General features: G+C 63.2%; 52 protein-coding genes and 4 pseudogenes (1 of these 56 only partly in view). 25 read left to right on the forward strand and 31 right to left on the reverse strand.

All coding sequences use genetic code 11. The features are described 5' to 3' along the window. The first annotated feature begins 19 nt into the window (after positions 1–19). The 7 genes from MHI61_RS02525 to MHI61_RS02555 all read left to right on the forward strand — a co-directional run bounded on the left by MHI61_RS02525 (position 20) and on the right by MHI61_RS02555 (position 7,220). Positions 20–1,366, forward strand: a complete 1,347-nt coding sequence (locus MHI61_RS02525) for an extracellular solute-binding protein (protein ID WP_097583300.1) — start codon at positions 20–22, stop codon at positions 1,364–1,366. Positions 1,367–1,430: 64 nt separating this feature from the next. Next, on the forward strand, positions 1,431–2,732 hold the full coding sequence (locus MHI61_RS02530; protein ID WP_097583302.1) for a sugar ABC transporter permease: 1,302 nt from the start codon (positions 1,431–1,433) through the stop codon (positions 2,730–2,732). A gap of 2 nt (positions 2,733–2,734) precedes the next feature. Then, positions 2,735–3,577, forward strand: a complete 843-nt coding sequence (locus MHI61_RS02535; RefSeq protein WP_222141069.1) for a carbohydrate ABC transporter permease — start codon at positions 2,735–2,737, stop codon at positions 3,575–3,577. Next, the gene (locus MHI61_RS02540; protein ID WP_239789270.1) at positions 3,577–4,632 is read left to right on the forward strand and encodes an ABC transporter ATP-binding protein; all 1,056 of its coding nucleotides are present in this window, start codon (positions 3,577–3,579) and stop codon (positions 4,630–4,632) included. The genes MHI61_RS02535 and MHI61_RS02540 overlap by 1 nt, the downstream gene beginning before the upstream one ends. Beyond that, entirely contained in the window at positions 4,632–5,411 is a 780-nt protein-coding gene (locus MHI61_RS02545; RefSeq protein WP_239789271.1) for a glycerophosphodiester phosphodiesterase, read from the forward strand. Before MHI61_RS02540 ends, MHI61_RS02545 begins: the two co-directional genes overlap by 1 nt. After that, positions 5,395–6,399, forward strand: a complete 1,005-nt coding sequence (locus MHI61_RS02550; protein ID WP_239789272.1) for a LacI family DNA-binding transcriptional regulator — start codon at positions 5,395–5,397, stop codon at positions 6,397–6,399. The genes MHI61_RS02545 and MHI61_RS02550 overlap by 17 nt, the downstream gene beginning before the upstream one ends. Beyond that, positions 6,399–7,220, forward strand: coding sequence for an inositol monophosphatase family protein (locus MHI61_RS02555; RefSeq protein ID WP_239789273.1), 822 nt, complete (start codon positions 6,399–6,401; stop codon positions 7,218–7,220). The genes MHI61_RS02550 and MHI61_RS02555 overlap by 1 nt, the downstream gene beginning before the upstream one ends. Before the next feature lie 57 nt (positions 7,221–7,277). Here the strand turns inward: MHI61_RS02555 and MHI61_RS02560 are convergent, their stop codons facing one another. From MHI61_RS02560 to MHI61_RS02595, 8 genes and pseudogenes are all read right to left on the reverse strand, one after another. Beyond that, positions 7,278–8,141 (reverse strand): glycerophosphodiester phosphodiesterase family protein, encoded by an 864-nt coding sequence (locus MHI61_RS02560; protein WP_239789274.1) that lies wholly within the window; start codon positions 8,139–8,141, stop codon positions 7,278–7,280. A 71-nt stretch (positions 8,142–8,212) separates the two neighbouring features. Further along, a pseudogene (locus tag MHI61_RS02565) lies at positions 8,213–9,307 on the reverse strand (aminotransferase class V-fold PLP-dependent enzyme). An 11-nt stretch (positions 9,308–9,318) separates the two neighbouring features. Then, positions 9,319–10,098 (reverse strand): dipeptide/oligopeptide/nickel ABC transporter ATP-binding protein, encoded by a 780-nt coding sequence (locus tag MHI61_RS02570; protein ID WP_239789275.1) that lies wholly within the window; start codon positions 10,096–10,098, stop codon positions 9,319–9,321. Beyond that, complete coding sequence (locus MHI61_RS02575) at positions 10,095–10,889, reverse strand: ABC transporter ATP-binding protein (protein WP_239789276.1); 795 nt, start codon at positions 10,887–10,889, stop codon at positions 10,095–10,097. The genes MHI61_RS02570 and MHI61_RS02575 overlap by 4 nt, the downstream gene beginning before the upstream one ends. Next, positions 10,886–11,719: an ABC transporter permease gene (locus MHI61_RS02580; protein ID WP_239789277.1), complete on the reverse strand. Its 834-nt coding sequence runs from the start codon at positions 11,717–11,719 to the stop codon at positions 10,886–10,888. Before MHI61_RS02580 ends, MHI61_RS02575 begins: the two co-directional genes overlap by 4 nt. Further along, a complete protein-coding gene (locus MHI61_RS02585) occupies positions 11,716–12,705 on the reverse strand; it encodes an ABC transporter permease (RefSeq protein WP_239789278.1) in 990 nt (329 codons plus the stop codon). The genes MHI61_RS02580 and MHI61_RS02585 overlap by 4 nt, the downstream gene beginning before the upstream one ends. A gap of 40 nt (positions 12,706–12,745) precedes the next feature. Continuing rightward, positions 12,746–14,356: an ABC transporter substrate-binding protein gene (locus MHI61_RS02590; RefSeq protein ID WP_239789279.1), complete on the reverse strand. Its 1,611-nt coding sequence runs from the start codon at positions 14,354–14,356 to the stop codon at positions 12,746–12,748. 159 nt (positions 14,357–14,515) lie between these two features. Beyond that, positions 14,516–15,556 (reverse strand): substrate-binding domain-containing protein, encoded by a 1,041-nt coding sequence (locus MHI61_RS02595; RefSeq protein ID WP_239789280.1) that lies wholly within the window; start codon positions 15,554–15,556, stop codon positions 14,516–14,518. Positions 15,557–15,691: 135 nt separating this feature from the next. Here MHI61_RS02595 and MHI61_RS02600 point away from each other — a divergent pair, with 135 nt between their 5' ends. The 7 genes from MHI61_RS02600 (at position 15,692) to MHI61_RS02630 (ending at position 22,928) form a co-directional block, all read left to right on the forward strand. Continuing rightward, complete coding sequence (locus MHI61_RS02600; RefSeq protein WP_239789281.1) at positions 15,692–16,726, forward strand: Gfo/Idh/MocA family oxidoreductase; 1,035 nt, start codon at positions 15,692–15,694, stop codon at positions 16,724–16,726. Between the two features lie 11 nt (positions 16,727–16,737). Beyond that, positions 16,738–17,640, forward strand: coding sequence for a sugar phosphate isomerase/epimerase (locus tag MHI61_RS02605; RefSeq protein WP_239789282.1), 903 nt, complete (start codon positions 16,738–16,740; stop codon positions 17,638–17,640). A 63-nt stretch (positions 17,641–17,703) separates the two neighbouring features. Beyond that, a complete protein-coding gene (locus MHI61_RS02610; RefSeq protein ID WP_239789283.1) occupies positions 17,704–18,936 on the forward strand; it encodes a sugar ABC transporter substrate-binding protein in 1,233 nt (410 codons plus the stop codon). 249 nt (positions 18,937–19,185) lie between these two features. Continuing rightward, complete coding sequence (locus MHI61_RS02615; protein WP_003595640.1) at positions 19,186–20,088, forward strand: sugar ABC transporter permease; 903 nt, start codon at positions 19,186–19,188, stop codon at positions 20,086–20,088. Beyond that, entirely contained in the window at positions 20,085–20,915 is an 831-nt protein-coding gene (locus MHI61_RS02620; protein WP_010031033.1) for a carbohydrate ABC transporter permease, read from the forward strand. The genes MHI61_RS02615 and MHI61_RS02620 overlap by 4 nt, the downstream gene beginning before the upstream one ends. Then, positions 20,912–21,982, forward strand: coding sequence for an ABC transporter ATP-binding protein (locus MHI61_RS02625; protein ID WP_239789284.1), 1,071 nt, complete (start codon positions 20,912–20,914; stop codon positions 21,980–21,982). Before MHI61_RS02620 ends, MHI61_RS02625 begins: the two co-directional genes overlap by 4 nt. Positions 21,983–22,094: 112 nt before the next feature. Beyond that, on the forward strand, positions 22,095–22,928 hold the full coding sequence (locus tag MHI61_RS02630) for an inositol monophosphatase family protein (RefSeq protein ID WP_239789285.1): 834 nt from the start codon (positions 22,095–22,097) through the stop codon (positions 22,926–22,928). A 5-nt stretch (positions 22,929–22,933) separates the two neighbouring features. Here MHI61_RS02630 and MHI61_RS02635 read toward each other — a convergent pair whose 3' ends face one another. Genes MHI61_RS02635 through MHI61_RS02650 form a run of 4 tightly spaced genes read right to left on the reverse strand, consistent with a single transcriptional unit; the run spans position 22,934 to position 26,910 of the window. Further along, positions 22,934–24,013, reverse strand: a complete 1,080-nt coding sequence (locus MHI61_RS02635) for an ABC transporter ATP-binding protein (RefSeq protein ID WP_239789286.1) — start codon at positions 24,011–24,013, stop codon at positions 22,934–22,936. A gap of 34 nt (positions 24,014–24,047) precedes the next feature. Continuing rightward, positions 24,048–24,875 carry an ABC transporter permease subunit gene (locus tag MHI61_RS02640; RefSeq protein WP_239789287.1) on the reverse strand — a complete coding sequence of 276 codons (828 nt, stop codon included), beginning with the start codon at positions 24,873–24,875 and terminating at the stop codon, positions 24,048–24,050. Further along, positions 24,872–25,765, reverse strand: coding sequence for an ABC transporter permease subunit (locus tag MHI61_RS02645; protein WP_239789288.1), 894 nt, complete (start codon positions 25,763–25,765; stop codon positions 24,872–24,874). Before MHI61_RS02645 ends, MHI61_RS02640 begins: the two co-directional genes overlap by 4 nt. Beyond that, the gene (locus MHI61_RS02650) at positions 25,765–26,910 is read right to left on the reverse strand and encodes an extracellular solute-binding protein (protein WP_239789289.1); all 1,146 of its coding nucleotides are present in this window, start codon (positions 26,908–26,910) and stop codon (positions 25,765–25,767) included. The genes MHI61_RS02645 and MHI61_RS02650 overlap by 1 nt, the downstream gene beginning before the upstream one ends. 189 nt (positions 26,911–27,099) lie before the next feature. Here MHI61_RS02650 and msrA point away from each other — a divergent pair, with 189 nt between their 5' ends. Then, positions 27,100–27,609 carry a peptide-methionine (S)-S-oxide reductase MsrA gene (gene msrA / locus MHI61_RS02655; RefSeq protein ID WP_239789290.1) on the forward strand — a complete coding sequence of 170 codons (510 nt, stop codon included), beginning with the start codon at positions 27,100–27,102 and terminating at the stop codon, positions 27,607–27,609. A gap of 50 nt (positions 27,610–27,659) precedes the next feature. On the opposite strand, the gene MHI61_RS02660 is transcribed toward msrA, so the two are convergent. Next, positions 27,660–28,427 carry an alpha/beta hydrolase gene (locus MHI61_RS02660; RefSeq protein ID WP_239789404.1) on the reverse strand — a complete coding sequence of 256 codons (768 nt, stop codon included), beginning with the start codon at positions 28,425–28,427 and terminating at the stop codon, positions 27,660–27,662. A gap of 252 nt (positions 28,428–28,679) precedes the next feature. On the opposite strand from MHI61_RS02660, the gene MHI61_RS02665 reads away from it, so the two are divergent. Next, positions 28,680–29,456, forward strand: a complete 777-nt coding sequence (locus MHI61_RS02665; protein ID WP_239789291.1) for a class I SAM-dependent methyltransferase — start codon at positions 28,680–28,682, stop codon at positions 29,454–29,456. Between the two features lie 54 nt (positions 29,457–29,510). Here MHI61_RS02665 and MHI61_RS02670 read toward each other — a convergent pair whose 3' ends face one another. The 6 genes from MHI61_RS02670 to MHI61_RS02695 are packed head-to-tail and all read right to left on the reverse strand — an operon-like array spanning position 29,511 to position 36,741. Beyond that, positions 29,511–30,800: an amidohydrolase family protein gene (locus MHI61_RS02670; RefSeq protein WP_239789292.1), complete on the reverse strand. Its 1,290-nt coding sequence runs from the start codon at positions 30,798–30,800 to the stop codon at positions 29,511–29,513. A gap of 24 nt (positions 30,801–30,824) precedes the next feature. Beyond that, positions 30,825–31,769: an ABC transporter permease gene (locus MHI61_RS02675; protein WP_239789293.1), complete on the reverse strand. Its 945-nt coding sequence runs from the start codon at positions 31,767–31,769 to the stop codon at positions 30,825–30,827. Further along, complete coding sequence (locus MHI61_RS02680; RefSeq protein WP_239789294.1) at positions 31,766–32,815, reverse strand: ABC transporter permease; 1,050 nt, start codon at positions 32,813–32,815, stop codon at positions 31,766–31,768. The genes MHI61_RS02675 and MHI61_RS02680 overlap by 4 nt, the downstream gene beginning before the upstream one ends. Beyond that, entirely contained in the window at positions 32,805–34,337 is a 1,533-nt protein-coding gene (locus MHI61_RS02685; protein ID WP_239789405.1) for an ABC transporter ATP-binding protein, read from the reverse strand. Before MHI61_RS02685 ends, MHI61_RS02680 begins: the two co-directional genes overlap by 11 nt. Then, positions 34,334–35,746, reverse strand: coding sequence for an amidase (locus MHI61_RS02690; protein WP_239789295.1), 1,413 nt, complete (start codon positions 35,744–35,746; stop codon positions 34,334–34,336). The genes MHI61_RS02685 and MHI61_RS02690 overlap by 4 nt, the downstream gene beginning before the upstream one ends. A gap of 8 nt (positions 35,747–35,754) precedes the next feature. Then, entirely contained in the window at positions 35,755–36,741 is a 987-nt protein-coding gene (locus MHI61_RS02695; RefSeq protein WP_239789296.1) for a BMP family protein, read from the reverse strand. Positions 36,742–37,078: 337 nt separating this feature from the next. Between MHI61_RS02695 and MHI61_RS02700 the strand changes: the two are divergent. The 3 genes and pseudogenes from MHI61_RS02700 to MHI61_RS02710 all read left to right on the forward strand — a co-directional run. Continuing rightward, positions 37,079–37,288: pseudogene (locus MHI61_RS02700) on the forward strand (hypothetical protein); the annotation flags it as partial. 50 nt (positions 37,289–37,338) lie between these two features. Then, positions 37,339–37,959: a lysophospholipid acyltransferase family protein gene (locus tag MHI61_RS02705; protein ID WP_222141043.1), complete on the forward strand. Its 621-nt coding sequence runs from the start codon at positions 37,339–37,341 to the stop codon at positions 37,957–37,959. Continuing rightward, positions 37,956–38,885, forward strand: a complete 930-nt coding sequence (locus MHI61_RS02710) for a phosphatidate cytidylyltransferase (protein ID WP_239789297.1) — start codon at positions 37,956–37,958, stop codon at positions 38,883–38,885. Before MHI61_RS02705 ends, MHI61_RS02710 begins: the two co-directional genes overlap by 4 nt. Positions 38,886–38,912: 27 nt before the next feature. Here MHI61_RS02710 and MHI61_RS02715 read toward each other — a convergent pair whose 3' ends face one another. The 4 genes from MHI61_RS02715 to MHI61_RS32575 all read right to left on the reverse strand — a co-directional run bounded on the left by MHI61_RS02715 (position 38,913) and on the right by MHI61_RS32575 (position 40,893). Continuing rightward, complete coding sequence (locus MHI61_RS02715) at positions 38,913–39,236, reverse strand: chaperone modulator CbpM (protein WP_239789298.1); 324 nt, start codon at positions 39,234–39,236, stop codon at positions 38,913–38,915. A 2-nt stretch (positions 39,237–39,238) separates the two neighbouring features. Next, complete coding sequence (locus tag MHI61_RS02720; RefSeq protein WP_239789299.1) at positions 39,239–40,153, reverse strand: J domain-containing protein; 915 nt, start codon at positions 40,151–40,153, stop codon at positions 39,239–39,241. 136 nt (positions 40,154–40,289) lie between these two features. Then, positions 40,290–40,757, reverse strand: coding sequence for a universal stress protein (locus MHI61_RS02725; RefSeq protein WP_239789300.1), 468 nt, complete (start codon positions 40,755–40,757; stop codon positions 40,290–40,292). Between the two features lie 4 nt (positions 40,758–40,761). After that, positions 40,762–40,893 (reverse strand): hypothetical protein, encoded by a 132-nt coding sequence (locus MHI61_RS32575; RefSeq protein WP_275593064.1) that lies wholly within the window; start codon positions 40,891–40,893, stop codon positions 40,762–40,764. A gap of 83 nt (positions 40,894–40,976) precedes the next feature. Between MHI61_RS32575 and MHI61_RS02730 the strand changes: the two genes are divergently transcribed. Further along, positions 40,977–41,843: an NAD(P)-dependent oxidoreductase gene (locus tag MHI61_RS02730; protein WP_239789301.1), complete on the forward strand. Its 867-nt coding sequence runs from the start codon at positions 40,977–40,979 to the stop codon at positions 41,841–41,843. A gap of 187 nt (positions 41,844–42,030) precedes the next feature. Continuing rightward, positions 42,031–42,907, forward strand: a pseudogene (gene yghU, locus MHI61_RS02735) (glutathione-dependent disulfide-bond oxidoreductase). An 87-nt stretch (positions 42,908–42,994) separates the two neighbouring features. On the opposite strand, the gene MHI61_RS02740 reads toward yghU, so the two are convergent. Genes MHI61_RS02740 through MHI61_RS02760 form a run of 5 tightly spaced genes read right to left on the reverse strand, consistent with a single transcriptional unit; the run spans position 42,995 to position 48,951 of the window. Continuing rightward, the gene (locus MHI61_RS02740; protein ID WP_239789302.1) at positions 42,995–44,509 is read right to left on the reverse strand and encodes an ABC transporter substrate-binding protein; all 1,515 of its coding nucleotides are present in this window, start codon (positions 44,507–44,509) and stop codon (positions 42,995–42,997) included. Between the two features lie 19 nt (positions 44,510–44,528). Further along, complete coding sequence (locus MHI61_RS02745) at positions 44,529–46,226, reverse strand: ABC transporter ATP-binding protein (protein WP_239789303.1); 1,698 nt, start codon at positions 46,224–46,226, stop codon at positions 44,529–44,531. Next, positions 46,223–47,074, reverse strand: a complete 852-nt coding sequence (locus MHI61_RS02750) for an ABC transporter permease (RefSeq protein WP_239789304.1) — start codon at positions 47,072–47,074, stop codon at positions 46,223–46,225. The genes MHI61_RS02745 and MHI61_RS02750 overlap by 4 nt, the downstream gene beginning before the upstream one ends. Then, positions 47,071–48,009 carry an ABC transporter permease gene (locus MHI61_RS02755; protein WP_239789305.1) on the reverse strand — a complete coding sequence of 313 codons (939 nt, stop codon included), beginning with the start codon at positions 48,007–48,009 and terminating at the stop codon, positions 47,071–47,073. The genes MHI61_RS02750 and MHI61_RS02755 overlap by 4 nt, the downstream gene beginning before the upstream one ends. A gap of 51 nt (positions 48,010–48,060) precedes the next feature. After that, positions 48,061–48,951 carry a proline iminopeptidase-family hydrolase gene (locus MHI61_RS02760; protein WP_239789306.1) on the reverse strand — a complete coding sequence of 297 codons (891 nt, stop codon included), beginning with the start codon at positions 48,949–48,951 and terminating at the stop codon, positions 48,061–48,063. 127 nt (positions 48,952–49,078) lie between these two features. On the opposite strand from MHI61_RS02760, the gene MHI61_RS02765 reads away from it, so the two are divergent. Then, positions 49,079–49,855 carry a LuxR family transcriptional regulator gene (locus MHI61_RS02765; protein ID WP_239789307.1) on the forward strand — a complete coding sequence of 259 codons (777 nt, stop codon included), beginning with the start codon at positions 49,079–49,081 and terminating at the stop codon, positions 49,853–49,855. Positions 49,856–49,947: 92 nt separating this feature from the next. Then, positions 49,948–50,850, forward strand: a complete 903-nt coding sequence (locus tag MHI61_RS02770; protein ID WP_239789308.1) for a proline iminopeptidase-family hydrolase — start codon at positions 49,948–49,950, stop codon at positions 50,848–50,850. A gap of 16 nt (positions 50,851–50,866) precedes the next feature. Here the strand turns inward: MHI61_RS02770 and MHI61_RS02775 are convergent, their stop codons facing one another. Then, on the reverse strand, positions 50,867–51,781 hold the full coding sequence (locus MHI61_RS02775; protein ID WP_097607622.1) for an acetamidase/formamidase family protein: 915 nt from the start codon (positions 51,779–51,781) through the stop codon (positions 50,867–50,869). 175 nt (positions 51,782–51,956) lie between these two features. On the opposite strand from MHI61_RS02775, the gene MHI61_RS02780 reads away from it, so the two are divergent. After that, entirely contained in the window at positions 51,957–52,211 is a 255-nt protein-coding gene (locus MHI61_RS02780; RefSeq protein ID WP_004677292.1) for a type II toxin-antitoxin system Phd/YefM family antitoxin, read from the forward strand. Beyond that, a complete protein-coding gene (locus MHI61_RS02785) occupies positions 52,208–52,630 on the forward strand; it encodes a type II toxin-antitoxin system VapC family toxin (RefSeq protein WP_239789309.1) in 423 nt (140 codons plus the stop codon). The genes MHI61_RS02780 and MHI61_RS02785 overlap by 4 nt, the downstream gene beginning before the upstream one ends. A gap of 15 nt (positions 52,631–52,645) precedes the next feature. On the opposite strand, the gene MHI61_RS02790 is transcribed toward MHI61_RS02785, so the two are convergent. Further along, the gene (locus MHI61_RS02790) at positions 52,646–56,119 is read right to left on the reverse strand and encodes an AAA family ATPase (RefSeq protein ID WP_239789310.1); all 3,474 of its coding nucleotides are present in this window, start codon (positions 56,117–56,119) and stop codon (positions 52,646–52,648) included. Further along, positions 56,119–56,356 (reverse strand): annotated as a pseudogene (locus MHI61_RS02795) (DNA repair exonuclease) (it continues 1,032 nt past the right edge of the window). The gene MHI61_RS02790 and the pseudogene MHI61_RS02795 overlap by 1 nt, the downstream one beginning before the upstream one ends.

Genomic DNA, 56,356 nt, shown 5'->3' on the forward strand with positions numbered 1-56,356 from the left:
TTCCAGGGAGACGAAGAAAATGACCATTTTGCCGACGTTGAAATCCCTTACGATCGCGGCCGCCATCCTGGCCTCGACCTCCGCATTTGCGCTTGCCAAGGACGTTACCATCAGCGTCTGGGCCGGCGGCACCGGCCCGAACGACACCTATCGCCTCGACGCCATCGAGATCGCAGCCCAGCAGCTGCAGCGCGAAGCCGCGCTCAAGGGTGAAGACCTGAAGATCACCATCGAGAAGAAGCCCTATTCCGGCTGGGACGATTTCAAGCAGGCGCTGACGCTTGCCGCGGAAGCCAAGACCGCCCCGAACATCGTCGCCAGCGGTCATGAAGATATCGCCCCCTGGTCACAGGCCGGCCTTATCGTTCCGATCGAGGATCACGTTGATCTCGACGCCTGGCCGCTCAACGGCATCTACGAAAACCTGATGCAGATCGCCTCGTACAACGGCACCGTATACGGCATTCCGCAGGATGCCGAATCCCGCCCGATGTTCTTCTGGAAGCCTTACATGAAGGCGATCGGCTATAGCGACGCCGATCTCGATGCACTGCCGCAGAACGTTCAGGACGGCAAGTACACTATGAAGAACCTGCTCGAAGACGCCAAGAAGATGCAGGACAAGGGTCTCGTCCAGCCAGGCTACGGCTTCTATCCGCGCCCCAGCAACGGCCCTGACTACTGGCAGTTCTACACGAGCTTCGGCGGCACGATGGAAGAAAACGGCAAGCTCGTTTTCGACAAGGCGGCCATGACCCGCACCTATCAGTTCATCTCCGATGCCGTGAAAACGGGCGTCACCAAGAAGAACCATATCGGCATGCCGGGTGATCAGTGGTGGAAGGAAGTCGCCACCGGCAAGGCCGGCATCTGGGACGCCGGCACCTGGCATTATGCCCGCCTCGTCAACCAGGAAGGCCTGAAGGATTTCTTCGACAACATCGTCTTCACGCTGATCCCGGCCGGCGAGGGCGGCAAGGCCAACACGCTGACGCATCCGCTCGTCTACATGCTGACCGCAGGACACAGCGATGAAGATACGCAGATCGCCGCTCAGCTGATCACGATCGCCTCCGAACCGCGCATCAACGCGCTGCATGCGATCAAATCCGCCCATCTCGGCATCTCCAAAGCCGAAGCCGAAGTGGACTTCTATGCGGACGACCGCTGGGCTCGCGAAGCCACCGAGCGCCTGCTGCCGCATGCCAATGCGATGCCGAACAATTCCGATTTCGGCAAATATTGGAACATCATGTGGAAGAACCTCGAGGCATCCTGGACCGGCGCCAAGACCGTCGACGCCGCCATCGGCGATGCCGAGAGCGAGCTGAAGAGCACGCTCGGCGACAAGATCGTCATCCGCTAAAGTCGAAGCACTCTTCCGGGCAGCGGCGACCCCGCTGCCCGGTCCGTCCCGCGAGGAGGCTTCCATGAAATCGTCCAGAAGGCTTGGACTGGTGATGATCGCGCCTGCGGCGATCATGATCGTCCTGTTCTTCCTGATGCCGGTCGTTTTGACCGCGGTCTTCTCGATGACCAATATGACGACCGCAACCGGCATTTCCGGCGGCGTCTATCAGATCGCACCCAATTCCCTGATCGCACTGAAGTCGGCCATGCCCGACATTGCCGCCGAGATGGCCGAACCGCGCTACGCGATCGACGAGGGGGGCCTCAAGGCCGTCGAGGGCCTCGGCCTTGAGCCTGGTATCGCCGCGGAGCTGCGCGCCAAACATGCCGGCGAGGTCTTCCCGACGCGCCGCGAAGCCGAGCGCATGATCAAGGATCTCGCCGATCGCCCTTCGACGCGCGAGGTCAAACAGATCTCCGAACAGTTCAACCGCTCCGTCGTCAACACCCGCTTCAACAGCAAGGAAGAGCTGTTTTCGGCGCTGGACACCCTCGGCCTCAAGCTGACGCAGGAACAGAAGGAAACGGTGGCCGAGGCCACCTATACCGGCTGGACCTGGACATCAGACAATTTCTCCCGCATCGCCACCTCGCCTGATATGGCGCGGGTGCTCTTCAACACCGCGCTCTACGTCGCGCTGGTGCTGACGCTCTTCAATGTCGGCTATGCGCTGCTGCTCGCCATCTGGACGCATTATATGCCGCCGACGCCGGCCTCGATCTTTCGCGGCATCTGGCTTCTGCCGCGCATCACCCCCGTCGTCATCTATGTCATGCTGTGGAAATGGCTCGCCTGGGATACCGGTTTCATTTCGATCCTGATGGGCAAGTTCGGCTATCCTCCGAAGAACTACCTGCTCGACAACGCCTATAATGCCTGGTTCTTCGTCGTGCTGATCAACGGCTTCATCGGCGCCTCGATGGGCATGCTGGTGTTCTCCTCGGCAATGAAGGCCATTCCGAAGAGCCAGTTCTATGCGAGCGAGGTCGACGGCGCCTCGCGCTGGCAGCAGATCCGCTACATCATCCTGCCGCAGATGCGCTGGCCGATCCTCTTCGTCACCTGCTACCAGACGCTGTCGCTGCTCGCGTCCTTCAATGAAATCCTGCTCGCCACCAATGGCGGACCGGGCAACACGACCGAGGTTTGGGCGCTCTCCGCCTATCACACCGCGCTCAGGAATTATGCCGGCAATCTCGAATACGGGCTGGGCGCGGCCATGGCGCTGGTGCTCGTCGTCATCGGCGTGATGCTGTCGCTCCTTTATCTGCGCGTCTTCAACTACGGCACGCTTGTCGCCAAGCCCCTGATCGAGGACTGACCATGGCCGAACAATCGCAGCCTTCGGCAAATTATCGCAGCTGGCCCGTCATAACGGCGCTGACCATCGTCAGCCTGCCGCTGCTCCTGATGTATGTCTATCTCTTCCTCGACACCGTGACCGTGAAACAGCCGGATGCCTTGCTGCCGTCCGGCCTGACGCTCAATCACTGGCGTTTCCTATGGCAGACGACAGCGGGCAAGGCGAATATCTGGCAGGTGACGGTGAATACGCTGCTGTTTTCTGCCTGCACCACCAGCCTCGTGCTCATCGTCTCGTCGATGGCGGGCTACGTGCTGTCGCGGCTGAACGTGCCTGCGCGCGGCTTCTTCCTTGCCGGCGTCATGGTGCTGCATGCCTTCCCGTCGGTCACGCTGATCATCGCTATCTTCATCGTGCTGCAGATGATCGGTCTCTACAATTCGCTGATCGGTGTCATCCTGGTGAAGGCGGCGATCGACCTGCCGCTCGGCATCTGGCTGATGAAGGGCTTCTACGACACCGTGCCGTGGGAAATCGAAATGGCCGGCGTCGTCGACGGCGCCTCGCGCTTCCGGGTCTGGCGCAGCCTCGTGCTGCCGCAGGTCAAGCCCGGCATCATGGCGCTCGGCCTGTTCTCCTTCCTCTCCGGCTGGGGCGAATTCATCCTGCCGCAGGTGCTGGCGCCGGGCAATGACGTGCAGGTGCTGTCGGTCTATCTCGCCGGCTTCCTCGCCGACGACAACAATTACGATTTCAACATGTTCAAGGCGGTCGGCCTCTTCTACCTCATTCCGGTGCTGATCGCTTACGCGCTCTTCAACAAATATCTGATGAACATCTACGGCGGCGGGAGCAAAGGCTGATGCGCATCCTCCTCGACAATTTTTCGAAGAGCTTCGGCTCCACCAAGGTCATCGAGAACATGCAGCTCGAAGTCCGCGACGGCGAGATGCTGGCGCTGCTCGGGCCTTCCGGCTGCGGCAAATCGACGACGCTTTTCGCGGTCTGCGGCATCCACCGGCCGACCAGCGGACGCATCCTCTTCGGCGACCGCGACGTCACCGACCTGCCGAGCCAGGCCCGCAACGTCGGCGTCGTCTTCCAGTCCTATGCGCTCTATCCGCACATGACGGTTGCCGAAAACATCGGTTTTCCCCTCAAGGTGAAGGGCGTCAACGCCGCCGACATCCGCAAGGAGGTCGATCGCATTTCCGGGCTTGTCCACATCAACAATCTCATGGAACGCCGACCGGCGCAGCTTTCCGGCGGCCAGCAGCAGCGCGTGGCGCTGGCCCGCGCCCTGATCCGCAAGCCTGATGTGCTGCTGCTCGACGAACCGCTCGCCAATCTCGACGCCAAGCTGCGCCTCGAAATGCGCTCGGAAATCCGCCGGCTGCAGCGCGAGACCGGCATCACCGCCATTCTTGTCACCCATGACCAGGTGGAGGCGATGAGCATGTGCGACCGCATCGCCATCATGAAGGAAGGCGAGATCGTCCAGATCGCCACGCCGGCCGAAATGTACAATGACCCGAAAACCGCCTTCGTCGCCGGCTTCCTCGGCAATCCGCCGATCACCTTCCTGCGCGGCGTCATGGACAAAGGGGCCTTCATCATCCCCGAGAGCGAGATCCGCGTGCCGCTGCCAGGCACCGTCGGCGCCGCCGAGGGCAGCAAGCTGATGCTTGGCGTCAGACCCGAGCATTTTACACCGGCGGGTGATACCCCCGTCACCGGCAAGATCACCTTCGCCGAGACACAGGGCCGCGAAAACCTCTACGACGTGGCTCTTGCGGGTGGCCCGCTGCTGCGTTCGATTCAGCCGGTGCGCAACGATATCCATGTTGGCGACCATGTGACCTGGGCGATCGACAGCCGTGGCGTGTTCGTCTTCGACGAAAATGGCAGGAGGATTTGATGACCCGCGATTTTTCGGCCTTTTTCGAGCGCTATGGCTGGCCAGCGGCCAAGGGCCGGCTTCCTTTCTGCATCGGCCATCGCGGCGCCAGTGGCCATGAACGCGAGAACACGCTCGCCGCCTTCCGCCGCGCTGCCGAACTCGGCGCCGAGATGTGGGAGCTCGACGCGCAGCTGACCGGCGACGGCGTGGTCGTCGTCTCGCATGACGACCATCTCGAGCGCGTCTTCGGCATCGACCGACGCATTTCCGACATGACGGCCGCCGAGCTCGCCGCCCTTGACGGCGTCGACGTGCCGCGTTTTTCGGAGGTCGCCGCTCTCGCCCGGGAGACCGGAACCGGCCTCTATGTCGAGCTGAAGGCGCCCGGGACCGGCCTGCGCTGCTGGCGCCATGTTGCCGAGATGAACCAGCGTTTCGCCTGCCTCGGCTCCTTCGATACGGCGCAGGTGCGCGAACTCAGGGACGCGGGCTGCGATTTCCCGCTTTCGGTGCTGATCCGCGTCGGCTACGATCCGCATGCCCTGGGCGACGAGGCCGGCGCCGATATTCTGCATCTCTGCTGGGAGAGGGCGGGCGAGCGGCCGCAGGACCTGGTAACCGACGCGCTGATGCAGCGTGCCTTCGAGGCGGGCCGCGAGATCGTGCTCTGGCACGAGGAGCGGCCGGCCATTCTCGATGATATCATGAAGCTTCCGGTTCTCGGCATCTGCACGGATCTGCCCGATCTGATGCGGCCGTCGGCAGAGAGGGAAAAAGCAGTTGCCAGACAGGGATAAGGGACCGCGCAAGGTAACCTCCTTCGACGTGGCGCGGGTGGCCGGCGTCTCGCGCGCCGCCGTCTCACGCGCCTTCACACCGGATGCCAGCGTCTCACCGAAGACCCGGGAAAAGGTCTATCAGGCCGCCAAGGAGCTTGGCTACCGGGTGAACTATCTTGCTCGAAGCCTCACCAACAAACGCTCCGATCTCGTCGGCGTTGTCGCCGCCGGCCTCGACAATCCGTTCCGCACATTGCAGATCGAGCATCTGTCGAGAGTGCTGCTTGCCCGCAATTTCCGACCGATCCTGCTGCCGACCTCGCAGCAGGCGGATACGTCGACGGTCATCGGCCAGCTGCTGCATTACGCCGTCTCCGGCGTCATCGTCACCTCGGACGCACCGCCGACCACGATCTGCGAGCAGTGTGCGGCCGAAGGCGTGCCGATCGTCCTGATCAACAAGGGCAATGATATTCCCTTTGTCGATCGCATCATCTCGGACGACCGCATGGCCGGCCATCTCGCCGCCACGCACTTGATCGAGAGCGGCGTGCGAAAGCCCGCCGTGATGGCCGCACCCGCCATATCCTATACGGCCCGGCGGCGCAGCGAGGCCTTCATTGCCCGCTGCAAGCAGCTCGGCGCCGAGCCGCAGTTTTTCCAGATCAGGATCAACGATTACCGCAGCGGCTATGATGCGGCCGGCGAACTTGCTGCATCGGGCATTGACGGTTTGTTCTGCGCCAACGACTACATGGCCTGCGGCGTCCTCGACCGCATCATGCAGGGCCGCGGCCGCGACGACGCGCCGCCGCTCTCCATCATCGGCCATGACGATATTCCGCAGGCGAGCTGGACCGCCTATGAGCTAACGACGATCCGCCAGCCTTGCGATATCCAGGCCGAACAGACCGTCGATCTGCTGATGAGCCGGATAGCCGAGCCGGACCTGACGGCGCGCGTCGAATTTACGCCGGTGACACTGATAAGAAGAAGGACTGCTTGATGAATTCCGCATTCGATGCCACTGCCATCCGGGCCCGGGCGGAGGTCGCGATCGCCGTTGCCCTCGAGACCGGACGGGAAGCGGCCCGGTTTCGGCGCGACTCTGACGCCGGCATCCTCGCCGTCGAAAACAAGGGATTGCAGGACTTCGTCACTGTAGCCGACAAGAGGGCCGAACAGGCGATCCGCGACGGGCTCCTCTCGCGCTTTCCGGACGATACGTTCATGGGAGAGGAAAGCGGTGGACTGTCGGACGGGGTCGGCGCCTGGGTCGTCGATCCGATCGACGGCACGACCAATTACATCAGGGGCTTCCGGCATTGGGGCGTCTCGATCGCTTTCGTCGCCGGCGGCAGGACCGAGATCGGCGTGGTTTACGACGCTGCCGAGGACAAGGTCGTCCATGCCGTGCGCGGCGGCGGCGCCTTCAAGGACGGGCTTGCCATTCATGCCGCCGCAACCGACGATCCGGCCAATGCGCTGGTCATCCTCGGCCATTCCCGCAAAACGAGTTTCGAGGACTATCTCGCACTCTCCCGACGGCTGCATGAGAGCGGCATCGACTATCGCCGCACGGGCGCGGCTGCCATCGACCTGGTTCGCGTCGCCGAGGGCGCTGCCGACCTCTATTACGAACGCCATCTCAATGCCTGGGACATGCTTGCCGGCGCGCTGATCGCCGAAGAGGCCGGCGCTGTGGTGGCGATGTCACCGATCGACAAGCTGCTTGCGGATGGCGGGCCGGTCATCGCCCACGCGCCGGGGCTTGCCGGCGAGTTCGCCTTCATCCTCGAGAGCGAGGGGCTGTCAGTCGGCGGCTAAAAGCCCGTTGATTAAGGCATGCCATCATCCGGAACGGCTGTACATTTCCGGACGTGGTCAACCCGCCATGCGGCGGCGCCAGGCGCGTTCCGTCGCCGGCGCCTCGTCGGTGGTGATCTGATCCGGCTTCAGGGCCATCAGCGCCCGGAAGTTCCGCCATTCCGCTTCGCTGAAACCGACCTCGGGATGCTTCAGGGTAAACGTCCAGGCATCGACGCGTTTGCCTTCGTCCTGGCAGAGCGCGATCATGTCGAGACCCTCATTGGCGGCGTCAAGGATCAGCGGCCAGTGGAGATAGACCGTGTCCGGTTCGGTCGGGCCGCGGAGGTCGGCGCGCAATTCGATCTCGACAGCCTTCCAGCCGCCGGCCTTCCTGATCCCGTAGAGCTTGTCCGTGGGATCGATGCCGCGCAGGAGATGCGGAAGCTTCTCCTTGACCGCGACGATGAGGTCGAGACTGCCGGCGCTGACGATCACCGAAGCGGCGATCTCCTGGAAATGCGCGGCAAGATGCGCGATGCCCTGCGCGCCGATCGCCTCGTAATCATCCTTCATGTCGAATTGCAGCAGTGCGGCCGGGTGGGCCGCTTGCAGCATGGCGGCAAGATCCTCGCTGAGGATCAGCGGTCGGTTGCCCCCCTGCATCCTGATATCGCGAAGGTCGCTGAGGCGCTTTTCGGCGATCGGTCCATGACCGCTTGTTTCCCCTTCGAGGTCCTCGTCGTGCAGCACGACGAAACCGCCGTCGGCGCGCACGCGCAGATCGAGTTCCATCGAGGCGCCTGCGGCAAATCCCTCCGCCATCACTTCGGCGGAGAACAGTGGATCGGCAAAACGTTTGCGCAGCCGGTGCCATTTCAGACGGGTGCGATGCCCCTCGTGCGAAATCTCCAGGCCCTGCGCATCCAGCAATTTCGTCATCTGCATCCGGTCTCCGCGATGCCACTCTCCTGCCTTGCCGAGCCGCGATTATCAAGACCCGAACATAACATTCAGCGACTGTAGGCTGCGGCTATCGCCTCTGCAGCGGCGGCGATATCGGCGGGACGGCCGGTCTGCCTGAGGGCTGCGCCGTAGCCCACGACATTCGAGAGCACTGTCTGGAATGCGGCGCGCGGGCCTGTGTGGCTCAGCCGCACGAGGTGGGCGGGCGCGGTTCCCACGGCTTCCGTCAGCTCGACCCCCAGCCGCCCCGCGGCCGCAATCACCGAAGCCGGTTCCAGCGCCTCCGGCAACGGCACCGCGGTCACCAGGTTCGACGCTTTTGCCGCCGGCACCCAGGCCGGGGCGCCGAGTGCGGCGAGCCCGGACCACGTCGCCGATGCCGCCAGCGCATGGCGGGCAATGACATTCTCCAGGCCCTCGGCCTCGATGCGGTCGAGGGCCGCTTCCAGCGCAAAGAATTCCAGCGGCGCCGGGGTTCCGGGCAGGATGCGCCGACCGTCGTCGATCCAGCGCTTCAGATCGGCCAGCGACAGGATCGAGTTCGCGCGGCGCGCCGCCCTTGAGAACGAGATCCCAGGCACGCTTACTGACGGAGAGCGCAGAGACACCCGCCGGACCGCCGAGCGCCTTTTGCGGGCCGATCACCGCGATGTCGATGCCGAGATCGTCGACCTCTAGCCGATGCCCGCCGACCGAGGCGACCGCATCGACGACGGTGACGATGCCGCGGGCGCGCGCAAGCGCGAGTATCTCTGGCAACGGATTGAGAATGCCGCTCGCAGATTCCGCGTGAACCACGGCGAGCACATCGATATGAGGGCCGGCCTCGAGCGCTTTGGCGACGGCGTCGATCTCGATCGGCAAGCCCGGCCCGGCGACGAGATTCCGAACGGTTGCGCCGCCTCGCCGCAGCCACCGCCCGAACCAGCCACCATAGGGACTGGTGACGAGGTTGAGGGCCGAAAGGCCGGGACGCGCGAGACTGACCGCCACCGCTTCCAGCGCGACCACCGCCTCTGCCTGCACCAGCACGACGTCACCCCGGCAGCGCAGAATGCGGCCGATCCTGTCAGCGAGCATGGCGTAGCGCTCCGGGGGTACGAAGGCGTGCCGAGCAGGGGATTCCAACCGAGATCGAACATGGGCGCCTCCTTCACAACGGTTCGGTCACAAGACGAGGAACGGCTGCCACGAGCGCGCGGCCGGCAGCCGATTGCGGTGCGGCGACAACCGCCGCGGCCGGACCGGTCTCGACGATCCGGCCGCCGTCCATGACGGCGATGCGGTGGGAAACGGCGCGCACCACGGCAAGATCGTGCGAAATGAACAGACAGGCAATGCCGTGCTCCTTCTGCAGCTCGACTAAAAGTTCGAGGATCCTGCCGCGCACGGTGACGTCAAGCGCCGAGACCGCCTCGTCGAGCACCAGCAGCGACGGCCGTGTGGCGACCGCCCGGGCAATCGCCACACGCTGGCGCTGACCGCCGGAGAGGGCGCGGACCGGCCGGCGGGCATAATCGGCGGGCAGACCGACACGTTCGAGGAGCATGGCGATCTCGCCGGCACGCCGGCCTTTCGACACGACGCCGTGGATGCGCAAGGGGTCGTCGAGCACCGAGCCGACCGTCGCCAGCGGGTTGAAGGCGGCCAACGGATCCTGGAACACCATCTGCATGCGCGCCCGCCTGCGGCGCAGGGCAGCACCTCTCAGCGTCAGCCAATCCTCTCCCTCAAAACGGATCGCACCGGCATCACAGGAGAGAAGCCGCAGCAGGATACGCGACAGCGTCGATTTTCCGCTGCCGGAGGCGCCGACCAGACCGAGCGTTTCCCCGGCTGCGATCGTCAGCGAAACATTGTCGAGCGCGGCGACTCGGCGGCCCTCGGAGGAAAAGCCCTTCGAGATGTTTTCTATGGACAGCAGAGGATTCATGGCGCCAGCTCTTCGATCAGGGGTGGCGTTGCGAGGTCGCGATGGCTGGCGATGAGAGCGGCGGTATAGTTGCTCACGGGCGCCGAAAGCACCGAACGCACGGGACCTGCCTCGACGAGGCGCGCATCGCGGAAGACGGCGATCCGATCGACGAAGCCGGAGGCGAGCGCGATGTCGTGGGTGATGAAAAGCAGCGTCATGCCGTCCTCGCGCACCAGCCCGTCGAGCAGGCGGACGATCTCGGCCTGGACCACGACGTCGAGCGCGCTCGTCGCCTCGTCGGCGATCAGCAGCGCGGGCCTTGCAGCGATCGCTGCCGCAATCGCCACGCGCTGGCGCTGGCCGCCGGAAAGCTGATGCGGAAAGGCCCGCATCGCCTTGTCGGGCTGCGGCATCCGCACCCGCCCGAGCAGTTCCTCGGCTCGGATAGAGGCCTGCTTCCAGCTGAGGCCGAGGTGGCGCCTGGCGCCCTCGGCGATCTGCTCGCCGACCGTCAGGACGGGATTGAGGCTGGTGCCGGGATCCTGGAAGACGATGCCGAAATCGCGGCCCGGGCGGGGCGGATGGCCGAGGGCGGGCCAGAGCATCTCGCCGGTGACTTTCGTTCCGTCGGGCAGCAGACCAGCGAGCGCCCGGGCGAGCGTGCTCTTGCCGGAGCCGCTTTCGCCGATGATCGCCAGCCTCTCGCCGGTGGCAATATAGAGATCGACACGATCGAGCGCCGCAGCATTGTTCCTGCCGCGCCGATAGGTGACTGAAAGCTGCTGGAGGCTGCAGAAGATGTCGCTCATGCCGCCCTCCCGCGGTCATCGCCAAGCGCCTTGCCGAGACCTTCGCTGAAGAGATGAACGCCGAGCACGGTCACAGCAAGTGCCGCGCCCGGCAGGACGGAGAGATAGGCGGCCGAGCGCAGCACGCTGCGGCCCTCGGCGATCATCGAACCCCAGGTGGCGATATTCGGATTGCCGAGGCCAAGAAAGGAAAGCGCCGCCTCGGTCAGGATCGCGCCGGCGACGATGGTCGCGGAAAGCGCCAGCACCGGCGGCAGCGCGTTCGGCAGGATCTCGCGAAAGGCGATTTCCGCGGGATGCATGCCGATCACCCTTGCCGAGGCGACGTAATCCTGCTCGCGGATCGCCAGCACCTGGGCTCGCGTCAGCCGCGCCGGATCGGCCCAGGCGCCAAGCGCGATGGCAAGCACGATGATCGGGGTCGACACGCCGATGGTGCTGACGAAGGCGAGGGCAAGCAGGAAGCTCGGCACGATCTGGAAGGCGTCGACCACGCGCATCAACGCCTCGTCGACGAACCCGCCGGAAAATCCGGCCGCCATGCCGACGCAGACGCCGAGGACCATGGCCGAAAAGGCTGCCGCGAGGCCAACGGCAAGCGAGGTTCGCGCGCCATAGAGCAGGCCGGCGAGCACGTCGCGTCCGAGGCGATCCGTGCCAAGTGGAAAGGCCGGGTCGGTGAAGGGCGCAAGCAGCGCCCGCCCGGCGATCCTAAGCGGATCGCCGGGCGAAATGATAGGGGCAAGCAGTCCGAACAGAAGCAGGATGACCAGGATCGCAAATCCGGCCATGCCTTCCCACGTGCCGAGCAGACGCTGGAGACGGCTCATGCGCCAGCCTCCGAAGCGCCAATGCGCGGGTCGAGCGCGGCATAGATAAGATCGACGAGGAAATTGACCGAAATGACGAGGACAGCGCTGGTGACGACTATGCCCATCAACAGCGGCGCGTCGCGGCCGTTTACCGCCTCCTGTGCCAAACGCCCGAAACCGGGGATCGCAAAGACACTCTCGATGACCACGCTGCCGCCGAGCATGGCCGCCGATTGCAGCCCAAGCATGGTGACAAGCGGCAGCAGCGCATTGCGCGCCACATGGCGCAGCACGATGCGGCTGCGCGACAGGCCCTTGGCGCGGGCGAAAAGGACGAAATCCAATTTCCAGGCCTCAGCCATGCCGGCCCGCATCACCCGCAGGAACAAGGCGAGATAGATCAGGGCAAGGGCGCCGACCGGCAGGACCAGATGCTCTGATATGTCGAGGGCGCGGGAAAACCCGGTCTTGCCCGAAGCAATCGTCTCGATGCCGGCGATCGGAAACCAGCGCAGCTTCACGGAAAAGGCAATGCTCAGGACCAGGCCGAGCCAGAAGCTCGGAATGGCATAGACGATCAGCGAGCCGACCGACAGCAGCCGGTCGCGCAAGGTTCCCGGCCGCGCCCCGGCGAGGATGCCGAGCGCGGAACCAAGGCCGAAAGAAAGCGCCGTCGCGCTGCCCATCAACAGCAGCGTATTGGGCAGGCGCTCGGCGATCAGCGCGCCGACCGGCCGGTCGAAGGCGACCGACCAGCCGAGATCAAGCTGCGCCAGCGAGGAAAGATAGAGCCAGAGCCGTGCCAGCACGGACCGGTCGAGGCCGTAGCTTTCGCGCAGCGCTTGCCTGAGTGCCGCATCGCCGCCGCCGATCGCGCCCAGATAGGCATCGACGGCATCGCCCGAGGCGGATTCGAGCAGGAAAAAGGTGAAGATCACCACGATCAGCAGCACTGGAAGGCTGCTGATCGCCCTACGCCGCAGGAGGAGGATTGCGCGTTTCACGCCGGCTAAGGCCTCCGGAAGAGAATTGCCGCCGATCCTATCACGATTGCAGCGCGGTATCGCCCCAGTTCGAGACGGCCCAACGCGGATTGTCCGCAACGTTGAGGACGGTGTCGCGGGCGACGGTGATGAAGCCCCACTCCGCAACGTTGATCAGCGGCAGATCGGCGACGACGAGCTGCTGGAACTTGCGGTAGAGATCGGTGCGCGCCGCCGTGTCGACGGTTTCGGAGGCCTGCTTGATGATCTTGTCGAGCTCGGGATTGGCATAGCCGCCCTGGTTGGAGAAGGGAACGCCATCCGGTGTCCCGGATTGAACGAGAATCGTGGTGGAGATCGCCGGATCGCCGCGGAACACCGGCGGGGCGACGGCGAGGTCGAAATCGTGGTCGGTGTAAACAGCCTTCTGGTGTGCGGCCGCATCGGCATTGACGATCTCGGCATCGATGCCGATCGCGGCAAGCGCCTGGCGAAGGTAATCGCCGAACTGGCGGGTCTCATTGAAATAGGGCGCGGGGCGGAGCTTCAGCTTGAAGCGGTTGCCGGCCGCCCCCTGGGCATAACCCGCCTTGTCGAGAATATCGTTGGCGGCCGCCGGATTGAAATCATAGGTCGCGACGTCGGACGTATAAAATTCCGGCGCATTCTTCGGCACCGGACCTGTGGCGGCGGCGGCATAACCGAGGAAGATCGTGTCGACCACGAATTTCTTGTCGATGGCGTGCGCGATCGCCTGGCGGACCCTGAGGTCGGCGAGCTCCTTGCGGCGGTGATTGATCTCGACGACAAGCTGGTAGGTCAAGGCCTCGTAGCCCTTCGAAATCACCTTGATGCCGTCGACCTTGGAGATGCGGTCGAGATCGGCCAGCGGCACCGCCGAGAAGGCGGCAAGCTGAATTTCCTCGGCTTCGAGCGCCGCGCCGGCCGAGGCGCGGTCGGGCAGCACGCGGAAGACGATCTCGTCGAGTTTCGGCTGGTCCTTGCCCCAATAAGTCTCATTGCGCGTCAGCCGGTAGTATTCGCCGGGCTTGTGTTCGGCGAACTTGAACGGGCCGGTGCCGATGAGCGTGTTGTTGGCCGGATTGGTGGCGATATCGCTGCCGTCGAAGATGTGTTTGGCGACGACGCTGGTGACGACGGGCAGGGCATTGCGGATGAGCTGGAACGGCGTCGGCTTGGAGAAGCGGAAGATGGCAGTGTAGTCGTCGGGCGTATCGACGGTTTCGAGATTGGCGAAGACCAGGCGGCCGAGATTCTGCAGCGGCTTCCAGATGTTGAGGGCGGAGAAGGCGACATCGACCGAAGTGAACGGCTTGCCGTCATGCCAGGTGACGCCGTCGCGCAGCTTGAAGGTGACGGAAAGGCCGTCGGCCGAGCCTTCCCAGGAGGTGGCAAGCCGCGGCGCAAGCCCGTCCTTGCCATCGAACGAGGCTTCGGCCAGTGGTTCGATCACCTTGCTGGCGATGAAAAAGACACCGTTCGAAGCGACGATGGCAGGGTTGAGGTTCTTGGGCTCGGAATTGGCCGCAACGACCAGTCTCCCGCCGCCAGGTGCTGTCTGCGCCAGCGCCTGGCGGGCGAGCGCCGTCGAGGCAAGCAGCAGAGCAGCGCCCTTCATCAGCGTGCGCCGCGAGATAGATGACACCGTCATGACCCCTCCTGATTGATCGAACCCGGCAACCATATTCGGCCCGAAATACCGGTTGGCATAGAGATTAAATTCGAATGATCGGGCTTCGCGAGACATTTTTTGTCACCCAGCCATTATATCCTCTGCCGTGCCCGCAGGGGATGCCGAAGCCGGCAACCTTCAGGCCTCCGTCAGCTGAAACGCGTCGCTTTCTCCTGCCACCAGTTCGAGTGGCCAGATCATGTTGCCACCGGCATCGGAATAGAATTCTCGATAGGCCGGCATGCGGGCGAGCAGCATTTGGCCGAGCGCGACGCCGAGATCGTAGAGCGACATGCGGAAGCAACTGAGCGAGGGCTGCAGAAATCGGGCGCGCGGGGCATCGCGGAAGCCGATCACCGCAAGGTCGCGGCCGGGCAGGACGCCGGATTCCATCAGGCGACGGTAGAGGCCGATCGCCATCAGCTCGTAGATCAGGATCACCGCCGTCGGCCGGTCCTCAAGCAGCAGCAGTTCATGGGCCGCCTGGTAGCCGCCCTGTTCGCTCGATTTGACGCGGATGACGAGCGACGGGTCGAAGGGAAGACCGTGCTGCTCGAGCGCACGGCGATAGCTCTCGACAAAGACGTAGCCGAGGTTGACCTCGCTCGACGGCGCCGTAATCGCGATCCGGCGGTGGCCGCGTGCGGCCAGCCGTTCGACGGCGCGCTCGGCGACGCCTTCGAAATCGAGGTCGATCCAGGGGAAGTTGCCGGCCGAAAGACTGCGCCCGACGGCGATGAACGGGATCCTTGCCCGCGACAGAAAATCGACACGGCGATCGACGCGCTGCATATTGGAGATGATCATCGCATCGACGACACGCCGCGCTACCATGCGCTTCAGATATTCGCACGCGTCTTCATCGCTCGGGCAGGGCAGCATAAGGAGGTCAAGCTTGTGGCGGGTAAAGACATGCTGCAGGCCGCTGGTGACGCCGAGGAAGAAGTTGTCAGCGTTTTCGACCGCCTCCGCGCTGGATTCGATCATCAGGCCGATAACCTTCGTCTCTCCTTGTCTCAGGCTGCGCCCCGACTGATTGGCGACATAGCCGAGCGCCTCGGCCGCCGCCAGCACCCGACGGCGCGTTTCCTCGTTGACATCCGGCCTGCCGTTCAGGGCGCGGGACACCGTGCCGATCGAAATAGCCAGGTGTTCGGCAAGCTGGCGGATTCCCTTCATCGGCTGCGATTCCCTCCTGGGCCGTAATTTCGCAGTTGGCCTCTATTGACACCGCAAAATGTTTTCGCCTACAGTCGTAAACGTTTACGGAGTGCGTGTCACGAGGAGAGTTGGCGCCATTCCCCGGAGGAAATCGTGAAATTCAGTGCCATTCTGTGCGGGTGCGGAGCTATGTCCAAAGGTTGGTTGCGTGCCATCGCGTCCAACCCTGATCTCGCCGATTCCATCGCCGTCGTCGGCCTCGTCGACCTCCACCGCGAGACGGCGGAACAGCTCGCCGCCGAGTTCGGCCTCGACAGCGCCGTCATCGGTTCGGATCTCTCCGACGTCATCGCGGCGACGAAGGCAGACCTGGTCTTCGACATCGTCATTCCATCCGCCCGTTACGATGTCGTGTCGACCGCACTCAAGGCCGGCTGCCATGTGCTCAGCGAAAAGCCGATGGCTGCCTCGCTCGCCGAGGGCGCCGCGCTTATCGATCTCGCCGCAGAGACCGGCCGCATCCACGCCGTCATCCAGAACCGCCGCTTCATCTCCGGCATCCGGCGCCTGCGCCGTTTCGTCGACAGTGGCGCGATCGGCGATCTCACCGGCATTCATTGCGACTTCTTCCTTGCGCCGCATTTCGGCGGTTTCCGCGAGGAGATGGACAACGTGCTGCTTCTCGACATGGCGATCCACACCTTCGATGCCGCGCGATACGTCGCCGACAGGAAGCCGCTCGCCGTCTATTGCGTCGAGCGCAATCCTGCGGGCTCGTGGTACCGGCACGGCGCCTCGGCCAATGCCATCTTCGAATTCTCCGACGACATCGTCTTCACCTATCGCGGCTCCTGGTGCGCCGAGGGCGAGCGCACCAGCTGGGAAAGCCAGTGGCGCCTCGTCGGCTCGAAGGGGATGCTGACCTGGGATGGCGAGGGGAGTTTCAGGGCGGCCGTCGCCGGCGGCGAGCCCGGCCTTCTGCGCGGAGCTGCCTCCGTAAACGTTCCCGGTCCGGAACACGATGCCGAAACGCACGGCCACGCCAGCGTCATCGCCGACTTCATCGCGGCGATCCGCACCGGCAAACAGCCCGAAACGGTCAATTCCGACAATATCAGAAGCCTCGCCATGGTCTTCGGTGCCATCGAAAGCGCCAAGACCGGCCGGCGCATCGAAATCTCAGCATAGGAAGACGTGACGTGAGCAACCCTGCAAAATCCATTCGCATCGGCACCATGGTCAGCGGCAATAAGGGCGATGCCGCCCAGCGCATCGGCCAGATTGCCGACCTCGGCTTCGAGAGCTTCGAGCCCTTCTTCTGGCAGACGACCAAGGGCCAGGATCTCGCCGAGCTCGGCAAACGCTGCCTCGACGCGATCGGCGATCGCGACGTCACCATCTCGACGCTCGGCATGTTCGGCAACCCGCTGGAAGAGAGCGCAATCGACCTCGAGACCCTGCAGGGCTGGAAAGACTGCATCGACAATGCCCATCATTTCGGCGCGACCTGCGTTGCCGGCTTCACCGGCCGCATCCGCGGCAAGCCGCTGACCGACAGCCTGCCGCGCTACAAGCAGATCTGGAGCGAGCTTGCCAAGCGTGCCGCCGACAAGGGCATCAGGATCGCCTTCGAGAATTGCGCCATGGACGGCAACTGGGAAAGCGGCGACTGGAACATCGCCCATAATCCGGATGCCTGGGAGCTGATCTTCAACGAGACGCCGGACGACCATATCGGGTTGGAATGGGAGCCGTGTCATCAGATGGTCTATCTGATCGACCCCATGCCGCAGATCCGCAAATGGGCGCACAAAATCTTCCACGTCCATGGCAAGGACGCGACCATCCGCTGGGAGGTCATCAAGGAACACGGCATCTTCGGCAAGGAGAAATTCGTCTTCATGCGCACGCCGGGCTTCGGCGACAGCAACTGGACCGACATCATTTCCGAGCTGCGGCTTGCCGGCTGGTCAGGCTCGATTGACATCGAAGGCTGGCACGACCCGGTCTACCGCGACGAACTGGAAATGACCGGCCAAGTCTATGCACTGAACCACCTCAAGCATGCCCGGGGCGGCGAATTCGTCGTCGATCCGGCCTGATGACATCGTTGCCGGGCAAGGAGGAATTGCCGGCGACGGGGATAACCACAAAGGAGGAGAACCATGGCTATCCGCAAATATACAATTCTCGGCGCTCTGGCGCTGGCAGGCGTTTCACTGTTCGGCCTCTCGGCCAACGCCGAGGACGTCACGCTGACGCTCTGGTCGCTCGATAAGGACACCCAGCCGGCGCCCAACCTCGTCAAGGAGTTCAACGCCCAGAACAACGGCATCAAGATCGAATACCGGCTGATCCAGTTCGACGACGTCGTCACCGAGGCGATGCGCGCCTATGCGACCGGCCAGGCGCCCGACATCATCGCCGTCGACAATCCGGAACATGCGATGTTCTCGTCGCGCGGCGCCTTCCTCGATCTCACCGACATGATCGCCAAGTCGACCGTCATCAAGCCGGATAATTATTTCCCCGGCCCGCTGAAATCGGTCGAATGGGACGGCAAATATTACGGTGTGCCGAAGGCGACGAACACGATCGCGCTCTACTACAACAAGGACATGTTCAAGGCGAAGGGCCTCGATCCGGCGAAGCCGCCGCAGACCTGGGACGAGCTGGTCGAGGATGCGCGCAAGCTGACCGACCCCGCCAAGAACGTCTACGGTCTCGCTTTCTCGGCCAAGGCCAATGAGGAGGGCACCTTCCAGTTCCTCCCCTGGGCCCAGATGGGCGGCGGCAGCTACGAGCATATCAATGCCGACGGCGCGGTGAAGGCGCTCGGGATCTGGAAGACGATCATGGACGAGAAGCTCGCTTCTCCCGACACGCTGACCCGCGGCCAGTGGGATTCGACCGGCACCTTCAACTCCGGCAACGCGGCCATGGCGATCTCCGGTCCCTGGGAACTCGACCGCATGACCCAGGAAGCGAAATTCGACTGGGGCGTCACCCTGCTTCCGGTTCCCAAGGAAGGGGCTGAACGCTCCTCGGCCATGGGCGATTTCAACTGGGCGATCTTCGCCAGCAGCAAACATCCGGCCGAAGCCTTCAAGGCGCTCGAATATTTCGCCTCGCAGGACGACAAGATGTTCAAGAATTTCGGCCAGCTTCCGGCCCGCTCCGACATCTCCATCCCCGAAAGCGGCCAGCCGCTGAAGGACGCCGCCCTCAAGGTCTTCCTCGAACAGCTGAAATACGCCAAGCCGCGCGGCCCCCATCCGCAATGGCCGAAGATCTCCAAGGCGATCCAGGACGCCATCCAGGCGGCACTGACCGGCCAGATGAGCCCGAAGGACGCGCTCGACCAGGCCGCGGACAAGATCAAGGCCGTACTTGGGTGAAGCTTGCTCCCTCTTCTCCCCGGCGGGGAGAAGATGCCCGAAGGGCAGATGAGGGGGTGAGGAGCGCAAGCGACGAACGTTCTGAACGCAAGTGAAGAACAGCAAACGCCGAGTTCGCCGCCCCCTCATCCGCCCTATCGGGCACCTTCTCCCCGCTGGGGAGAAGGGATAACTCAACCATTTCCTCCCGGCAGGGGCCGTCTTCCGCATCATGCGCCAGGCGGCCCCGATCGGAGCATCGGAGGACGCATGAAAAGGATCCTGATGAGCGTCAGGGATGGCCGCGGTTTCGATATCGTGCTCGTCGCTTTCCCGCTCGGCTTTCTGTTCCTGATGGCGGGGCTGCCGCTCATCTACAATGTAGTGATGAGTTTCCAGGAGGTCGACATGTTCAGCCTCGGGACCTTCTCGCGTCCTTTCGTCGGCTTCAAGAATTATACCGACCTCTTCGCGCAGCCGGAAACCCTGCCGATCCTCTATAACACCGTCATCTTCGTCACCGGCTCGATTGCCGGCCAGTTCCTGATCGGCTTCGGGCTGGCGCTGTTCTTTTGGGTCAATTTCCCCGGCGCCTCATGGATGCGCGGCCTGTTTCTCGTCTCCTGGGTGATGCCCGGGCTCGTCGTCGGCGCCATCTGGAACTGGATTCTGTCCGGCGATTTCGGCGTGCTGAACTTCATCCTCAGGGAAAGCGGCATCATCTCCGGCAATATCTTCTGGCGCTCGGACCCGCATTATTCGCTCTATGCCGTCATCATCGCCAATATCTGGCTCGGCACCTCGTTCAACATGATCCTGCTGTCCGTCGGTCTTGCCGGCATTCCCGCCGATCTCTACGAAGCGGCCGAACTCGACGGCGCCAATGTCTGGCAGCGTTTCTGGACGATCACGCTGCCGATGATGCGCTCGACGATCGGCGCGATCATCGCGCTCGGGCTGATCTTCACCCTGCAGCAGTTCGATCTTTTCGCCGCGATCACTTCGGGCGGGCCGAACAATTCGTCGAACGTCACGCAATATTGGGCCTGGGACCTCTCCTTCCGACAATATGATTTCGCCAAGGGCGCGACGATCTCCGTCATCATGATCGTCTTCGTCATGTTCGCCTCCGTCGTCTATGTCCGCTCCACACGCCATGAGGTGCGCGGATGAGCACGACCACGAACCGCGACCGGCTGATGCTGGCAATATCGATCGTCATGGCGGCGATCTATCTCTTCCCGCTCTATTGGATGTACATCACCGCGCTGAAAAGCGGCTCGGAGATGTTCGCCACGCCGCCGAGTTTCTGGCCGGCAGCACCCCAATGGAGCACCTACACCTATGTCTGGGAAAGCCGCGGCATGGGCCGCTATCTCTGGAATTCGCTGGTCATCGCGCTGGGCTCGGTAGCGCTGATCACGCTGCTCGGCGTCGGCTGCGCCTATGTGCTCGCCAGATACCGCAACGTCTGGGTGGATATCGGCCTGTTCCTGATCCTGATGCTGCAGGTCCTGCCAGCCTCGCTGATGATCACGCCGATCTTCGTCGGATTCTCGCAGATCGGCATGCTCTCTTATCCCAGGCTTGCCGTCATCATCGCGGTCGCGGCCAAGAGCATGCCCTTCTTCGTCATCCTGGTGCGCGCCACCTTCATGAGCGTTCCCCAGGAACTGGAAGAGGCGGCCCTCGTCGACGGCAATTCGCGCGTCGGCGCCTTCTTCAACATCGTGCTGCCGCTCGCCCGCAACGGCATCCTCGTCAGCGCCATCCTGATCTTCATGCAGGCCTTCGGCGAATTCGTCTATTCGAAGTCGATGATCCAGGCGGTCGACCTTCAGCCGGCAAGCGTCGGTCTCAACTCCTTCATGGGGCCGAACACCAACGAGTGGAACAACATCATGGCCTACGCGACGATGTATGTGACACCGATCCTCGCCATCTTCGTTCTCTTGCAGCGCCGCATCGTATCCGGCCTCACCTCTGGAGCCCTCAAATGACCACACAGATCGAGCTCAGAGGCGTCAACAAATATTACGGCGCCTTCCACGCCCTGAAGAACATCGACCTGTCGATCGCCAAGGGTACTTTCGTCGCGCTCGTCGGCCCTTCGGGCTGCGGCAAGTCCACATTGCTGCGCTCGCTTGCCGGTCTTGAAAGCATTTCGACCGGCGACCTCCGGATCGCCGGCGAGCTGATGAACGGCGTGCCGCCGCGCAAGCGCGACGTCGCCATGGTGTTCCAGTCTTATGCGCTCTATCCGCACATGACGGTCGAGGAAAACCTGACCTACAGCCTGCGCATTCGCGGCATCGCCAAAGCGGAAGCCAAGAAGGCGGCAGAGGAGGTGGCGGCGACAACCGGTCTTTCGCATCTCCTCAAGCGTTATCCGCGCGAACTTTCCGGCGGCCAGCGCCAGCGCGTCGCCATGAGCCGCGCCATCATCCGCCATCCCAAGGCCTTCCTGTTCGACGAGCCGCTGTCCAACCTCGATGCGGCGCTGCGTGTCCATATGCGCAAGGAAATCCGATCGCTGCACGACCGGCTGAACGCAACCTTCGTCTATGTCACCCACGACCAGGTCGAAGCGATGACCATGGCCGACCATGTGGTGGTGATGCGCGACGGCATCATCGAACAGCAGGGCGCACCGCTCGATCTCTACGACCGGCCGGCAAACCGGTTCGTTGCCGGCTTCATCGGTTCTCCAGCGATGAATTTCATTCCGGCGATCGTCGCCGACGACGGCAAGAGCCTGATCCTCGATTTCGGTGCCGTGAAGCAGAGGCTTGCCATCAACCGCGCCATCGAGCCCGGACGCAAGCTCATCGCAGGTGTCCGGCCTGAACATATCGAGGTTGTCGCTCCCGGGCAGGGCAGTCTCGACGTGCCGATTGCCTTCGTCGAATCGACCGGCTCCTCGACCTTCATCGTCGCGGCGACCGAGCCGGAACTGACGATCGTCGAGACGCGCCGCGACAGGGTCAAAACAGGAGACATGATCGGCCTTTCGGTCGACCCGGCTCAGATCCATCTCTTCGATGCATCGACGGACCGCCTGATATAACAACCGGTGGACAGGGGCGGCAGTCAGCTTCATAAAACCATCATCGGCCTCTGCGAAGGGAGTGCTTTCGCACGAGTCACTTGCGTTTCATCTGCAGCATCCGGATCTTCTCATGGCATCTTCCCCGATATCAGCGCGTCTTTCGCCGAACGCGTCGCCCCGCCTCGTCGTGCTTGCCGAAACGATCCTAAAGGCGGGCGAAACGGCCCGAGCCTCGCTGCGGCGGCGGACATCGGCAGAAATCCTGGCCAAGGCGCCGCGCGATTACCAGACCGAAATCGATGTCGCCGTCGAGCGGATCATTGTCGAGGAAATCACGAAGGCCTTTCCGGATTATGCCATCCAGGGCGAAGAGGCCGTCGGCAACCGCACCGGCGGGCCGGACACGCCGATCATCTACATCGACCCGATCGACGGCACCACCAATTACGCCTGGGGCGTTCCGCATTTCGGCATGACGATCGCCATCGCCGAAGGCGGCAGGCTGGTCGCCGGCGTCGTCTATGACGCCATGCAGGACGAGCTGTTCAGCGCCGAGCGCGGCGGCGGCGCCTATCTCGACGGCGAGCGCATCCGCTGCGCCGATGTCGGCGACATCGAAAACGTGCTTATCGGCGCCGGCCTGCCGATCCCCGGCCAGGTCAAGGCCGTCGCCGAAGAGACCTATTTCGACGCGATCAAACGGCTGATGGCCAACACCGCCGGTGTGCGCCGCCTCGGTTCGGCGGCGCTGTCGATCGCCTATGTCGCCTGCGGCCGGCTGGACGGCTTTTTCGAGGACGGGCTTTCGATCCATGACTTCGGTGCCTCGGCGCTGATGGTCGAAGAGGCGGGCGGCATCGTCACCCGTTTTTCCGGGGCCGAGGTCGACGGGAAGGGCGATATCCTCGCCGCCAGCAAGGCATTGCATCCCTGGCTCAAGGAAGGCTTTCTGGCAAAAGCATAGCCGTTTTAGACCGGCAGAAGTTGCCCGACCTCCGCACCGCCCTTTGCCGGCGCCGACTGGTAGATGAGCGCGTTGTCGCGGAAAACGAAGAAGCTCATGAAGCTCGGCTCGACCTTCATCCCCGCCTGCAAGCGATCGTCCGGCGCCACCATCGCCTTCAGGCGACTGCCGTCGGCAAGATCGATATCGACCATTTTATGAGTGCCGAAATCGACGGTGCGATGGACTGTGGCGGCATCCGGCCGGTCCGCGAGCCGGATCGTCAGCGCTTCCGGGCGGGCGGCAAGGGTCACCGGCCCGTCTTCGACCGGAACGGCCAGCGGAAAGAGCGGATGGTCGCAGACGCCGTTCCTTGTGTGGCTGTGGACGAAATTCATCGAGCCGATGAAACCGGCGACAAAGGCCGTCTGCGGCTGCCGATAGATGGTGCTCGGCGGCGCGATCTGCTCGGTGCATCCGTCGCGCATGACGACGATGCGGTCGGCAAGCGCCAGGGCCTCGTCCTGGCCGTGGGTGACGAAGAGGGTGGTTATGCCGAGGCGCTGCTGGATATCGCGCACTTCCTCCCTGAGCCTTTCGCGCAGGTGCTGATCGAGGCTGGCGAAAGGCTCGTCGAGCAGAAGGATCTTCGGCTCGAGCACCAGCGAGCGGGCAAGCGCCACGCGCTGCTGCTGCCCGCCCGACAATTGCGTCGTCATCCGGCGCCCATAATCGCCAAGGCCGACCAGCGTCAAAGCGTTCTCCACGCGCTCACGGATTTCGGACTTTGGCAGCCGGCGGAGCTTCAAGCCGAAGGCGATGTTGTCGAAGACATCCATATGCGTCCAGAGGGCATGGCTCTGGAACACCATGCCGGTCGGGCGTCGCTCGGGCGGCAGGCTCGTTACGTCCCCGGCATCGATGCGGATCGTTCCGCCGCTCGGCCGCTCGAAGCCACCGATCATCCTCAGAAGCGTAGACTTGCCGGAGCCGGATGGGCCGAGCAGGCAGACGAGCTCGCCGTCGCCGACTTCAAGGGAGAAGTCGCGAACGGCAAAACTGGTCCCGAACTGCTTCGAAACCCCTTCGATCGCCAGATGTGCCATGCTCAAATCCTTCCCTGTTTTGACGCGCGGCGCCTCACGCACCAAAACCTCTCGCAAAGGCGCCGGTGCCGACCACGCGGCGCGCAAACATCAGCGCGATGAAGGACGGCACCCACAGCATCACCGAGAGCACGGCGCCGTATTGCACGACGATCTGATTGTTGATGAAGCTGATCATCAGCACCGGCATGGTGCGGATCTGAGGCGCGCCGATCAACCAGGCGCCTTCGGTTTCGTAGAAGGTGCCGACGAAGGTCAGGAGCAGTGCGGCTGATATCGTCGGTGCGGCCTGCGGCAGCGTGATCGACCAGAAGACGCGCAGCGGCGTGGCACCCGCGTCGCGCGCCGCCTCCTCCATGCGCCGGTCGACATTCTGAAAGGCCGCCACCGGAATCCAGATCATCAGCATCAGCGTGCCGACGAGCTGGATCAACACGACGCCCCAGAAGGTGCTGATCAGGCCGAGCTGCAGGAAAATGCCGGCAATGGCGACGAGCAGGCCGAATTTCGGAAAGGCATGCAATGCGAGGAACGAGAGGAACAGGATGTCCCTGCCGGGAAAGCGCATGCGCGCGAAGGCGTAAGCCGCAGGAAGGCAGATGATGGCGGAAAGAACGGTCACCGTCGTCGTCAGGCGCAGGCTGAGGAGCAGCGCGTCCCAGACATCCGGACGCGCCAGCGTTTGACCCCAGAAACGCAGGCCGAACTGCTGCGGGATGACCGAGGGGTAACGCCAGACCTCGGTGAAGGCCCATGTGCCGACGACGATGAGCGGCAGCGCGATGAACAGGGTCAGCAGGCATGCGAAGACGAGGCCGATCCAATCGAAGCGGAGCGCGATGCCTGGTTTGGCCGTCCTCATGCGCGTGCCTCGCGGTTCTTTGCGATCGACCGGACATAGAAAATTCCGAAAAGCAGGCAGAAGCCGAATGTGATGACGGCTTGGGTCATCGCGTTCAGCGGGTCGTTCATGTCGGCGAAGGTGCGCTGCATGAACGGCCCCATCATTTCAGGTGATGCCGGGCCGAGCACATAGGGAAGGGTGAAGGCGGAGAAGATGCCGAGCACGGCGAAGGAGGCGGTCACCAGCAGGGAATTGCCCATGCGCGGCAGGATGATCGAGACGAAGACCCGAAGCGGCCTTGCGCCGACGTCGCGCGCGGCCTCAATGGCGCTGTTCGAGACGGAGGAAAGCCCGGCCGTCAGCATCAGCACCGCGAGCGGAAGATTGTCCCAGACGAGGCCGATGACCGGACCCCAGGGCGTCAGATAGGGCGTGCGCAGCTTGGGCAGGCCGACTGCGTTCAGCAGCAGGTCGACCGTGCCGTTCGGCCCGATCGTCCTGATCAGCGCATAGGCAAGGATGATCGACGGCACGAACATCGGAAAGATCGCCAGGGCCTGCACATAGGCGGCGAGCCTCCCTTGTGAAAACCTGAGGTAAAGCGCGATCGGAAGGCCGATCGCCAGCAACAGGACACCGCAGACGGCAGTGGTCCAGAGCGTCAGCCACAGATTGCCGAGGCTGTAGCCGTCGGTGAAGAAGAAACGATAGGAGGCGAGCGAGACCTCGGTCGCACCGTCAGGACCCCGAACGAGGATCGTGCCGACGACCGCCGAGAAGATCGGGAAGATGATCAGCCATACGAGCAGGAACACCGGCAGGGCAACGAGGAGGAGCCCGATCGAGCTCCCCCTGTTGATGAACCGGTGACGGCTGAGGGCCGCCGGCGCAGCATCGGCGGCGGACATCAGGTGCGGCTGATGCTCGGAGCGACGTTGCGGTACCAGCCGTCATTGATCGCCTTTTCCCAATCGCCGCTCGGGAAGGTCGGGATGGTCGACGGAATGACGTCGGTATATTTCTTGCGCAGGTCGTCGGAGATGTGGTCCCAGGAGACGGCGGGGAAGCCGCCGATCTGAGTGATGATCGCTTCCTGCATTTCCTTCGTCAGCATGAATGCGGCAAGTTGCAGGGCCGCGTCCTTGTTGGCGCCGTTCGAGAAGACCGTGATGCTGGAGAAACCGCCGCAAAGGGCGAGATCGCCGAGCTGCACCAGGCCGGTCGTGTCCGGCAGCACGCCCTGCGCAATCGCCTGCAGCACCTGATCCGACCAGACCGGCACCATGGTGACGACGCCCTGGGCGAGCAGCTGGATCGACTGCGTATTGCCGGCGGTATAGGCACCCTTGTCGTAGAGCGAGGGGGCGAGATCGCTGAGGATCTTCCAGGCCGGCGTCAGCGCGTCGGTGGCGAGGTCTGCGGTGAAATTGTCGACCTTGAACTTCTTCGGATCGCGACCGTTCACCTCATGGATCGCGCGGCGGACGAAGTTTCCGCCCGAGCCGCCCTTGTCGGGCCTGTTGTAGATGAACTGGCCGGGGTTGGCCTTGATCCACGCGGTCAGCTGATCCCAGCTCTTCGGCGCATTCTTCGGGTCGAGTTTGGTCGTGTCGTAGGCGAGAAGTACCTGCGAACCGCGATAGGGAAGCGAATAAGGAGTGTCGAGGGCGAGCGGGTTGATGCGATCGTAGCCTTCGATATTCTCGGCGGAGAATTTGACCCAGAGGCCGGCATTGATGCCGCCGGACGGCAGACGCGGATCGAACTGCTCGAAGAGGTCGGCCTGCGGATCGGTCTTCGTCTTCAGCGCCGCGAGCGCGCGGTCGGCGATGGCGCGCAGGCCGTTATTGTCGCCGGCATCGGTCACCTTCAGGGCAACGCCGGGATGCGCCTTTTCGAAGGCCGGGCGGATGATGTTGTTCCAGAGGTCGACGATGTTGGCATCCGAACCGCTGTAGAGGTCGATCGTTTCGGCTGCGGCCGATGCGAAAGGCGGAAGAGCCAGAAGACCGGCCGCAGCCGAGGATGTGATCAGAAATTCACGTCTATTCATAACCCATCTCCATCAGGTGTCGAGGCTCTGCCTCCGCGGGATTGTCCAAGGCTTTGCTAACGCCGGCGGGTAACATCGACATGACAGGAGCGGGCCTATTTGCAGGGAAATTGCACAGCTGTGCTTGTTTCCGCCTTATGGAAATCGGCGGCGCGAGACACTATCTCTGGGCAAACAAGGAGACACCCAATGACCGAAGAACGTGCAGTGCTCGCCGGCGGCTGCTTCTGGGGTATGCAGGACCTCATCCGCCGCTATAAGGGCGTGATTTCGACCCGCGTCGGCTATACCGGCGGCGATGTGCCGAATGCCACCTACCGCAACCACGGAACCCATGCCGAGGCGATCGAGATCATCTTCGATCCCGCCAGGATCAGCTATCGGGAAATCCTCGAATTCTTCTTCCAGATCCACGATCCGAGCACGCGCAACCGCCAGGGCAACGATGTCGGCTCGAGCTACCGCTCGGCGATCTTCTATACCAGCCCCGAGCAGGAGCGTGTCGCCAGGGATACGATCGCCGATGTCGACGCATCCGGCCTGTGGCCCGGCAAGGTCGTCACTGAAGTCGTGCCGGCCGGCGATTTCTGGGAGGCCGAGCCCGAGCATCAGGACTATCTGGAGCGCATCCCAAACGGCTATACCTGCCATTTCGTCCGGCCCGGCTGGAAGCTGCCGGCCCGCCAGAAGATCGCCTGATGCAATTCAGGCATGCCGGAAGGGACGCCGGCATGCATGGCTCCAGCCGTTTAGCGATTGGGTGATGGCCTGGTATGATCGGCAATGACGCGCACCATCTCGTCAATGTCGCGATTGTGAATTTCGTGTCCTCCGCCGGCAATCCGGTGCAGTCGCGCGTTCGGCGCGGCCTGGATGAAGGCCTCTCCGTGCTCGATCGGGAACAGCGGATCCGCTGTGCCGTGGATCGCGAGAACCGGCGCCTTGAGGTTGGACGCATGCAGGGCGGCGGCCTTGTCCCCGCTTAACAGCATGAAATGATTGGTCGCACTGACAAAGGACGTGGCGCGGCCCATGTCGCGCGCGATCAGCGAACTCGCCGCCTCGGCGTCGTGCGGATGCCTGGTGCCGGCCAGCATGGCTGAATCGCGACGCATGAAATCGGCAATGGTTTCAAGGTCCGACCAGTCGATGTGCTCGGCAGCGGCGGAATGTTCTTTGTAAGCCTTGGTCGAGGAGGGCAGGCCGTCGATCCCGATCGGGGAGGTGCTGATCAGAGTGAGGGTCAGCACGCGTCGGGGGTGGCGCAATGCGGCCTCTTGTGCGACGAAACCGCCCATCGACATGCCGACCAGATGCGCGGCTTCAATGCCATAGCCATCGAGCACGGCGATGGCGTCTTCGGACAGATCGCCAAACGAATAGCCTGGCTCACCCGGCGCATAATGCGTGGAAAGGCCGGTGTCACGCTGGTCGTAGCGGATGACGTAGCGTCCCCTGGCGGCAAGTTCCTCACAGAACTGTTCCGGCCACCACAGCATCGAGGACATCACTCCCATGATCAGCAGGACCGGTGCGCCGGCCGGGTCGCCGAAGGCCTGGGTCTGCAGTTTCGCACCTGTGAGTTCGACGATCTTTTCAGTGACGAGCGTTGATCCGGTCGTTTCCACGGCCTCAATCCTCCTGGTTGCAGACTGCAATTACTCTCCACCTTGCATAACTGATCCTAATATGCAATCTGTTTTCGCGTGACATGACACGCGTAACGGCCGCTTGGACTGCCCCATCCAACAAAGCAAGAGGGAAGCGTTATGGCGTTGGATCGCGCCGACTTTTACGATGCGGAATTGGCAAGACACAATCAGCACCTCAGGATTGCCGCCGGCGTCGGCTCGGGTGATCGAGTGCTCGATATCGGCTGCGGTGCAGGACAGACGACGCGCGAGGCCGCCCGCGCCGCAAGGCAGGGAGAAGCGGTCGGTGTGGACGTTTCGGCTGAAATGCTCGAGATCGCAAGGCGACGGAGTGCCGCGGAGGGTTTGCGAAATGTGGTTTTCGAGGCGAACGCGCAGTTCCACGCCTTCCTGCCAGCCAGGTTCGACCTCTGTATCAGCCGGTTCGGCGTGATGTTTTTTGCCGATCCGGCGGCGGCATTTGCCAATATCGGCCGAGCGATGCGGCCGGGCGGGCGTATCGTTTGGATGGTGTGGCAGAGCCGGGAGCGCAACGCCTGGTCCGGCGCCATCCGTCAGGCCCTGGCGCCTGAAACTGCCGTTTCCCCAGGTGCCCCCGATCCGTTTTCGCTGGGCGATCCAACCGTCGCAACGGAGCTTCTCAGCGCAGCAGGCTTTGTCTCGATCGACTTTGCCGAGGTGCGGGAGCCGGTCTTCTACGGATCGAACGTCGAAGCGGCGCTTGAGGCGCTCATCGGCCTCTATCTTGTGAAGGACGCGCTCGCACAAACCGCTGAACCGCCAGACCAACCGCTGCAGCGGCTGCGCGATCTACTGGAGGCGCATATGACGCCGGAGGGTGTGTTGTTCGACTCGCAGGCGTGGATCATCACCGCTCGCCGAGCGGCGGGATAGGCAGAGGAGCCGGGTAGGCTTCGCCCTTCACCCCATGGTCAGCGCCGTCACGTCTCAATAGCGAGGTATGTAGTCCAGGCCGGCGTCGATCCGGGCCGGACGCCCGTTCAGAGAAAGCTCGCCGATACGCGGCGCCGTGCGGGCGACGACCTTGCCGCGGCGGATCACCGCCAGCCGGTTCGGCTTCAGCCGCAGCGCCTCCAGCGGATCGTTTGCCTGGAGAATGACGAGGTCGGCATTGGAACCTTTCTCCAGCCCGTAACCTGCAAGCCCCATCGTCTTCGCCGAATTGACGGTCAGCGCGTCGAAGATTCTCTTCTTGTCGTCGATACCGGCCATCTGGGCGACATGGATCGCCATGTGGCCGACCTCCAGCATGTCGCCGGACCCCATCGAATACCAGGGATCCATGACGCAATCGTGCCCGAAGGAGACGTTCAGCCCGGCATCCATCAACTCGCGGATCCGGGTCATGCCACGGCGTTTCGGATAGGTGTCGTGCCGGCCCTGCAGCATGATGTTGATCAGCGGATTGGGGATCACGTTGATCTGAGCCTCCGCCATCAGTGGGATGAGCTTGGAAACATAATAATTGTCCATCGAATGCATCGAGGTCAGATGCGAGCCGGCGACACGTCCTTGCAGGCCGAAGCGGATGGTTTGCGCAGCCAGCGTCTCGATATGGCGCGAGAGCGGATCGTCGGTTTCGTCGCAATGCATATCGACCGGCAGGCCGCGATCGGCGGCGATGCGGCAGAGCGCCTCGACCGACGCCGTGCCGTCGCCCATCGTCCGTTCGAAGTGAGGAATGCCACCGACGATATCGACGCCCATATCGAGCGCCCGGTTGAGCGCGTCGATCGCCCCCGGCGAGCGGTAATAACCGTCCTGGGGAAAGGCGACCAGTTGCAGATCGATATACGGCGCGACCCTTTCGCGGACTTCGATCATCGCCTCGACGGTCACCAGTCTGGGATCACTCGTATCGACATGGCTGCGGATGAAAAGCAGGCCTTGCGTGACCGCGAGATCGCAATAGCGCAGCGCGCGGTCGACCAATTCTTCCTTCGTGACGATCGGGCGCAGCTCTCCCCAGAGCGCGATACCTTCGAGCAGCGTACCCGACACGTTCATCCGCGGCAGGCCGAGCGATAGCGTGGCGTCCATGTGAAAATGCGGATCGACGAAAGGCGGGCTGACCAGCCTGCCGGTTGCATCGATTTCCTCCGGCGCCTGCGCCTGCAGATTGCGCTCGACGGCAATGATCCTGTCGCCCTCAATGCCGATGTCGATGCCGGTTCGGCCATCAGGGAGATTTGCGTTTCTGACGATTAGATCGAACATCGGAACCTCGTGGGAAAGGCGGCTTCACCGCTCACCGCGACGATAGGGCTGCATCAGCGCCTGCGGAACGCGGGCGCGGCGGGCCATGATGGCGAGAGCCGCAATGGACAGGATATAGGGCGTCATCAGGAAGAGCTGATAGGGTACAAGTCCGCTTAACGCCGTTTGCAGCCGAAGCTGAAAGGCATCGAAGAAGGCGAAGAGCAAGGCCCCGAACAGCGCGCGGCCCGGCCGCCAGGAGGCGAACACGACAAGCGCGATGCAGATCCAGCCGCGCCCCTGCACCATGGTCGGGAAGAAGCTGTTGAACGCCGACAATGTCAGGAAAGCACCGCCCATTCCCATCAGCGCGCTGCCGATGATGACTGCACCGTATCGCACCCTCATCGGATTGACGCCCTGGGCTTCCGCTGCATGCGGATTTTCACCGGTCATGCGGATTGCGAGCCCCACGGGCGTTCGGAAGATGATGTAGGCCATCAAGAGGGCGATAGAGATCGCAAGATAGGTCGGCGCCGTCTGCGTGAAGAAGGCCGGGCCGATGAATGGCAGCGTCGAGAGACCGGGAATGACGATCGGCTGGAACGGCACGATGGTCGGCGGCGTATTGGCAAGCGGCACGATCAGCCGGAAGACATAATAGCTGAAGCTGGAGGCAAAGAGCGTGACGCCTAGACCGGAGACATGCTGGGAGAGCCCGAGCGTCACCGTCAGCGACGCGTGCAGCAGGCCGAAGATCCCGCCGGCGACCGCGGCAATCAGCAGGCCGGTCCACAGGTCGGCGCCATGATAGACGGAAAGCCAGCCGATCATCGCGCCGAAGGTCATGATGCCTTCGATGCCGAGATTGAGCACGCCGGCCCGTTCGCACAGCAAAGCGCCGAGCGTGCCGAAAATCAGCGGCGTGGCGATCCGCAGGACTGCCGCCCATAGCCCGGCGGAGGCGATGATATCGAACAACTGCGTCATCGCCTTATCCTGTACTGGGTGAAGAACAATGCGATCAGCATCGTCAGCAGCGACAGCGCCACCGTAACGTCGGCAATATAGGTCGGGATGCCGAGACCCCGGCTCATGCCGTCGGCGCCGACGAACATCGTGGCCGTAAATATGGCGGCGAAGACGACGCCGAGCGGATTGAGATTGGCAAGCATCGCGACGACGATGCCGGCATAGCCGAAACCGGGCGACAGGTCTGTGGTCACATAGCCCTTGACGCCCATTACCTCGATCGCACCGGCGAGCCCCGCAAGCCCGCCCGAGAGACAGGCGACCTTCACCAGCGTCTTGCCGAGCGGCACGCCTGCGAAGACCGCGCCGGCGGGATTGAGGCCTGCTGCGCGGCACTGCATGCCGAACACCGTGCGGGACTGGACGAAGTGGACGATGATCGCCAGGGCGATCGCAATCGCCAAACCGATATGCAGGCGCGAGCGGGCGATCAGCTTCGGCAGCATGGCATGATCGCTGACGGATTGCGACTGCGGCCAGCCGAAGGCGAGCGGGTCCTTGAGGACGCCATCGATCAGCATCGAGACGAAAAGCACGGCGATGAAATTCATAAGCAGGCTGGTGACGACCTCATCGACGGAAAAGCGCAGTCTCAGCCACAGCGGGAGCAAAATCAGCACCATGCCGGCGATGGCGCCGATCAGCAGCAGCAGTGGAATAAGAATGGGTGCCGGAAGAGCGCCGAGTAGTTTCGAGCTTGCCGCCGCAACGGCGATGGCCCCGAGATAGAACTGGCCCTCGGCGCCGATATTCCAAAGCCGCACCCGGAAGGCGACGGCGGCGGCAAGTCCGGTCAGCATCAGCGGTGTTGCCCGCGTCAGTGTTTCGGTCGCCGAAAGCCGCGAGCCGAAGGCGCCGGTCAGAATGCGCCAATAGGCATCGAGGACAGGCGCGCCGGCGATCGAGATCAAGATGCCCGCCAGCGCCAGCGCCGCGATGATGGCGATAACGGGTGTGGCGATCAGCAGGTAAAGCGGGCGGTGCTCGCGGCGCTCAAATCGCATGATCGGCCTCGCGGGTCTCTTGCCATTCGCCGGCCATCATCAGCCCCAGCCTGCGGGCGTCGGCGCTATCGGCGTCGATGGGCGGCGACAGCCGGCCGCCGACGATCGCCTGTATGCGGTCTGCGAGCGCGATCACCTCGTCAAGATCCTCCGAGATCAGCAGCACCGCAGTCCCCTGCCGGCGGGCTTCCAGCAGGCGCGCATGCACGGCGGCCACGGCCCCTTCGTCGAGGCCGCGGGCAGGCTGAGCGGCAATCAGAATGCGCGGCCGCCGATAGAGGTTGCGCCCGAGTATGAGCTTTTGCATATTGCCGCCGGACAGCAGCCGCGTGCGGATCGCCGGGCCGCCGCCGCGAACGTCGAAGCCGTCGATGATCTCTCTCGCAAAGGCCATGCCGGCCTTGCGGTTGACGAGGCCGTGACGCGAGAAGGCCGGGGAGGCGATCCGCTCCAGCACGGCGTTTTCCCAGATAGCCATTTCCCCGATCACGCCCTCATGGTTGCGGTCCTCGGGAATGCGGCCGATGCCGGCTTCGACGACATCGGCGACGCCAAGATCGCCGACCCCTTCGCCGAACAGCCTGAGGTTGCCGCTGCTGCGCGCCAGCGTGCCGGAAAGAAGATGCGCCAATGCCGCCTGACCGTTGCCCGAGACGCCGATAATGCCGAGGATCTCTCCCTGATGTAGCCGGAAGCTGATCGATTTGAGGCGATCGATGCCGCCGGTTCGCACGGAAACGCCTGAAGCCTCGAGTGCAACATCGCCGGGTGTCGACGGTTCGCGCACGGGCCGCATCACGCGGTGTCCGACCATCAGCTCGGCGAGTTCCGCCTTGCTGGTTTCCGACGCCCGGCGTTCGGCGACCATCCTGCCTGCGCGCAGCACAACGATGCGGTCAGCCGCCGCCATCACCTCGTCGAGCTTATGCGAGATGAAGATCAGCGACAGGCCCTGGCGGGCCATTTCCTTCAGGGTCGTGAACAGCCGCTCGGCTTCGATGTTGGTCAGCACCGCCGTCGGCTCATCGAGGATCAAGATGCGGGCATCATTGTAGAGCGCCTTGAGGATTTCCACTCTTTGCTGCTCGCCGACCGAAAGGTCGCCAAGGCGGGCATCCGGATCGACCTGGAGACCCAAGCGCCCCGAAATCGCCAGGAGCTTCTTGCGCGCCGCCGATGTTGCCGATCGCCAGGACCAAAGGCCTTCCGTGCCGGTCATGACGTTTTCGAGAACGGTCAGATTGGGTGCGAGCGAGAAATGCTGATGCACCATGCCGACGCCGGCGCGGATTGCCGCGCGCGGCCTGCCCTGCGGCAGCTCGGCGCCGTCGATCAGAATTCGGCCGGCATCCGGCATGTAGTGGCCAAAAAGGATGTTCATCAGCGTAGTTTTGCCTGCGCCGTTCTCGCCGAGCAGGGCGACGACCTCGCCTTTGGCCAGCGTCATGGAAATATTGTCATTGGCAAGATTGGCGCCGAAACGTTTGCTGACGCCGACAATTTCCAGAACGGGCCCGGTCATGACGGCAACCCCGCCACCGGAAAACGGTGCTGCCATCGCCCCTCCGCCTCCAGGCGTGCCGCAAGCGACAAAAGCCCCGGCTCGCGACCCATCGGCATCATCAGCTGCACCGGCAGCGGCATGGCATGCTCATCCTGTCCGAAAGGCAGCGTCAAAGCAGGAAAACCGGAAACATTGGCAAGGCAGGCAAGCGGCGCAAACGCAGTCATTCGCTCCAGATGCAGATCGGTGTCGGCATGATCGGACGGAAAGGAGCCAATCGCAAGAGGCGCGCAGGCGAGCATCGGCATAACGATGCAGTCGACTTTGTCGAACAGCTCCCAGAGGGCGTGGCTCACCAGGACAGCATCATTCAGCGTTTTCCAGAGCTCGGTGGCCGTGAGCGCTCGTCCGCGTACCGCGAACGCCTGCGTGAGGGGCTCAGCCCTGCCTTCCTCGAGCGCCGCCGCCTTGATCAGCGCGGCGAGGTTGACGGAAACGATATCGGCGAAGGCATGGCTGCTGGCGGCAACACTCCATTCGAAATCGGCCCAGGTCAATGGAACGATGGCGTGCCCATCCGCCTCGAGCGCACGTGCCGCGTCCGCGACGGCTGCAAGGCGATTGCCCTCCGTCGGATGGGCCGGTCCTGTATCGGTCAACAGGCCGATCCGCAAACGGCCGGTGTCGAAATCGGCGGGAGAGGGATCCGGAAGGGGTCCGCGTGCATTGCCGCTTAGCCGGTCGAAGATCAATGCCGCATCCCGCACCGAGCGGCAGACCGCCAGTTCGCTCGCAATGCCGGCAAGATGATTGCCGAAAGATGGTCCGCCGGGGATGGCGCCGCGGGTCGGCTTCATTCCGACAAGGCCGCAACAGGCGGCGGGCACGCGGATCGAGCCGCCGGCGTCGGTGGCATGGGCAATCGCCGCGATCCCGGCGGCAACGGCTGCCGCCGCACCGCCCGACGAGCCGCCGGCGGTTCGGGCCGGATCGAGCGGGTTGCGACAGACGGGCCCGATTGCCGGTTCGCTGGCGAGCGAGAGGCCGAATTCTGGGCTCGTCGTCAGGCCGAACAGACAGAAGCCCGCCTCGCGGAACCGCGAAGCGAGATCGGAGTCGGCTCCGCCGCCTTTTCTCTCAAAGAGGCGGGAACCGGCCGTTACCGGCAGTCCGCGGAAGGGACCGCCAAGATCCTTCGCCAAGGTCGGCACGCCGGCAAAGGGCCGCGCCGAAAAACGCTCCGGCGCGCGCTGCCGTTCCTCGTCGCAGGCCTTTGCGGCCGCGAGACCCATGGCGCCGTCGAGATAGGCGATTGCGCCGAGCGGCTCAAGCCGCGCGGCTGCCTCGATGGAAAGCTGCATCGCTTCTGCGGCGCTCAGGCTGCCATGCCTGAGCGCCGCCGCCAATTCCGTCGCGTCGCCCTGCATCAGTCGAACTACTTCGGCTCTTCCATCATTTTTGGAACTTCGAAGGTGCCAGCTTTGATCTCGGCTCGCTTGGCTTCCATAGCAGCCTCCGCCTCGGCAGGCGCAACACCCTTGACGAAGACGATATCGCTGCCGCCTTCCTTCATCAGGCCGTAGGACGTGTAGTTCCTCCCGACTGGTTTGCCGGCAGCGACATCGGCGATCGCGGCATTGAGGATCGGGCGGAAATACCACATGGCGTTGGCAAACACCGTGTCCGGATAACGCGGCGTGTAATCGACCAGCGAGCCGACCGACTTGATGCCGCGTTCCTTGGCGGCATCGGCCGTGCCGATGCGCTCGCCGAACAGGATATCGGCGCCGGCGTCGATCTGGGCGAGGCCGGCCTCGCGGGCCTTCGGCGGATCGAAGAAGGTGCCGATGAACGACACCAGGTGCTTGGCGTTGGGATTGACAGCCTTGACGCCCGCGGCAAAGGCGTTGATCAGCATGTTGACCTCGGGGATCGGAATGGCGCCGACCGAACCGACGACGTTCGACTTGGTCATCTTGCCCGCAAGCATGCCGGCCAGATAGGCGCCGTCATGATTCCACGTGCCGAAGACACCGAAATTGTCGCCGGCCTGCTCGCCGCTCGAACCCAGCACGAAAGCGGTCTCCGGATAGTCGGCCGCGACCTGCCGGGCTTCCTTCTCCACCGCATAGGCCTCGCCGATGATCAGCTTGTTGCCCTGTTCGGCATATTCGCGCATGGCGCGCGGATAATCGGTGCCGGAGACACCTTCGGAAAAGACATATTCGATGACGCCTTCCTTGGCGGCGTCCTGGAGGGCCTTGTGAAGACAGGAATTCCAAGCATTTTCAACCGGCGACGCATGAATGCCGGCAACTTTCAGCGGGGCGGCAGCCCTTGCGAGCGGGGCGAAGCTGCTCACTCCGAGCGCAATGCCCGATGCGATCACTGCCCGGCGCGAAATCAGCATGTCTTTGGTCATCGATTGCTCCCCTTTTTTACCATCTGGTTCAAAAATCATAGTAGCGCCTAAAAACGTGTCAAGGAGAGAACAGGCTTAAAAATCAGGCTGATCGCCCCTTTAGGCTCTTTCTTCCGCCGCCGAATTTATGCGTGCCCACATGGCGTCGCGACTTGGGGGAAAGACCGCGGCGTGGCAGGCTGCACCCCGATGCCGTCGCGCTTCCCGGTTGAGAATTTCTCTTCCAACGCGCGCCTCAATCGCTTCCACGCGAGGAGAGCTCGGACCGGACCTGCAGGGCTTGGCGCGACGATATTTGCAGGATATGCAGAGAACTGTCGGGTTGGGGAACAAGAAAATGGGTGAAGAACAGGACGTCTCGCGGCGGCCGATCGCGAGCCGGTCGTCGTCCTGGGCGATCGACCTGAGTGCGTGGCTGGCGCGCACCGGCGTCACGCTGAACAGCATTTCGCTTCTCTCGATCCTGTTTGCCGGCATCGGCGGGGCGCTCATCCTGTTCACCTCACATCCGATCGCCGCCTCCATCATCATCGCGGCCGGCAGCCTCGTCACCTGCATCACCCGTACGACAACGGTTTCCCATTCGCTGGAGAGCCTATGACCGCGCTCGTCCGTCGCCTCCTCGTGTTGTTCGTCCGTATCATGGTCGGCGCCCGAAGCGAGTGGCGGGGCTGCAAGCCCGACACGCGCCGCCGCATCTATTTCGCCAATCACAACAGTCATGTCGACACGGTCGCCGTCATGGCCGCCCTGCCGTATCAGGTGCGGCGGCTGACCCATCCGGTGGCGGCGCGCGACTATTGGGGAACCAGCGCCCTTCGCCGTTTCATTGCGGAGAAGGGCCTGCGCGCCGTTCTGATCGACCGCAAGCCTCTGCCGGACAGCAACCCGCTGGAGCCGCTCGAGCGCCTGCTCGAGGAAGGGCGTTCGATCCTGATTTTTCCCGAGGGGACGAGAAGCGCCACCGAGGAGATCGCTCCGTTCCGCAGCGGCATCTATCGCCTTGCCTGCCGCTTCCCCGATGTCGATCTCATACCGATCCATCTCGACAATCTGCAGCGCATCCTGCCGAAGGGAAGCATACTGATCGTGCCGATCACCTGCACGGCGCGCTTCGGCAAGCCGCTGCGAGTCGAACCCGGCGAAGGCAAGGACGCATTCCTGGCGCGGGCCCGCGCTGCGGTCATCGAGCTGGCAGATGGAGGGCGCACCGCATGACCAGCTTCTTCTCCATCGTCCTCGCCGCGATCCTTGGCCTGCTCGCCGTCGCCTCCGCCATCGGCTTCATCCTGCAGCGGCGCACGACCGAGCCCGGCTCCGTCGCCACCGTCCAGAACCTCAATGCCCGCATCCGTTCCTGGTGGATCATGGTCGCGGTGTTCGGCGGCGCGATCCTGCTCGGCGATACGGCGGTGGTCATCCTGTTCGCGTTCCTGTCCTTCATGGCGCTGCGCGAATTCTGGACGCTGACGCCGTCACGGCGCGGCGATCACCTGGCGCTGTTCCTATCCTTCTTCGTCGTCCTGCCGCTGCACTATGTGCTGCTCGGAACGTTATGGTACGGCCTCTTTGCGATCTTCATTCCGGTCTATGCCTTCCTGATCCTGCCGGCGGTGGCGACGCTCACGGGCGACGTCAAGGAATTCCTGGCGCGAACCGCCAGGGTGCAATGGGGCTTGATGCTGACGGTCTATTCGATCAGCCATGCGCCGGCGCTCCTGATGCTTGAGACCGGCACGCCGCCGGCGCTTCTTCTCGTCTATCTCGTCATCGTCGTGCAGCTCAGCGACGTCTTCCAGTATGTCTGGGGCAAGCTTCTGGGAAAACATCGTTTCTCCCCGAACATCAGCCCGTCGAAGACGCTCGAAGGCCTGATCGGCGGCGGCGCCTCGGCGATCCTGGTGGGAACGCTGCTCTATCGGCTGACGCCGTTCTCACCCTTGCAGGCGGCAGCCGTCAGCACGGTCATCGTCGTTGCCGGCTTCTTCGGCGGCTTCGTGCTCTCGGCGATCAAGCGCGATCTCAACGCCAAGGACTGGGGCTATGTGATCGAAGGCCATGGCGGCGTGCTCGACCGGCTGGATTCCATCACCTTTGCCGCACCGCTGTTCTTCCACATCGTCCGCTACTGGTTCACCATGTAAGGATATCCGCCGCATGCGGCCGGTTCCTCAAAAGCGGTCGATATCCTCGAGGCTCTCGATGAGCCGCTGCTGAACCTGCCGGTCCTGCCGGCCGATGGCCGTCACCAGCTTGCCCATCGTTCCCCTGATTCCGTGAAGCTGGTCGACCAGATTCATGACGACATCGACGCCGGCTTCGTTGACGCCCATATTGCCCATGAGATCGAGGATGAGCCGGCCGCGGGCGACATCGGCCTCGCGAAACTGCCGCCCTTCGCCTGACATCTCCGGGATCAGCCAGCCCCGTTCGACCCAGAAGTCGAGCTGGACGACATCGATTTTCAGGCAAAGACGGAACTCATGATCATCCATGATCAGGCCTCCATATTCTTCCTCGGATCGTATGGATTTGCCGCCGCCCATTCCTTCACCAGGGAGGTCAGCCGTTCGTCTGAATTATCGGGCAGCACGATCTTCAAGGCGACATAGACGTCGCCGTGTCCGCCGCCGCGTTTTGGAACGCCCTTGCCCCTGAGCCGCAGGACCTTGCCCGTATTCGAGTGCGCAGGCAGCGTCACATTGACAGGTCCTGAAGGTGTCGGCACGCGGACCTTGCCGCCGAGCACCGCCTCGCCAAGCGAGATCGGCAGGTCCAGGCGGATGTCGTCGCCGTCGCGCGTGAAAAAGCGGTGGGGGGCCACACGGATTTCGATCAGGGCATCGCCCGGCGGCCCGCCTCCAAGGCCCGGCTCACCCTTGCCACGCAGCCGCAAGGTCTGGCCGTCGCGGGTTCCGGGCGGGATCTGAACATCGAGCTGCGGCCCATCCGGCAGCTTGATCTCGGTCCTGGTGCCGTTGACGGCCTCGAGAAAATCGACCTCCATAGAGAAACGCCGATCCTGGCCTTGGCTGCGCGTCCTGCCGCCGCCTGCGCGACGCGAAAAGAAATTGGCAAAGCTATTGTCGATGTCGGCGAAATCGGCAAAGCCGGAATTGTTGCGGTAGGGATCACTGGCACCGCTCGCCGAGGCATAGTCGCGGTAATAGCTGCGCTGCGCCCGCTCGGCGCCCGTCATATCGATCTCGCCGCGGTCGAAACGTCGCCGCTTCTGTTCGTCGCTCAAAATCTCGTAAGCGGTCGAAATATCTTTGAAACGGTCCTCCGCCTTTTTGTCGCCGGGGTTAAGGTCGGGGTGAAGTTTCTTGGCGAGCTTGCGGAACGCACTCTGAATATCCTTCTGCGTCGCATCCCGCTTGACGCCCAGAAGCTCATAGGGATCCTGGCTCATGCATATCTCCGGTCGGGCAGTCCATGCTGCTGGTTGGCTTGGCACTGATATAGGTTGCCGGGCCGCGGCCGGGGAGGGGCAACCCACGGGGCACTTCAAGGGGGTGGTCCTGTGATCGCCGGGAACTTGCCAGAGGTCAGAGCGAAGCGGCGTCTTCGGTTTGGGGTGCGGAGCCCTCATGCGCGTCGTCAAAACGCCGATCGACCAGAACCGAGCATCCCGCATGACGCACGACCTTCTCGACGATCGAGGAGAAGACGTAGTCGGTGATATCCGGCACGTGGGATGACAGCAGAATGAGATCGGCCGCTCTCTCCCTTGCGGCCGACACCAGCAGGGAGGCGGCAACGCCGATGCGAACCTCGATCATCACAGGGATTCCCAACTCCTTGCAGAACGACACAAGCTTCCTTTCGGCATCGACGATGGCGGCCGTTTCAGTTTCCTCGGGAATGCCGGTCAGACGACGCTGCGGGACATTCTCGATGACATGCATGACGAGGATGGTTCCGCCTTCGTCCACAAGCGCCGCAGCCCGGCGCAGCAGACGGTTTGCCGTCCGCCTCGAACCCATGCCGATGCTGCAGATGATCGTGCGATACATTGAATCAATATCCTCGAATGCCAGCCATTGCCGTGATCTTACCTTGATCGACGACGTCTGCTTTGAGCAAAATCAAGTCCGTCAGTGAAGCGGCGGCGTGCAAGGGAAAACCGTCGCCCGCTTTCGATACGAGCATCCCTGCCGCCTTGTCGCAGTTGACGGCGGTCCGATCGGCGATAGCTCTGATGCGATGTCGTCGTCACACCATAGAGGTTTCACATGCCGAATTTCGCAATCATCGGAGCGGGCGCAATGGGAAGTGCTATCGCCAGACGGCTGATCGATCATGGCGCCACGGTGCTGACCCATCTCGACGGTAGAAGCGATCAGACGATTGCGCGCGCCACGTCAGCCGGCATGGTGCCGGTCGAACACCGGGCGCTGGCGCAGGCCGAGCTGATCCTGTCGATCGTTCCGCCGGCCGAAGCGATCGGTGTCGCCGAATTGGTCGCGGAGATATCGTCGGGGATGCCGGCGGCGCCGCCCTTTATCGACCTCAATGCGACCGCGCCGAAAACCATGCAGGCCCTGGCGGCGCGATTCGATGGCAGCCGGGTTGAGGTTCTCGACGGCGCCATCATCGGCGGGCCGCCGGTTCCCGGCAAATCGGGACCGGCCATCTATATCAGCGGCGATAGCGCGGAGCGAAGCAGGCCGCTTGAGAATTACGGCTTGAATATCCGCAGGCTCGACGGCCCGCTCGGCGCGGCTTCGGCGCTGAAGATGTGTTATGCCGGCATCAACAAGGGCTTTATCGGCCTCGGCGCCGCAATGCTGCTGGCCGCATCCCGCTCTGGCGCTGCCGAAAGCCTGAAGGCCGAACTCTCCGAAAGCCTTCCCGACCTCGACCGCAAACTGTCGAAATCCATTCCCGACATGTATCCGAAAGCGTATCGCTGGGTCGCCGAAATGCAGGAGATCGCCGATTTCCTCGGAAAGGACGATCCGGCGGCGGAGATTTTTCGCGGAATGGCTGATGTTTTCTCCAGGCTGGCCGACGACGTGAAGGGCAGCCGCGCGCTGGTCAGACAGTTGGACGAGATCCTGGGTTCCCCGGAAACCACCGGTGCGATGGTCATGCCATAGCTTCGTGTCGAGGCGACCAGCGGACGTCCGAGACGGCTATTCGTTCGGATTTGCTAATATTCTGACGATTGTGTGAAGGCGCCCCGACACCTGTGACAAACCCTCATCGCCTCTGCTATGTCAGGAAAAATGCGGGCGGCCCACCCGGGCGGCGTGCTCTATCCGACCAATGCCAGGAGTTTGAAAGATGAGCGGTTCTTCCGATTACGTACCCCCGAAGGTCTGGACCTGGAACAAGGCGAATGGCGGCCAGTTTGCCAACATCAATCGCCCGATCGCTGGGCCGACGCATGAGAAGGAGCTTCCGATCGGCCGTCATCCGCTGCAGCTCTACTCGCTCGGCACGCCGAACGGCCAGAAGGTCACCATCATGCTCGAGGAACTGCTGGCCCTCGGCCATAGCGGTGCCGAATATGACGCCTGGCTGATCCGGATCGGCGATGGCGACCAGTTCGGCAGCGATTTCGTCAAGATCAACCCCAACTCGAAGATCCCGGCGCTGATGGACCGCAGCGGCGAAAAGCCGATCCGCGTCTTCGAGTCCGGGGCCATCCTCACCTGATCTCGCCGAAAAGTTCGGCGCCTTCCTGCCGACCGAACCGGGCGAACGCGCCGAATGCCTGTCATGGCTGTTCTGGCAGATGGGCAGCGCACCCTACCTCGGCGGCGGCTTCGGCCATTTCTACGCCTATGCGCCGACGAAGATCGAATATGCGATCGACCGCTTCGCCATGGAGGTGAAGCGTCAGCTCGACGTGCTCGATCGTCGCCTTGCCGAAAGCGAGTATCTGGCCGGCAGCGAATATACGATCGCCGATATTGCCGTCTGGCCGTGGTATGGCGGGCTGGTAAAGGGCTGGACCTACGGCGCGGCCGAATTCCTGCAGGTCGAGGACTATAAGAACGTCCAGCGCTGGGCCGATACCATCCACAGCCGGCCGGCCGTACAGCGCGGCCGGATGGTCAACCGCCTCTCCGGCGAGCCCTCGAGCCAGTTGCACGAGCGCCACGACGCCAGCGACTTCGACACCAGAACGCAGGACAAGCTCGCGGCCGCCGAGTAAGCAAGCGGCGGCCCCAGCCGTGTGTCGCAGCAATAAATGATGCTCCGCCGCCTTTACGGCGAAGGAGCATTTGCGAGCTGCCCGAACTCAGTTCTTGACCGTATCCTCCAGGAAGAAGCGGCCGAGCGGGTTCTGGTAGAAGTTCTCGATATTCTTGCGCGAGACGTTGATATAGGGGCTGTAGTAAAGGTCGATCCAGTTGACGTCGTCCTTGGCCATCTTCTGCAGATCGACATACATGGCTTCACGCTTCTTGGGGTCGAGCTCGAGACGGGCTTTCGCGACCAACTCCTTCACCGCCTCGTTCTTGTAGTTGGTCAAATAGTTGTTGTTGGAATCGTGGCCGAGCACGAAGGTGGTCTTCTGGTCCGGATCGAGGATGTCGTTCGTCCAGTAGTTGACCGAGATGTCATAGTCGCCGGCAACCAGCATATCCCATTCCTGGCTCGGATCGACCTTCTGCAGATTGGCGGTGATGCCGGCCTTCTGCAGCTGCTGCTGGACCAAGACGGCCGTCTGCTCGTCCACCTCGTCGCCGGCGCGAACCACGTAATTCAGCGTCAGGTCGGATGCGCCGGCAGCCGCCAGCATTTCCTTGGCCTTCGCGGGATCATAGGGCCGCTGCAGATTGTCGGCGTAATAATAGAGCGCGCCCTTTGGAATGTAGGAATTGGCCACAGTGCCCTGGCCGAAGGTGACGGTATCGACGATCGCCTTCTTGTCGATGGCAAGATCCAGCGCCTGGCGGACTTCCTTCTTGCCGAGCGCGCCATGCGCGTGATTGATCAGCAGATGGTCCTCGCGGGTCGAAGCGTCGATGCCCACATTGAGATTTGGATCCTTCTTCAGTTCCTCGACGCGGGAGAAGGGAACGAAAATCGCCGCATCCAGTTCGCCGGCCTGAACGTTCAGCATTCGCGTGTTGTCGTCGGGCACCGAGATCCATTCGACGCCGTCGAGTTTGACGCGGTCGGCTTCCCAGAAATTCGGGTTCTTTTTGAGGATGACGCGGTCACCGCGCCGCCATTCGTCGATCACGAAGGCACCGGATGCGATCGGCTTTTCCGCATAGGCATCTGCGCCCAGAGATTCCATGCCTTTCTTCGAGATGACCGACGCGTTCGGCAGCGCCAGCGTCGACAGGAATGGCGCGGACGGGTTCTTGAGCCTGATCGTCAGCGTGTGCGGATCGGTCGCCACTGCCGTGTCGATCACCTTATAGGAATCGCTCCAGAGGGAGGCGGCATCGTCGCGGATGCGCAACAGACTGAAGGCCGCATCCTCCGCCGTCAGCGGCGAACCGTCGGAGAATTTCGCTTCACGGATCTTGAGGGTGTAGGTCAGTCCGTCATCCGAGATCGTCCAGCTTTCGGCAAGCCCCGGTTCCAGCTTGGTGCCCGTCTTGTCGACGCGGATCAGCACGTCGTAGACGTTGGAAAACACCCAGTTGTCGATGTTCTGTGCGGTCTTGATCGGATCGAATGTCGTCGAATCCTCGCGGCGGCCGATGGTGAGCACGCCGGCCGCCTCGGCATAACTTGCGCCGAGCGTCAGTCCGGCGAGCAGGGCGGCAAGCCCGATCGATTTCCAGTAATTCGTCATGAGTTCGTTCCCTTCGTTGTTATGGCATGCGCTTGCTTGATTTGGTTTGTGGATCGTGGCTGCGGCCGGCGCCCTGCAGCAGCGGCTTGTCGGGATCGATATCGGGGATCGCTGCGATCAGCGCCGCGGTATAGGCGTGCTTCGGCCGGGCGAAGACCTCTTCCGAGCCGCCTTCCTCTACGATCTCGCCGCGATACATGACGACCACGCGTTCGCAGAGATTGCGCACGATGGCGAGATCATGGGCGATGAACATCAGCGTCAGGTTCATCTTCGCGGTGAGCTGCCGGAAAAGCTCGATGATCTGCGCCTGGATGGTGACGTCGAGTGCCGCCACGCATTCGTCGGCGATGATCAACTTCGGATCGACGGCGAGCGCGCGAGCAATGCCCGCACGCTGGCACTGGCCGCCGCTCATGCTGCGCGGCTTGCGGTCGGCGAATTCGCGCTCGAGGCCGACGAGATCGAGCAGTTCGCCGATGCGCGCCGGGATCTCAGCCCTGGCGACCTTGCCCTGGACCTTCAATACCTCGGCCAGCATCTGCCCGATCGTCAGCCGCGGGTTGAGCGCATTGTAGGGATCCTGGAACACCATCGCCGTTTCGCGCCTGAGCTTTGCCAAGCCCGCTTTCCTCTGCTGCGCCAGGTCGACGCCGTCGAAGGTAACGTGGCCGGCGGAAAGCGGCGTCAGCCCGAGCACGGCGCGGGCAAGCGTACTCTTGCCGCTGCCAGATTCGCCGACGATGCCGATGGTTTCGCCCGGCATGATCCTCAGGCTGACGCCGGAGACGGCACTGATCGTCTTGGCGCCGCCCTTGAACAGGCCGCCGCCCCTGAAGCGCACATGCAGATCGTCGACCTCCAGCAACGGCCTGGCCGATCCGCCTGTATCCCCATGAACGGACGGCGGCGCGGGCTGCTCGCCTGATATGGAAGGGTGGCTGTCGATCAGGCTGACCGTATAGGGATGCTGCGGCCGCGCCAGGATCGCACGCTTCGGCCCCACTTCAATAAGCTTGCCTCCGCGCATCACGGCAATGCGGTCGCAGGTCTGGGCGACGATGCCGAGGTCATGGGTAATGAGAATGATCGACAGGCCGCGCCGGTCGCGAATATCGATCAACAGCCGAAGGATCTGCGCCTGGATGGTCACGTCGAGCGCCGTCGTCGGCTCGTCGGCGATCAGGATCTTCGGATTGCAGGACAGCGCAACGCCGATCATCGCCCGCTGGCGCATGCCGCCGGAAAATTCATGCGGGTAGCTGTCGTACTGGCGGGCGGGATCGGGAAAACCGACCTGCGACAGAATTTCCACCGCCGCGGCGCGGGCCTCGCGGGCGCCGAGGCCCTGGTGGTAGCGAATGCCCTCGGCGACCTGGTCGCCGATCCGCATGACCGGATCGAGGTGGCTCGTCGGGTTCTGGAAGATCATGCCGATCTCGCCGCCGCGCACTTGCAGCATCTCCCTATCGTCGATCCGCGTCAGGTCGCTCCCTTCGAGCAGCACGGAACCGCTCTCGATCTTCAGCAGGGAGGAGGGCAGCAGCCGCACCAGCGAGCGGCAGAACAGGCTCTTTCCCGAACCGCTCTCACCGACGAGACCGAGAATTTCTCCCCTGCCGAGATCGAGGGAGACCGCGTCGAGCAGCGTGCGCGTGCCGGAATCGAGATGCGCCCTCACGGTCAGATCGCGGACGGAGAGCACGGAGCCGCTCATTCATGCACCCCCAGCAATTCGCCGAGAGCGTCGCCCAGCATGCTGAAGCCGAAGGCGAGGCAGACGATGGAAAGGCCGGGGAACAGCGTGATCCACCATGCCGTGGTGATGAAGCTCTGCCCCTCCGCGACCATGACGCCCCATTCGGCGATCGGCGGCTGGACGCCGAGACCGAGATAGCTGACGGCGGCGCCGCTCAGCACCACCAGCGTCGCATCCGACATCGAAAAGACGATCGAGCCGGCGATCGCGTTCGGCAGCAGGTGCCGGAACATGATGCGCGGACGGCTGAAGCCGAGGCTGACGGCGGCGACCGCGTAATCGCTGCTTTTCAGCACCAGCATCTGCGACCGGATCAGCCGCGCATAGGAGACCCAGCCGACCAGCGCCATGGCGATATAGAAGCTGCCGAGGCCGGGACCGAGGATCGCGATGATCGACAGCATCAGCACCAGGAAGGGGAAGGCGAGGATGATATCGACGAGGCGCATGAATAGCGCATCGACGATGCCGCCGTAAAAGCCGGCGATCGTACCCACAGTCGTACCGATCAGGAAGGGGAAGGCGACGCCGATGAGAGCCATCTGCAGGTCGAGGCGCGCGCCCCAGATGACGCGGGAAAGGATATCACGGCCGAAATTGTCGGTGCCGAAGGGGTGCAGCAGCGACGGCGCCTGCAGGCGCACCTCGGCATTCTGAGTGATCGGATCGTAGGGCGCGATGATGGGCGCGCCGATCGCCAGCAGGAGGAAAAACAGCAGCATGCCGGCGCCGACGGCAAACATTAGCCGCCGGCCGAAGAACCGGCGCCAGCCGTGGGATGCGGGGGCGGTCGCCTCGATGCTCATAACTTCACCCTCGGATCGACGGCGACCGTGACAATGTCGGCGATGAAGTTGATGAGCACGGTGGCGCAGGCAAAGACCATGGCGACGCCCTGCACGACCATGTAATCGCGCGAAAAGATCGCCCTGACGAGCAGCTGCCCCATGCCGGGCAGTGCAAAGACGCTCTCGACCACCACCGTGCCGCCGATCAGCCAGCCTATGTTGACGGCAAGCAGGTTGATCGTCGGCACCAGCGAATTCGGCAGCACGTGGCGCCAAAAAACGATGCCTTCGGGCATGCCGCGGGCGCGCGCCGCCGTCGCGATATCCGATTTCAGCGCCTCGATCATCGCCGCGCGCAGGCTGCGCGTCAGCACAGTCGAGAGCGACAGCGCCACCGTCAGGCTCGGCAGCACCAGATGCGAAAGCTTGTCGCCGATCGTCGCGCCGTAACCGGAAACCGGCAGCATGCCGAGTTCGACGCTGAAGAGGATGATCAGCATCAGCGCCAGCCAGAAGGGCGGGAAGCCGATGCCGAAGGTCGAGACCATGCGCACCGCATGATCGGGCGCCCGGCCGGCATTGCGCGCGGCGATCGCCGCCATCGGCACGGCAATCAGCACCGACAATATGACGCTGGAAATGACAAGCGCGAGCGTTGGCTCGATGCGGGTCGCGATCAGCTTCAGCACGTCGATCTTGTAGAGGATCGACTTACCCATCTCGCCATTGGCCAGGTTCTTGAGGAAATAGACATATTGCAGCCACATCGGCTGGTCGAGCCCGTATTGGGCGCGGATGCTGGCGAGCGCTGCCGGGGTGGCGCGCGTGCCAAGGATGTTGCGCGCGGGATCGCCGGGAATCAACCGGACCAGTGTGAAGGTGATGACGCTGATGCCGAAAATGACGGGCAGGAACTGCAGCGGTCGCGTCAGGACGAATTTATAGCGATGCATGGCGGCGATCGCCCCTCTGTCTTCGTCCGGTTGGAGCCGCTTTCATTCGCATCAGGCTGCCTTGTGCCGGGCTAGAAAATCGAGAAGCACCGGATAATAGTCCTGCGGGCTTTCATAAAACGGCATGTGGCTGGCATTCGCAAATACCTTGAGTTCGGCATTCGGCAATTCAAGCTTCATCCTCAGCGCGCAGGCCGGCGTCAGCTCGTCATGCTCGCCCGTGGTGATCAGCACCGGCAGCGTCAGCCTCGGCAGATCCGGGATGCGATTCCAGTCCTTGAGGTTGCCGATGTAGAGAAACTCGTTCGGGCCCTGCATGGTCGCGTAGGGCGCCATGTTCCAGTCGTCGAGCGAGCGGCGAACCGGCGCCGGCCATTCGGCCAGGCGGCAGACGTGGCGGTAGTTGAGGATGGTGACGGCGGCGAGATATTCCGGATGATCGTAGGTGCCCTCAGCCTCATGCTTCTGCATCATCGACACCGTCTCGGGACCGAGTGCCGCCCGCAGCCGTTCCAGTTCCGAGATCAGATGCGGCATGTCGGCGACGGTATCTTCGAGGATCAGTGTCTTGAGGTTCTCGGGGTAGGTCAGCGCATAATCGATCGCCAGCCACCCGCCCCAGGAATGGCCGAGCAGGTGAACCTCGCCGAGCCCAAGTGCCTTGCGCACCGTCTCGGTCTCCTCGACATAACGGCCGATCGTCCAGAGCGAGAGATCGTCCGGCCGATCGGAGGCGCCCGTGCCGAGCTGGTCGAAGGCGACCACACGGTAGCCCTTGTCGATCAGGCAGGAATGCGCCTCGCGCAGGTAATCGCAGGGCAGCCCGGGACCGCCATTCAAGCAGAAAACCGTCTCGTCGCCGGTCCCGAAGCTATAGGCGACGACGCGGTAGCCATCGACATCGATTTCGAAACGGGCGTCCGACTGTATTTCACGCCACATTGATTGCTCCGGCAGAAGATTTCGCTTGCTCAATATTTGGGCATGGTTAAATTTTTACCGGAAATCGCGTCCCGTGCCAGCTATAAGAAGTGATAGGGTAGGGCGCATGCGAACCAGGGAACTGCCCATGCTTGATGATATCGGAACGATCAGACGGCAGTTTACAGCGCATGAAACGCTGGACGGCCGGATCGACCAGGCCTTCGAGGCGATGAAGCGGTTGGGCTTCGAGGCCCTGATCTATGACTATACGCCGGTGCCCTACGATCTCGACGGCGCGATCATGATACCCTCGCTGCTGAAACTCCGGAACATCGCCGACGACATGCACGATTATTGGTTCGGCCGCGGTTATTTCCGCATCGACCCGGTCCAGCAGGTGGCGCTGCGCAGCAGCGCGCCCTTCTTCTGGAACTACGATACGAATGCCGACACGCTGATCAACCGCTTCATGAGCGACGACACCGCGCCCGTGACGCGCTATCTCCGCGAACGCGACATGTCGACCGGCGTCACCGTGCCGGTCCATATGCCGGGCGGCGACTATGCGACCGTCACCGGCATCCGCTTCGGCGAAGACAGCGACTTCGAACGGCATGCGCTGCGTTATATCGCCGACTTCAACCTGCTCGCCCATGTCTTCCACGAGACGGCCTATTCGCTTTTCGACAGGAAGGCGCGCAGCGTCGGTACCGTCCATCTGACCGAGCGGGAACGCGAATGCCTGCGCCATTCGGCGGAGGGCTATTCTGCCAAGGAAATCTCGCGCATCATCGGCCGCTCCGTGCCCACCGTGGTGATGCATCTCAATGCCGCGGCCAAGAAACTCTGCGCCCGCAACCGCACCCAGGCCGTCGTGCGCGCCACCCACTACCGCCTGCTCGAAGAGCGCGACCGAAACTAAAGCGGTTCCTGGCCCCCCTATAAGTTGTGATAGCTGCCTTCGACGCTGCCGCCGCTTTATGGTCTCCAAACGCCCAAGAGATGGAGACGCCGGTGGCCGAAATCGCAACGAGTGAAGCCTATCTGCCCTTTCGCGACTATCGCACCTGGTATCGCGTGACCGGTTCGGTGGAAAGCGGCAAACTGCCGCTCGTCGTCGCCCATGGAGGGCCCGGCTGCACACATGATTACGTCGATTCCTTCAAGGACATTACCGAGCTCGACGGCCGCCCTGTCATTCATTACGACCAGCTCGGCAACGGCAATTCCACCCGTCTACCCGAGAAAGGCGCGGATTTCTGGACGGTCGGCCTCTTCCTTGAAGAGCTGGATGCGCTGCTTGCCCATCTCGGCATACAGGATCGTTATGCCCTTCTCGGCCAGTCCTGGGGCGGCATGCTCGGCGCCGAACATGCGGTCCGTCGGCCACCAGGCCTGAAGGCGCTTGTCATCGCCAACTCGCCCGCCAATATGCACACCTGGGTTTCGGAAGCGAACCGGCTGAGGCAGGAACTGCCGAAAGAGGTACAGGACACGCTGCTGAAACATGAGCAGGCGGGAAGCCTCACCGATCCGGACTATATCTCCGCCTCCCGCGTCTTCTATGATCGCCATGTCTGCCGCGTGGTGCCGTGGCCGCCGGAAGTGGCGCGGACCTTTGCCATCATGGACGAGGACAACACCGTCTACCGCAACATGAACGGCCCGACCGAGTTTCACGTCATCGGGACGATGAAGGACTGGACGATCGAAGACCGGCTCGACCGCATCGAGGCGCCGACGCTGCTGATCTCGGGGAAATATGACGAGGCCACGCCCCTGGTAGTGAGGCCCTATCTCGAACGCGTTCCCGGCTGCGAATGGGTGCTCTTCGAAAATTCCAGCCACATGCCGCATGTCGAGGAAAAGCAGCTTTGCCTGGCGACCGTTTCCGGCTTTCTGTCGCGCTACGACTGAAGCAGATGCCGGCTCGTCACGATCGGCGGACCAGCCATTTCTTCGCGACACGGCAGGCCATCGTATAGGCCGGATTGAAGACATTGCCGACATCATAACGCACCACCTGTCCCAAGAGATGGCTTGCTGCCGTTCTGTCGAGGCCGTAATCCGAGGCTAGCCAATTCAGCATTTCGCTGGTGGCATGCTGAAGCGCCTGATCGAGGGGCCTGGCATTGCCGATGGTGAAGATGTCTTCGGCGGTTTCTCCGCGTGGCCAGACCAGTCCGGCCTTCTTTTCCACCGTCAGCCGAACTGTCACTTCGAAAGTGGTTTCGACGCCGGTGCCAACGATCTCACCATCGCCCTGCACGGCATGGCAATCGCCGAGAAAGAACAGCGCGCCGGGAGCCGATACCGGAAAACGAACGGTCGTGCCGGGGCCGAACAGGCGATAATCCATGTTGCCGCCATATTCGCCGCTAGTCGCCGTCGAGATCGCCTGGCCGAGGCTGGGCGCCACCCCGAAACAGCCGATCATCGGGGCGAGCGGCAGAACGAGATTTTCGAGGCCGGCGACCGGCTCGGACAGCCGGACGGTCAGCGCTTCGCGATCGATGGCCCAGATCGCCATGTTGCGCGACGGCAGGTTGCGAACCGTTTCGGGATCGATGACATTGGCCGCGACGATGCTCCGGGTAAAGCCGGTGCCCCTGGTCGGAACCATGCTGATGATTTCGACCTTCAGCGCATCTCCGGGTTCGGCGCCATCCACGAAGATCGGGCCGTTCATCGGGTTCGGACCAGATGTCCGCCGGATGCCGTCCTTGTCATAGCCGATGGCGTCGAGCGTCTCAGTGACGACTGTATCGCCGTCGGCGATATGCAGCGCCGGCGCAAGTGAACCGAGAACATTGTGAAAAAGCGTCGGAATGAAGCGGTGAGTGGTCATGGGAATACAGCTCTCGCTCGTTTCGAATGCCAGGGGCCGCGGCTGGTCTGCCCGGCGGAGTCCAGACTAGAGCAGAGATTACCTGGGAAGCCAACACGCCCGAGGCATGCGATCTGATCTTGCCTTGCATCCCCTGGATACTATATGTAGGTATGTACCTACATGGAGAAGAGTAATGAACGTGACAAGTCTTTCCAGCCGCGAACTCAATCACGACGTGAGCAGGGCAAAGAAGGCGGCGCAAAATGGTCCTGTCATCATTACGGATCGCGGCAAACCATCCCACGTGTTGATGACCTATGACGAATTCGAGCGTCTCACCGGCAAGCGCCGCAGCCTGGTCGATGCTCTCTTCATGCCGGGTTTGTCAGATATTGACTTCGACCCGCCTCGTGTTGAGATCGCACCGCGCGGGGTCGATCTGTCTTGAAATATTTGCTGGATACCAACGTTGTTTCCGAATTGCGCAAGGTCGGAGACGGCAAGGCAGATGCCAATGTGGTCGCATGGGCCGGGGCGCAAGATACCGCGAGCTTATGTATCTCCGCCATCACGATCCTGGAGCTGGAGCGTGGAATACTCGGCGTACAGCGCCGCGATGCGGCGCAGGGGGCTCGTCTGCGTACGTGGCTGGAAAATCAGGTGCGGCCGGCATTCGCCGGCCGTATCCTGTCGATCGATGACGCGATCGCCACACGCTGCGCGCATCTACATATTCCGGATCGGCGCAATGAAGCCGATGCTCTGATTGCCGCAACCGCCCTGGTTCTCGGCCTCACCGTGGTTACGCGCAATGTCCGGGATTTCGAAGGCGCGGGCGTTGTCGTATTGGATCCGTGGCAGGGTTGATGTCTTTGCTTCCGGTCATGGCAGCTGGTGTATGGTCACATCAGGAACAACATGCCGCGCGATCTCGCAGAGATGCCAGTGATGGGTGAGGTAGATGACCTGCCCGACCTTTGCCATTGCGCCGAGCAGGCGGAAAACCTCTTCGGAGCGGGGATTGTCGAAGCTCTCCATAATGTCGTCGGCGATGAAGGGCACGGGCGGGCGAAGCGCTGCGAATTCCTCGTAACCCGCCAGCCGAAGCGCGAGATAGAGCTGGAACTGCGTGCCGGTCGACATCGCGTCCGCAAGCTTCGAGCCACCGTCGCGTGACACGCCGATCAGTATTTCCTTGTCCCGGTCGGGCTGGGTCGTGAGGCCGGAATAGTTGCCGCCGGTGATCAGATGAAAGGCTTCCGATGCGCGGTTCATCATCGAGCTGCGGTGTTTTTCGCGATACATGCGCAGCGCCTGTTCGGCCGCCAGCGTGCCGGCGCGCAGCGTCAGATGCCGCACGGCCAGTTCCTCGATCTCGAGGAAGATGGTTCGGCGCTTGGCCTCGATCCGCGCCACCGCGTCGTCTCCGCCGACGGCTTCGAGCTTCTGCCGCGCCAGCGACACGTCGGAATAGAGAAGCTTCGCCCGCTCGGTGAGATCCTCGATCCGGGCGCCGAGCTCCATCGCGTCGCGTTCGACGGCATCGGCATCGATATCGGCAAGGCGGCGTTCGGCTTCGGAAAAACTTGCCGCACGCAATGCCTCGGTGATCTGGCCGCGCAAGGTAGCGGCGCGTGCCTCCAGCCGGTCCCGCTCCCGCGCCTGGTTCAGGAATGCTTCGACTGAGGCAAGCGAGTCCGTGCCGAAATAGCCGGTCAGTTCATTCTTGCGGGCATTGTGAACGGCCAGTTCTTCCTGCAGCGCCCGTCGTTTCTCCAAATGTTTGTCGAGATCAGTCTGTCGGTCTGCCCGAAGCTGAGCCGCATGCCGAGCTGCCTCGTGGCGTTCCACCAGCGCATTGGCGGAGGCGAGCGTATCGGATGCCAACCGGCTGAGGCCGCACTCTGCGAGAAGCCCGGCAATATCCCCGCGGAATTGCTCCTGGTCGCGCTCCATCGCGGCAACGCGGCTTGCGAGGTCATCCCGTTCCTTCAGGATGGCGGGCAGTGTGCCGAGCGCATCCAGCTCGGCGCGGACGGCGGCCAACGAGCCGGCCTTGTCGGCAAACCAGGTTCGCGACAGCGCCTCCGACCATTCCCGGTCCCAGGCCGCGACCGCGGCTTCCGCCTCCTGCTGGTCGCGCTCACGTTCCCTGACATCGCGGTCGAGATCGTCGATTGCCCTCTCGTGCGCCTGCCGCGCCGCCTGTTCGGCTTTGCCGGTGGCAAGCAAATCGTTTGCCGCCTGCATTAGCGCGGCGACCGGCAGATCGTCGGCGCCACCACGGCCGGCATCCGCAAGGCTCGCCGCAAGCGTCGCGGCATGGCTGTCCAGTTCGCCGCGAAGCGCGTCTACCGCCTCTTCGGCCCGCTGCAGTTCGTCCCACGCGGCCAGCGCCGCGGCTCGCTTGCTGCTCCATGCCTCGAGTGCTGCAATGCGCGCCGCAGCTTCGGCGTCATATTCGATTGCCTCGGGCAGCAGACCACCGATGCGTTCGGCAAGCCCATCATGTTCGGCGCGCGCCTCGGCAAGCAATTCCCTTTGCCGTTCGATCGCTGCCGCCGTTGCCGCTTCGGTCTGGCGGAGCTGGCGCAGCTCGGCCAGTTCCTGCGCGCGCGACAGCCGGCCGGCGGACACCACATCGTCCTGGCGCATTCGCTCCTCGAATGTCCGGGCGGTCGCGGCATTCAAGCTGGCGAGATGCGCCTGCCATGCGGCATCGCGTTCATAGCGCAGCCTCGCGGCCTCGGCATCGTCGATCGAACCGCCGGCGACGAAAGCCGCGATCCGGGCTTTGGTCAGCGCCTGTTCGGTGCCGAGATCGCGCAGCCGTGCCTCGTGATCCGCAATCCGCTTGTCGATGGAGATCGCCTGGCCACGCCAGGCCTCGGTCTGCCGAGGCTCCTCCGCGCTCGTCCGCTGCAGAGCGACGGCATCACCTTTCCAGGGCGCAAGCTGTGCGAACTGCTTCTCCTGTATTCGCTTCGCCTGGGCGAGTGTACGTTCTTCCATGGTGAGCCGCACCGCAAGGTCAGACCCCGTCAGCCGGCCAAGAGCGGCCTCGATCCGGCTGAGACGCGCGGGATCGAGGATCGTGGCTCCATTTTGCGAGCCGCCTTCCTTGTTCAGCCTTTCGAGATTCTCGCGCGCCCGCACCAGTTCGCGGCCCGCGGCAGCCAGGTTGGCCTCGACGCCGGAACGTCGCTCGATGAGATCGCGGACGATGCCGATCAGCGAGGCGGGCAGCAGCAGCGCCTCGGGCGTCGCATGGCCCGGCTGCTCGAGATCGGCCAGCAGCCGCACCAGCTCGCCTTCCTGTTCGGCCAGCGCCAGCCGGCGCTTCGGCAGGTCGCTCTCAGCCGATAGATAGCGCGCCCGCCCCTGATCCAGCATGTCCATATGCGCGGCGACCGCCAGCGCCTTGTCGTCGATCGTGATCGCCTCGATCTCGTCGGCAAGCTGGCGCAGCGTGCGGTCGGCGGTTTCGACAAGCGCCTGCAGCCGCGTCTCATCGCGGAAAAGCTGCGGCAGCAGTGTGAACCATTCGGCCGGCGGCCGCGGCAGATCGCCCATGCCGGCTGCATCGGCGTCCAGCCGCCGAAGTTCCAGCGCCGCCGGCAGGGCACTAAGAAGACGCGTCAGCTCCTGGTGCCGGGCCTTGGCCTCGGCCAGTTCCCGCGTCGTCGCGGCATAGGCGGCGTCGGCCTGCTCGTGGGTCGATTTCAGGCCCGAATAGGTGGAGGCAAGCGTGTCGATGGCATTGCGCTCGGCCTTCAGCGCTTCGAGCGCGCGTTTGAGTTCCGCAAGCTTCGTGCTCGACGACCGCTTCTTGTAGATCCCATTGGCTTCGTCGGCTGCCGTTACCAGCGAACGGCTGAGGCCGGCGAGGCCCGAGCTTGCCGAGAACAGCAGCTCGCCGAGCTCGCCCTTGCTTTGTATGATGGCGTTGCCGCCTTCCTTGAGCGACTGGTCGTCGAGCGAGAACATGGTGCGATAGGCGTCGCGGCCGACGCCGCCGAGCGCGCCGGCCAAAAGCGCCTCGTTCACAGCCTGTCCCCGATCATCGACGAGGCTGCCGGTCCGCAATTCGAGTTGGGCCAATTCGTGGTCCGCGCCACCGAATTCCAGCCGCGCACCAACCTTCATCGTGTTGTACGGATGCAGGAAATTGTAGGTGCTGCGCTCGCCTATACCATAGAGCAGGTCGAGATAGGCGGCGAAGGTGGTCGACTTGCCCGCTTCGTTGAGGCCATAGACGATGTGCAGATCCGGCGAACCCGGTCGGGCCGCGCCGAAATCGATCGAGTGGTCGGTGAACTTGCCATAACGGATGAGGTCGAGACGACGCAGGCGCATCAGCTGTCTCCCCGCTCCGCGGCTTTCATCCGGGCGGCGATGTCCTCGGCGCCGTCAGCGAGAAGGCTGTCGATAAAGCGTTCGAAACCAGTCTCGTCATGCCCGGCAAATGCCCGGCTCTCGGGCGGCAGGTCGGCGAGCAGGTCCCGAACCATCTCCCTGACGTCGTCGCGAAACCCGCTGCGGGCGATGACCTCGTCCCGCATCAGCGCGCCGAGCTCGATGACGGGATCGGCA

It is taken from the genome of Rhizobium sp. K102, assembly GCF_022385315.1.
Lineage (GTDB): Bacteria > Pseudomonadota > Alphaproteobacteria > Rhizobiales > Rhizobiaceae > Rhizobium > Rhizobium croatiense.

Excerpts from the sequence above, each read along its gene's own strand:
- MHI61_RS02525 (WP_097583300.1), top strand. The coding sequence starts at position 20 with ATGACCATTTTGCCGACGTTGAAATCCCTTACGATCGCGGCCGCCATC.
- MHI61_RS02530 (WP_097583302.1), top strand. The coding sequence starts at position 1,431 with ATGAAATCGTCCAGAAGGCTTGGACTGGTGATGATCGCGCCTGCGGCG.
- MHI61_RS02535 (WP_222141069.1), top strand. The coding sequence starts at position 2,735 with ATGGCCGAACAATCGCAGCCTTCGGCAAATTATCGCAGCTGGCCCGTC.
- MHI61_RS02540 (WP_239789270.1), top strand. The coding sequence starts at position 3,577 with ATGCGCATCCTCCTCGACAATTTTTCGAAGAGCTTCGGCTCCACCAAG.
- MHI61_RS02545 (WP_239789271.1), top strand. The coding sequence starts at position 4,632 with ATGACCCGCGATTTTTCGGCCTTTTTCGAGCGCTATGGCTGGCCAGCG.
- MHI61_RS02555 (WP_239789273.1), top strand. The coding sequence starts at position 6,399 with ATGAATTCCGCATTCGATGCCACTGCCATCCGGGCCCGGGCGGAGGTC.
- MHI61_RS02560 (WP_239789274.1), bottom strand. The coding sequence starts at position 8,141 with ATGACGAAATTGCTGGATGCGCAGGGCCTGGAGATTTCGCACGAGGGG.
- MHI61_RS02570 (WP_239789275.1), bottom strand. The coding sequence starts at position 10,098 with ATGAATCCTCTGCTGTCCATAGAAAACATCTCGAAGGGCTTTTCCTCC.
- MHI61_RS02575 (WP_239789276.1), bottom strand. The coding sequence starts at position 10,889 with ATGAGCGACATCTTCTGCAGCCTCCAGCAGCTTTCAGTCACCTATCGG.
- MHI61_RS02580 (WP_239789277.1), bottom strand. The coding sequence starts at position 11,719 with ATGAGCCGTCTCCAGCGTCTGCTCGGCACGTGGGAAGGCATGGCCGGA.
- MHI61_RS02590 (WP_239789279.1), bottom strand. The coding sequence starts at position 14,356 with ATGACGGTGTCATCTATCTCGCGGCGCACGCTGATGAAGGGCGCTGCT.
- MHI61_RS02595 (WP_239789280.1), bottom strand. The coding sequence starts at position 15,556 with ATGAAGGGAATCCGCCAGCTTGCCGAACACCTGGCTATTTCGATCGGC.
- MHI61_RS02610 (WP_239789283.1), top strand. The coding sequence starts at position 17,704 with ATGGCTATCCGCAAATATACAATTCTCGGCGCTCTGGCGCTGGCAGGC.
- MHI61_RS02615 (WP_003595640.1), top strand. The coding sequence starts at position 19,186 with ATGAAAAGGATCCTGATGAGCGTCAGGGATGGCCGCGGTTTCGATATC.
- MHI61_RS02620 (WP_010031033.1), top strand. The coding sequence starts at position 20,085 with ATGAGCACGACCACGAACCGCGACCGGCTGATGCTGGCAATATCGATC.
- MHI61_RS02625 (WP_239789284.1), top strand. The coding sequence starts at position 20,912 with ATGACCACACAGATCGAGCTCAGAGGCGTCAACAAATATTACGGCGCC.
- MHI61_RS02630 (WP_239789285.1), top strand. The coding sequence starts at position 22,095 with ATGGCATCTTCCCCGATATCAGCGCGTCTTTCGCCGAACGCGTCGCCC.
- MHI61_RS02635 (WP_239789286.1), bottom strand. The coding sequence starts at position 24,013 with ATGGCACATCTGGCGATCGAAGGGGTTTCGAAGCAGTTCGGGACCAGT.
- MHI61_RS02640 (WP_239789287.1), bottom strand. The coding sequence starts at position 24,875 with ATGAGGACGGCCAAACCAGGCATCGCGCTCCGCTTCGATTGGATCGGC.
- MHI61_RS02645 (WP_239789288.1), bottom strand. The coding sequence starts at position 25,765 with ATGTCCGCCGCCGATGCTGCGCCGGCGGCCCTCAGCCGTCACCGGTTC.
- MHI61_RS02650 (WP_239789289.1), bottom strand. The coding sequence starts at position 26,910 with ATGAATAGACGTGAATTTCTGATCACATCCTCGGCTGCGGCCGGTCTT.
- msrA (WP_239789290.1), top strand. The coding sequence starts at position 27,100 with ATGACCGAAGAACGTGCAGTGCTCGCCGGCGGCTGCTTCTGGGGTATG.
- MHI61_RS02660 (WP_239789404.1), bottom strand. The coding sequence starts at position 28,427 with ATGGGAGTGATGTCCTCGATGCTGTGGTGGCCGGAACAGTTCTGTGAG.
- MHI61_RS02665 (WP_239789291.1), top strand. The coding sequence starts at position 28,680 with ATGGCGTTGGATCGCGCCGACTTTTACGATGCGGAATTGGCAAGACAC.
- MHI61_RS02670 (WP_239789292.1), bottom strand. The coding sequence starts at position 30,800 with ATGTTCGATCTAATCGTCAGAAACGCAAATCTCCCTGATGGCCGAACC.
- MHI61_RS02675 (WP_239789293.1), bottom strand. The coding sequence starts at position 31,769 with ATGACGCAGTTGTTCGATATCATCGCCTCCGCCGGGCTATGGGCGGCA.
- MHI61_RS02680 (WP_239789294.1), bottom strand. The coding sequence starts at position 32,815 with ATGCGATTTGAGCGCCGCGAGCACCGCCCGCTTTACCTGCTGATCGCC.
- MHI61_RS02685 (WP_239789405.1), bottom strand. The coding sequence starts at position 34,337 with ATGACCGGGCCCGTTCTGGAAATTGTCGGCGTCAGCAAACGTTTCGGC.
- MHI61_RS02690 (WP_239789295.1), bottom strand. The coding sequence starts at position 35,746 with ATGCAGGGCGACGCGACGGAATTGGCGGCGGCGCTCAGGCATGGCAGC.
- MHI61_RS02695 (WP_239789296.1), bottom strand. The coding sequence starts at position 36,741 with ATGACCAAAGACATGCTGATTTCGCGCCGGGCAGTGATCGCATCGGGC.
- MHI61_RS02705 (WP_222141043.1), top strand. The coding sequence starts at position 37,339 with ATGACCGCGCTCGTCCGTCGCCTCCTCGTGTTGTTCGTCCGTATCATG.
- MHI61_RS02710 (WP_239789297.1), top strand. The coding sequence starts at position 37,956 with ATGACCAGCTTCTTCTCCATCGTCCTCGCCGCGATCCTTGGCCTGCTC.
- MHI61_RS02715 (WP_239789298.1), bottom strand. The coding sequence starts at position 39,236 with ATGGATGATCATGAGTTCCGTCTTTGCCTGAAAATCGATGTCGTCCAG.
- MHI61_RS02720 (WP_239789299.1), bottom strand. The coding sequence starts at position 40,153 with ATGAGCCAGGATCCCTATGAGCTTCTGGGCGTCAAGCGGGATGCGACG.
- MHI61_RS02725 (WP_239789300.1), bottom strand. The coding sequence starts at position 40,757 with ATGTATCGCACGATCATCTGCAGCATCGGCATGGGTTCGAGGCGGACG.
- MHI61_RS32575 (WP_275593064.1), bottom strand. The coding sequence starts at position 40,893 with ATGCTCGTATCGAAAGCGGGCGACGGTTTTCCCTTGCACGCCGCCGCT.
- MHI61_RS02730 (WP_239789301.1), top strand. The coding sequence starts at position 40,977 with ATGCCGAATTTCGCAATCATCGGAGCGGGCGCAATGGGAAGTGCTATC.
- MHI61_RS02740 (WP_239789302.1), bottom strand. The coding sequence starts at position 44,509 with ATGACGAATTACTGGAAATCGATCGGGCTTGCCGCCCTGCTCGCCGGA.
- MHI61_RS02745 (WP_239789303.1), bottom strand. The coding sequence starts at position 46,226 with ATGAGCGGCTCCGTGCTCTCCGTCCGCGATCTGACCGTGAGGGCGCAT.
- MHI61_RS02750 (WP_239789304.1), bottom strand. The coding sequence starts at position 47,074 with ATGAGCATCGAGGCGACCGCCCCCGCATCCCACGGCTGGCGCCGGTTC.
- MHI61_RS02755 (WP_239789305.1), bottom strand. The coding sequence starts at position 48,009 with ATGCATCGCTATAAATTCGTCCTGACGCGACCGCTGCAGTTCCTGCCC.
- MHI61_RS02760 (WP_239789306.1), bottom strand. The coding sequence starts at position 48,951 with ATGTGGCGTGAAATACAGTCGGACGCCCGTTTCGAAATCGATGTCGAT.
- MHI61_RS02765 (WP_239789307.1), top strand. The coding sequence starts at position 49,079 with ATGCTTGATGATATCGGAACGATCAGACGGCAGTTTACAGCGCATGAA.
- MHI61_RS02775 (WP_097607622.1), bottom strand. The coding sequence starts at position 51,781 with ATGACCACTCACCGCTTCATTCCGACGCTTTTTCACAATGTTCTCGGT.
- MHI61_RS02780 (WP_004677292.1), top strand. The coding sequence starts at position 51,957 with ATGAACGTGACAAGTCTTTCCAGCCGCGAACTCAATCACGACGTGAGC.
- MHI61_RS02790 (WP_239789310.1), bottom strand. The coding sequence starts at position 56,119 with ATGCGCCTGCGTCGTCTCGACCTCATCCGTTATGGCAAGTTCACCGAC.